The organism is Sedimenticola selenatireducens, assembly GCF_007625115.1.
GTDB lineage: Bacteria > Pseudomonadota > Gammaproteobacteria > Chromatiales > Chromatiaceae > Sedimenticola > Sedimenticola selenatireducens_A.
On sequence record NZ_VMNH01000005.1, the window covers coordinates 402464 to 458808 of the forward strand.

Annotated in this window: 59 protein-coding genes (2 of these 59 running past the window's edge); 26 read left to right on the forward strand and 33 right to left on the reverse strand. The window is 51.4% G+C overall.

The features are described 5' to 3' along the window. Both FHP88_RS05665 and FHP88_RS05670 read right to left on the reverse strand, forming a co-directional pair. A protein-coding gene (locus FHP88_RS05665) for a MerR family transcriptional regulator (RefSeq protein WP_144358041.1) crosses the window boundary here: on the reverse strand, nt 1-506 show its 5' portion. The gene continues 28 nt to the left of window position 1, outside the view; only the first 506 of its 534 coding nucleotides appear in the window; it begins with the start codon at nt 504-506; the stop codon falls past the left edge of the window. 61 nt (nt 507-567) lie between these two features. After that, nucleotides 568-1050 (reverse strand): hypothetical protein, encoded by a 483-nt coding sequence (locus FHP88_RS05670; protein ID WP_144358042.1) that lies wholly within the window; start codon nt 1048-1050, stop codon nt 568-570. A gap of 171 nt (nt 1051-1221) precedes the next feature. Here FHP88_RS05670 and FHP88_RS05675 point away from each other — a divergent pair, with 171 nt between their 5' ends. Continuing rightward, the gene (locus FHP88_RS05675; protein ID WP_260843170.1) at nt 1222-2097 is read left to right on the forward strand and encodes a methylated-DNA--[protein]-cysteine S-methyltransferase; all 876 of its coding nucleotides are present in this window, start codon (nt 1222-1224) and stop codon (nt 2095-2097) included. On the opposite strand, the gene FHP88_RS05680 is transcribed toward FHP88_RS05675, so the two are convergent. From FHP88_RS05680 to FHP88_RS05690, 3 genes are all read right to left on the reverse strand, one after another. Beyond that, nucleotides 2075-3031 (reverse strand): hypothetical protein, encoded by a 957-nt coding sequence (locus FHP88_RS05680; RefSeq protein WP_144358044.1) that lies wholly within the window; start codon nt 3029-3031, stop codon nt 2075-2077. The genes FHP88_RS05675 and FHP88_RS05680 overlap by 23 nt on opposite strands. Next, nucleotides 3028-3603 carry a LemA family protein gene (locus tag FHP88_RS05685; protein WP_144358045.1) on the reverse strand — a complete coding sequence of 192 codons (576 nt, stop codon included), beginning with the start codon at nt 3601-3603 and terminating at the stop codon, nt 3028-3030. Before FHP88_RS05685 ends, FHP88_RS05680 begins: the two co-directional genes overlap by 4 nt. A gap of 120 nt (nt 3604-3723) precedes the next feature. Further along, complete coding sequence (locus tag FHP88_RS05690; protein ID WP_144358046.1) at nt 3724-4200, reverse strand: hypothetical protein; 477 nt, start codon at nt 4198-4200, stop codon at nt 3724-3726. Nucleotides 4201-4376: 176 nt separating this feature from the next. Here FHP88_RS05690 and FHP88_RS05695 point away from each other — a divergent pair, with 176 nt between their 5' ends. Next, a complete protein-coding gene (locus FHP88_RS05695) occupies nt 4377-4913 on the forward strand; it encodes a gamma carbonic anhydrase family protein (RefSeq protein ID WP_144358047.1) in 537 nt (178 codons plus the stop codon). A 692-nt stretch (nt 4914-5605) separates the two neighbouring features. Here the strand turns inward: FHP88_RS05695 and aroE are convergent. After that, the gene (gene aroE, locus FHP88_RS05700) at nt 5606-6424 is read right to left on the reverse strand and encodes a shikimate dehydrogenase (RefSeq protein ID WP_144358048.1); all 819 of its coding nucleotides are present in this window, start codon (nt 6422-6424) and stop codon (nt 5606-5608) included. A gap of 79 nt (nt 6425-6503) precedes the next feature. Next, nucleotides 6504-7517, reverse strand: a complete 1014-nt coding sequence (gene hemB, locus FHP88_RS05705) for a porphobilinogen synthase (protein ID WP_144358049.1) — start codon at nt 7515-7517, stop codon at nt 6504-6506. Between hemB and FHP88_RS05710 the strand changes: the two genes are divergently transcribed. Continuing rightward, nucleotides 7516-8025, forward strand: coding sequence for a thioredoxin family protein (locus FHP88_RS05710; RefSeq protein ID WP_313957282.1), 510 nt, complete (start codon nt 7516-7518; stop codon nt 8023-8025). The two genes, hemB and FHP88_RS05710, sit on opposite strands and share 2 nt — an antisense overlap. 266 nt (nt 8026-8291) lie before the next feature. Then, the gene (locus tag FHP88_RS05715; protein ID WP_144358050.1) at nt 8292-8951 is read left to right on the forward strand and encodes an MlaC/ttg2D family ABC transporter substrate-binding protein; all 660 of its coding nucleotides are present in this window, start codon (nt 8292-8294) and stop codon (nt 8949-8951) included. A 282-nt stretch (nt 8952-9233) separates the two neighbouring features. On the opposite strand, the gene FHP88_RS05720 is transcribed toward FHP88_RS05715, so the two are convergent. Further along, entirely contained in the window at nt 9234-9800 is a 567-nt protein-coding gene (locus tag FHP88_RS05720; RefSeq protein ID WP_144358051.1) for an L-threonylcarbamoyladenylate synthase, read from the reverse strand. Nucleotides 9801-9811: 11 nt separating this feature from the next. Continuing rightward, nucleotides 9812-10312: a 5-(carboxyamino)imidazole ribonucleotide mutase gene (gene purE / locus FHP88_RS05725; protein ID WP_144358052.1), complete on the reverse strand. Its 501-nt coding sequence runs from the start codon at nt 10310-10312 to the stop codon at nt 9812-9814. A 223-nt stretch (nt 10313-10535) separates the two neighbouring features. Between purE and FHP88_RS05730 the strand changes: the two genes are divergently transcribed. From FHP88_RS05730 to FHP88_RS05740, 3 genes are all read left to right on the forward strand, one after another. Beyond that, nucleotides 10536-12242: a tetrathionate reductase family octaheme c-type cytochrome gene (locus FHP88_RS05730; RefSeq protein ID WP_260843173.1), complete on the forward strand. Its 1707-nt coding sequence runs from the start codon at nt 10536-10538 to the stop codon at nt 12240-12242. A gap of 5 nt (nt 12243-12247) precedes the next feature. After that, nucleotides 12248-12916, forward strand: coding sequence for a cytochrome b/b6 domain-containing protein (locus tag FHP88_RS05735; RefSeq protein WP_144358053.1), 669 nt, complete (start codon nt 12248-12250; stop codon nt 12914-12916). A 138-nt stretch (nt 12917-13054) separates the two neighbouring features. After that, complete coding sequence (locus tag FHP88_RS05740; RefSeq protein ID WP_144358054.1) at nt 13055-13378, forward strand: hypothetical protein; 324 nt, start codon at nt 13055-13057, stop codon at nt 13376-13378. Between the two features lie 62 nt (nt 13379-13440). Here FHP88_RS05740 and FHP88_RS05745 read toward each other — a convergent pair whose 3' ends face one another. Together FHP88_RS05745 and FHP88_RS05750 are read right to left on the reverse strand one after the other, a co-directional pair. Beyond that, nucleotides 13441-14415, reverse strand: a complete 975-nt coding sequence (locus FHP88_RS05745; protein ID WP_144358055.1) for a TIR domain-containing protein — start codon at nt 14413-14415, stop codon at nt 13441-13443. Nucleotides 14416-14437: 22 nt separating this feature from the next. After that, a complete protein-coding gene (locus FHP88_RS05750; protein ID WP_144358056.1) occupies nt 14438-14767 on the reverse strand; it encodes a zinc-ribbon domain-containing protein in 330 nt (109 codons plus the stop codon). A gap of 237 nt (nt 14768-15004) precedes the next feature. On the opposite strand from FHP88_RS05750, the gene FHP88_RS05755 reads away from it, so the two are divergent. The 4 genes from FHP88_RS05755 (at nt 15005) to FHP88_RS05770 (ending at nt 20073) form a co-directional block, all read left to right on the forward strand. Beyond that, nucleotides 15005-17716 carry a patatin-like phospholipase family protein gene (locus FHP88_RS05755; RefSeq protein ID WP_144358057.1) on the forward strand — a complete coding sequence of 904 codons (2712 nt, stop codon included), beginning with the start codon at nt 15005-15007 and terminating at the stop codon, nt 17714-17716. Between the two features lie 201 nt (nt 17717-17917). Next, entirely contained in the window at nt 17918-18514 is a 597-nt protein-coding gene (locus FHP88_RS05760) for a Crp/Fnr family transcriptional regulator (RefSeq protein WP_260843175.1), read from the forward strand. 76 nt (nt 18515-18590) lie between these two features. Beyond that, entirely contained in the window at nt 18591-19019 is a 429-nt protein-coding gene (locus tag FHP88_RS05765) for a cytochrome c (RefSeq protein WP_144358059.1), read from the forward strand. 127 nt (nt 19020-19146) lie between these two features. After that, complete coding sequence (locus FHP88_RS05770; protein ID WP_144358060.1) at nt 19147-20073, forward strand: MBL fold metallo-hydrolase; 927 nt, start codon at nt 19147-19149, stop codon at nt 20071-20073. 44 nt (nt 20074-20117) lie between these two features. On the opposite strand, the gene FHP88_RS19520 is transcribed toward FHP88_RS05770, so the two are convergent. From FHP88_RS19520 to FHP88_RS05790, 4 genes are all read right to left on the reverse strand, one after another. Further along, nucleotides 20118-20297 (reverse strand): N-acetylmuramidase domain-containing protein, encoded by a 180-nt coding sequence (locus tag FHP88_RS19520; protein ID WP_144358242.1) that lies wholly within the window; start codon nt 20295-20297, stop codon nt 20118-20120. Between the two features lie 297 nt (nt 20298-20594). Beyond that, nucleotides 20595-20780, reverse strand: a complete 186-nt coding sequence (locus FHP88_RS19525) for a ClpX C4-type zinc finger protein (protein ID WP_313957283.1) — start codon at nt 20778-20780, stop codon at nt 20595-20597. Further along, on the reverse strand, nt 20764-21153 hold the full coding sequence (locus FHP88_RS05785) for a hypothetical protein (protein WP_144358062.1): 390 nt from the start codon (nt 21151-21153) through the stop codon (nt 20764-20766). Before FHP88_RS05785 ends, FHP88_RS19525 begins: the two co-directional genes overlap by 17 nt. Nucleotides 21154-21343: 190 nt before the next feature. Further along, a complete protein-coding gene (locus FHP88_RS05790; protein ID WP_144358063.1) occupies nt 21344-21988 on the reverse strand; it encodes a TorF family putative porin in 645 nt (214 codons plus the stop codon). A 267-nt stretch (nt 21989-22255) separates the two neighbouring features. Here FHP88_RS05790 and FHP88_RS05795 point away from each other — a divergent pair, with 267 nt between their 5' ends. The 5 genes from FHP88_RS05795 (at nt 22256) to FHP88_RS05815 (ending at nt 25945) form a co-directional block, all read left to right on the forward strand. Continuing rightward, nucleotides 22256-23239: a TIGR00341 family protein gene (locus FHP88_RS05795; protein WP_144358064.1), complete on the forward strand. Its 984-nt coding sequence runs from the start codon at nt 22256-22258 to the stop codon at nt 23237-23239. A gap of 54 nt (nt 23240-23293) precedes the next feature. Beyond that, nucleotides 23294-23704 carry a VOC family protein gene (locus tag FHP88_RS05800; protein WP_144358065.1) on the forward strand — a complete coding sequence of 137 codons (411 nt, stop codon included), beginning with the start codon at nt 23294-23296 and terminating at the stop codon, nt 23702-23704. Between the two features lie 33 nt (nt 23705-23737). Further along, complete coding sequence (locus tag FHP88_RS05805) at nt 23738-24211, forward strand: MaoC/PaaZ C-terminal domain-containing protein (RefSeq protein ID WP_144358066.1); 474 nt, start codon at nt 23738-23740, stop codon at nt 24209-24211. A gap of 88 nt (nt 24212-24299) precedes the next feature. Continuing rightward, nucleotides 24300-24758, forward strand: coding sequence for a hypothetical protein (locus tag FHP88_RS05810; RefSeq protein WP_144358067.1), 459 nt, complete (start codon nt 24300-24302; stop codon nt 24756-24758). Between the two features lie 122 nt (nt 24759-24880). Continuing rightward, a complete protein-coding gene (locus tag FHP88_RS05815; RefSeq protein ID WP_144358068.1) occupies nt 24881-25945 on the forward strand; it encodes a hypothetical protein in 1065 nt (354 codons plus the stop codon). A gap of 16 nt (nt 25946-25961) precedes the next feature. On the opposite strand, the gene FHP88_RS05820 is transcribed toward FHP88_RS05815, so the two are convergent. From FHP88_RS05820 to arsN2, 8 genes are all read right to left on the reverse strand, one after another. After that, nucleotides 25962-27443 (reverse strand): DUF294 nucleotidyltransferase-like domain-containing protein, encoded by a 1482-nt coding sequence (locus tag FHP88_RS05820; RefSeq protein ID WP_144358069.1) that lies wholly within the window; start codon nt 27441-27443, stop codon nt 25962-25964. A gap of 58 nt (nt 27444-27501) precedes the next feature. Next, nucleotides 27502-27867, reverse strand: a complete 366-nt coding sequence (locus FHP88_RS05825; protein WP_144358070.1) for a response regulator transcription factor — start codon at nt 27865-27867, stop codon at nt 27502-27504. Between the two features lie 3 nt (nt 27868-27870). Then, the gene (locus FHP88_RS05830) at nt 27871-30618 is read right to left on the reverse strand and encodes a sensor histidine kinase (RefSeq protein WP_144358071.1); all 2748 of its coding nucleotides are present in this window, start codon (nt 30616-30618) and stop codon (nt 27871-27873) included. 45 nt (nt 30619-30663) lie between these two features. Beyond that, nucleotides 30664-30861, reverse strand: a complete 198-nt coding sequence (locus FHP88_RS05835; RefSeq protein ID WP_144358072.1) for a hypothetical protein — start codon at nt 30859-30861, stop codon at nt 30664-30666. Between the two features lie 117 nt (nt 30862-30978). Then, a complete protein-coding gene (gloA, locus tag FHP88_RS05840) occupies nt 30979-31362 on the reverse strand; it encodes a lactoylglutathione lyase (protein WP_144358073.1) in 384 nt (127 codons plus the stop codon). 40 nt (nt 31363-31402) lie between these two features. Continuing rightward, nucleotides 31403-32038, reverse strand: a complete 636-nt coding sequence (locus tag FHP88_RS05845) for a lysophospholipid acyltransferase family protein (protein WP_144358074.1) — start codon at nt 32036-32038, stop codon at nt 31403-31405. 12 nt (nt 32039-32050) lie between these two features. Beyond that, nucleotides 32051-32611, reverse strand: a complete 561-nt coding sequence (locus tag FHP88_RS05850; RefSeq protein ID WP_144358075.1) for a DUF1285 domain-containing protein — start codon at nt 32609-32611, stop codon at nt 32051-32053. 89 nt (nt 32612-32700) lie between these two features. Continuing rightward, nucleotides 32701-33132, reverse strand: a complete 432-nt coding sequence (gene arsN2, locus FHP88_RS05855) for an arsenic resistance N-acetyltransferase ArsN2 (RefSeq protein WP_144358076.1) — start codon at nt 33130-33132, stop codon at nt 32701-32703. A 91-nt stretch (nt 33133-33223) separates the two neighbouring features. Between arsN2 and FHP88_RS05860 the strand changes: the two genes are divergently transcribed. Then, complete coding sequence (locus FHP88_RS05860) at nt 33224-34591, forward strand: MATE family efflux transporter (RefSeq protein WP_144358077.1); 1368 nt, start codon at nt 33224-33226, stop codon at nt 34589-34591. A 54-nt stretch (nt 34592-34645) separates the two neighbouring features. On the opposite strand, the gene FHP88_RS05865 is transcribed toward FHP88_RS05860, so the two are convergent. Further along, a complete protein-coding gene (locus tag FHP88_RS05865) occupies nt 34646-34999 on the reverse strand; it encodes a GFA family protein (RefSeq protein ID WP_144358078.1) in 354 nt (117 codons plus the stop codon). Nucleotides 35000-35243: 244 nt separating this feature from the next. Here FHP88_RS05865 and FHP88_RS05870 point away from each other — a divergent pair, with 244 nt between their 5' ends. Continuing rightward, nucleotides 35244-35597: a hypothetical protein gene (locus FHP88_RS05870; protein ID WP_144358079.1), complete on the forward strand. Its 354-nt coding sequence runs from the start codon at nt 35244-35246 to the stop codon at nt 35595-35597. Here the strand turns inward: FHP88_RS05870 and FHP88_RS05875 are convergent. From FHP88_RS05875 to FHP88_RS05895, 5 genes are all read right to left on the reverse strand, one after another. Further along, nucleotides 35586-36290, reverse strand: coding sequence for an MOSC domain-containing protein (locus FHP88_RS05875; protein ID WP_144358080.1), 705 nt, complete (start codon nt 36288-36290; stop codon nt 35586-35588). The genes FHP88_RS05870 and FHP88_RS05875 overlap by 12 nt on opposite strands. A 24-nt stretch (nt 36291-36314) precedes the next feature. Beyond that, nucleotides 36315-36806 carry an NlpC/P60 family protein gene (locus FHP88_RS05880; protein WP_144358081.1) on the reverse strand — a complete coding sequence of 164 codons (492 nt, stop codon included), beginning with the start codon at nt 36804-36806 and terminating at the stop codon, nt 36315-36317. A 98-nt stretch (nt 36807-36904) separates the two neighbouring features. Further along, nucleotides 36905-37753: a class I SAM-dependent methyltransferase gene (locus FHP88_RS05885; protein WP_144358082.1), complete on the reverse strand. Its 849-nt coding sequence runs from the start codon at nt 37751-37753 to the stop codon at nt 36905-36907. A 108-nt stretch (nt 37754-37861) separates the two neighbouring features. After that, nucleotides 37862-40984, reverse strand: coding sequence for an efflux RND transporter permease subunit (locus FHP88_RS05890; protein ID WP_144358083.1), 3123 nt, complete (start codon nt 40982-40984; stop codon nt 37862-37864). Further along, nucleotides 40981-42333 (reverse strand): efflux RND transporter periplasmic adaptor subunit, encoded by a 1353-nt coding sequence (locus FHP88_RS05895; protein ID WP_144358084.1) that lies wholly within the window; start codon nt 42331-42333, stop codon nt 40981-40983. Before FHP88_RS05895 ends, FHP88_RS05890 begins: the two co-directional genes overlap by 4 nt. A gap of 349 nt (nt 42334-42682) precedes the next feature. Between FHP88_RS05895 and FHP88_RS05900 the strand changes: the two genes are divergently transcribed. Next, on the forward strand, nt 42683-43090 hold the full coding sequence (locus FHP88_RS05900; protein ID WP_144358085.1) for a MerR family transcriptional regulator: 408 nt from the start codon (nt 42683-42685) through the stop codon (nt 43088-43090). Nucleotides 43091-43163: 73 nt separating this feature from the next. Next, nucleotides 43164-44642, forward strand: coding sequence for a diguanylate cyclase domain-containing protein (locus tag FHP88_RS05905; RefSeq protein WP_144358086.1), 1479 nt, complete (start codon nt 43164-43166; stop codon nt 44640-44642). A 4-nt stretch (nt 44643-44646) separates the two neighbouring features. Here FHP88_RS05905 and topA read toward each other — a convergent pair whose 3' ends face one another. From topA to FHP88_RS05925, 4 genes are all read right to left on the reverse strand, one after another. Continuing rightward, nucleotides 44647-46926 carry a type I DNA topoisomerase gene (gene topA, locus FHP88_RS05910; RefSeq protein WP_144358087.1) on the reverse strand — a complete coding sequence of 760 codons (2280 nt, stop codon included), beginning with the start codon at nt 46924-46926 and terminating at the stop codon, nt 44647-44649. 115 nt (nt 46927-47041) lie between these two features. After that, nucleotides 47042-47518 carry a DUF494 family protein gene (locus tag FHP88_RS05915; RefSeq protein WP_144358088.1) on the reverse strand — a complete coding sequence of 159 codons (477 nt, stop codon included), beginning with the start codon at nt 47516-47518 and terminating at the stop codon, nt 47042-47044. A gap of 59 nt (nt 47519-47577) precedes the next feature. After that, complete coding sequence (dprA, locus tag FHP88_RS05920) at nt 47578-48762, reverse strand: DNA-processing protein DprA (protein ID WP_144358089.1); 1185 nt, start codon at nt 48760-48762, stop codon at nt 47578-47580. 30 nt (nt 48763-48792) lie between these two features. Then, complete coding sequence (locus tag FHP88_RS05925; RefSeq protein ID WP_144358090.1) at nt 48793-49830, reverse strand: LysM peptidoglycan-binding domain-containing protein; 1038 nt, start codon at nt 49828-49830, stop codon at nt 48793-48795. 131 nt (nt 49831-49961) lie between these two features. Here FHP88_RS05925 and def point away from each other — a divergent pair, with 131 nt between their 5' ends. The 6 genes from def to FHP88_RS05955 all read left to right on the forward strand — a co-directional run. Then, entirely contained in the window at nt 49962-50489 is a 528-nt protein-coding gene (gene def / locus FHP88_RS05930; protein WP_144358091.1) for a peptide deformylase, read from the forward strand. 76 nt (nt 50490-50565) lie between these two features. Next, nucleotides 50566-51504: a methionyl-tRNA formyltransferase gene (fmt, locus tag FHP88_RS05935; RefSeq protein WP_144358092.1), complete on the forward strand. Its 939-nt coding sequence runs from the start codon at nt 50566-50568 to the stop codon at nt 51502-51504. Nucleotides 51505-51522: 18 nt separating this feature from the next. Next, nucleotides 51523-52836 (forward strand): 16S rRNA (cytosine(967)-C(5))-methyltransferase RsmB, encoded by a 1314-nt coding sequence (gene rsmB / locus FHP88_RS05940; RefSeq protein ID WP_144358093.1) that lies wholly within the window; start codon nt 51523-51525, stop codon nt 52834-52836. 6 nt (nt 52837-52842) lie between these two features. Continuing rightward, nucleotides 52843-53433: a DUF4390 domain-containing protein gene (locus FHP88_RS05945; RefSeq protein ID WP_260843177.1), complete on the forward strand. Its 591-nt coding sequence runs from the start codon at nt 52843-52845 to the stop codon at nt 53431-53433. Further along, nucleotides 53415-55643 (forward strand): sensor histidine kinase, encoded by a 2229-nt coding sequence (locus FHP88_RS05950; RefSeq protein WP_144358094.1) that lies wholly within the window; start codon nt 53415-53417, stop codon nt 55641-55643. Before FHP88_RS05945 ends, FHP88_RS05950 begins: the two co-directional genes overlap by 19 nt. Beyond that, nucleotides 55640-56345 carry the 5' portion of a sigma-54-dependent transcriptional regulator gene (locus tag FHP88_RS05955; protein ID WP_144358095.1) on the forward strand. It continues 662 nt past the right edge of the window, so the window shows 706 of its 1368 coding nt (coding positions 1-706); its start codon is at nt 55640-55642; the stop codon falls past the right edge of the window. Before FHP88_RS05950 ends, FHP88_RS05955 begins: the two co-directional genes overlap by 4 nt.

Here is a 56345-nt window from a genome sequence, read left to right on the forward strand (position 1 = left end):
GCACGAATCTGTTCGATCTCTTTTGGGGTAATCCCCAGGGATTGCAGAAAGGCCTCATGGATCTCGGGTGACCCGGCCTCAAAAGCGACATGCCACTGCTGCATTGCCTCGTCGCTCATGCCTGCAGAGCGCAGTAGCCCAATCCAGCGTGCCTTGGTCATGTTGTGCGTGTTTGAGAGCAGGGTATGGTTTTGTAGCAGATTGACGATCACTTGCTGCTGTTCGCGAAGCCCGTCTATCTCCCGGTTCAGTTGGTGTAGACGAAGCTCTAAAGTGGAGATAGTCATGGGTGAATCGGTATGCAGGAGCTGGGTAATCTGTTCCAGAGGAATGCCGGCTTGTCGGAACTGATGGATTTTTTCCAGTTTGAGGAGATCTTTTTCTGTGTAAAGACGGTAATTGGCCGCTGAACGGCCAGCCGGTTTCAGCAGGCCAATCTTGTCATAGTAGATCAGTGCTGTACGTGAGAGGCCGAAGCGACGACTCACTTTCCCGATGGTCAACATAGCTATTTCCAGGGGGTAGGTTGGCCTCAGTTTAGCTTATCTTGAGGCCAACTCTATCGGCTTAGATGGGGGGCTGTAACTGAGCTCCGGTTGCAAGAAAGTGGTTCATGGCATCTTCCCAGAATTTCAGCCGTTTGTTAAACACCTGATCGGTGATGCTTTTGACCAGCTCATCCCCTTTTTTGTTTAAGCTAGTATGACAGTAACGGATATCTACCCAGCTCTGTTGGGCCTGTTCACCTGATGAAACCTGAATATCCAATTGGGTGATGCTCCTGTCAGGGATAGTTTTAACAAAGCTTATTTCACCGGACTCAGGATCGCGCCTGACGATGCCCCAGTATGCCTGTAGACCGTCCTCCTCAGGGGTTGAGAAAATGGCCCCTGACTCTGCCAGTCCCGATTCAGAATAGAGTATCTGATAGTGCCAATTGGCCAGCCACTCTTTCTCGCGAACAGGACAGAGCAGGGGAAAGACCTGTTCCGGGGAGGCCTGGATGGTTTGTCGATAGCTTTTTGTGACGCGCAGATGGTTTGTCGGCATGATGCCCTCGCTTGTGGCGGCTGAAGTAGGGGGTTAGCCTAAACTGTAAAGTTATAGTCAGGTAAAGCGCTGAGCGGTATCACAGCAAGAAATGGGTCGTTTTGTCGGGCCGAACGGGTTAGTTTTATGCCGGACCAAATTTTGGGGATGTGAGAAAATATGGATAAGGTTGTGGAAAGCACGGTAAGTCAGGAGCAGACGACTGATTACCAGCGCGTTGCCCGGGCGATTGCCTATATCCAGCAGCACCGATTTGAGCAGCCCAATCTGGACCAGTTGGCTGCACATGTGGGATTGAGCCCGTACCATTTTCAGCGTCTGTTTGTTCGTTGGGCCGGTGTTACACCCAAGCGGTTTATCTCCTTTTTGACGGTTGAACATGCCAAGTCTCTGCTGCGACAAGGTGATTCCCTGATGAATGCTTCGTTGACAGTTGGCCTTTCGGGGACCAGTCGTCTGCACGATCAGTTCATCACCCTGGAGGGAATGACGCCCGGTGAATACAAGCGTCTAGGTGCTGATCTGACGATTCGGTATGGCTTCCATGCCTGCCAATTTGGCGAAGTGCTGATCCTGAAGACGCAACGGGGAATCTGTGGTGTGCGCTTTGTTGAACCCGGTTTGGCCGCAAAAGAGCAGGCACTGATGATGGTTAGGGCCGAGTGGCCGCTGAGTGAATTTGAGTATGATCCAGAGGCTACACAGGAGGTAATGACACAGTTGTTTCCAGGTGCGGAGGCGCATGCGCCGTTACAGTTGCTGCTGCGGGGTACTCAGTTTCAGATCAAGGTGTGGCAGGCCCTGTTATCGATTCCAGAGGGTAGTGTCAGCAGTTATCAGGCGATTGCACGGAGCATTGGTCAGGAGAAGGCGTCGCGACCCGTCGGGAGCGCGATTGGCGCCAATCCTGTTGCCCTATTGATTCCCTGTCATCGGGTGCTGCGTGGTACGGGCGAGCTGGGTGGGTATCGTTGGGGAGTGGCGCGTAAAATGGCGCTGCTGGGCTGGGAGGCCTCCCGCGGAGCTAGGATGCAAGACGTAAGCTGAGCAACCAGAGCGCGGCAATCCCTCCAATGAAAAACAGGCTGATGGCGCCAGCCGCTTTCAGTCGATAACGGCGTACCAGCTCGAATTCCTGGAGGGTCGAAAGCAGAAATGGAAATCTGGCCGACTCCGGTGACCCCAGGCGGTGCTGGATCAGATTGCGCTGCTGTTCGGCATGGGCCATGCGCGCCTGAGTTTCAGCCGCCTTGCGTGCCAGTCCCCACTCTCGTGCATCAATCTGGCCATCACCATTCAGATCGAATCGGCTCAACAGCTCGATCCGATCCTGCTTCCATTGGCGTAACAGCTCCCGCATGAGCTCGGTTTTGTGTTGCCAATGGTCCAGTTCATCCAGACTCTTGAACTGGCCAATGGTGTAAAGCCGGTCGCCGTGGTAGATCCGTTCTTCGGTATAGCGATAACGCCCACTCCCCAGTTCGCTATTCAGCAGACCAAGCAGTTTGAACAGGGGTGTCCGCGCTATCCGCTGTTTGTCCGGTTGGCGGTTGACCGGGTAGCGCTCATTGCCATACCAGACGCTGCGATCACTGGGCGTGACCTCTGCCCCCTCTGGATCAAGTAGGCAGTGATCGGTTTCGTCTTCCAGCACAAAGATCTCGTCACTGGTGTCACTCTCAATCGTATGCCAGTTTTTATCCCCGCGTTTTTCGATCTTGAAACGGTACCAGCAGCAGGCCGTTCCGGTAAGAGGGGCGCTGATCGGCTCACCTGCCATGATCCGGGCATTTCCCACCAGTTCAACATAGCCCTGCTGGGCGGAGCGTATCTTGGCTGTTGGGGCATTTTCTATCAGGCGCGCCCGGGTCAACCAGCGAAAGGTGAAATAGAAACTGGCCAGGGCAACACCACAACAGAATAGGGTGAGCGCCCAGAACTCCACCTGGGAGAGATGAAGCAACTGCTCGCTGATACTCATCCGTTAAACAGAGACTTCAGATCTACATCCTTCTTCTCTTCCTCGGTGAACTCCAGTAGTTCGGCCGATTTGAAATTGAACATCCGTGCCAGGATCACATCAGGAAACTGCTCAATACGGACATTGTTGTTGTTAACGCTCTCGTTGTAGTACTCGCGCCGGTCGGCGATGCTGTTCTCCAAGCCGGAGATGCGCGTCTGCAGGTGCTGGAAGGTTTCGTTGGCTTTCAGATCGGGATAGGCCTCGGCTACGGCGAAGAGATTACCCAGGCCCAGCCGTAACTGGCTCTCGGCACCACCCAGGGCGCCGATATCCCCCTGCTCACGTGCACTGGATACAGCGGCCCGGGCCTGCATCACACGCTCGAGTGTCTCCTGCTCATACTGCATATACTGTTTACAGGTCTCCACCAGCTTGGGGAGTTCGTCATGGCGCTGTTTCAGCAGTACATCAATATTGGCCCATGCCTTGGTGACGCCATGTTTAAGCGTGACGAGGCCGTTGTAGATAATTACCGCATAGACGGCGACAGCAACAATGATGCCCAGTGTGACAAGTGAGCTGATTTCCATGACGTCTCTCCAGTGGTGTCGGTTTGGTTAGCCGAAAACTATACCATTCAAATGGTTTTTAAAAGTGGCTTGCGGATAGCGGTTGAACCAGGCGTGATTCACTGAGCAGATTCGGGTTGTTTAATCCCGAGTGAGCCGCTTGTCGATCGGTTTGCCCAGTAGTCGTCCCAGCAGGATTTTTGAGCGTTCGGCTATAGAGGTGTGGCTCAGGCGCCGCTCTCTGAGCAGCAGGCTCTCCATCAGGAAGGACTCCTGGTAGAGGATATTCTCTTCCGGTGGGCTGTAGGGGGTGTCGATGGTGATGCGGGCGATACGACCCAGATTAATGCCGCGCCCATCATCCAGCAGGATCAGGTGTGGGGCAATCCCCTGGGCCGGATCGGGTCGGGGGAAGTCGATAACATCGACCAGCTCATAGGCCGTATCCGAGAAGCGAATGCCCATGTTGATAGCCTCTGGTTTTAACTCCACCAGATAGATCTGCTTACCGATGGATTGCTTCAGGCGCTCTATCTGGCGACTGTATCCGGCGGATGGCCAGATCCTGTCACCGTCTAGTTCCCTAAACTCCAGGCTCTGTGGATTGCTTTGCGCCATTCAACCCCCTTAGATCATCATTCCAGGTCAAACACTTGAACCGACTTCAGCATAGCGTGTTTGGGTGCTTTGTTTCCAGTTACACAACCTGAGTGATTACTGTTGGTTTTGTTCTTGTGGACGAACAAGTAGACTACCTCCGCAAGCCCTTTAGCTCGTTTAAACAGGAGATCATCATGTCTAATATCCGTTCCTTTGACGGCACCATGCCCAAGCTGGGTGACTCGGTCTGGGTCGATCCAACCGCTGTCGTTATCGGTGATGTAGAGATCGGTGATCACGCTTCCATCTGGCCAATGACAGCGATCCGGGGCGATGTGAATCGTATCCGTATCGGTCAACGTACCAATATTCAGGATGGCAGTGTGTTGCATGTGACCCACGCCAATCCAGCTTCTCCCAATGGGCACCCACTGATTATCGGGAGTGATGTGACCGCAGGGCACAAAGTGCTGCTGCATGGCTGTACCATCGGTGACCGCTGTCTGATCGGTATGGGTTCCATAGTGATGGATGGGGCTGAGCTGGCATCGGATATCATCCTGGCAGCAGGTAGTCTGGTGACCGAAGGAAAGAGGCTGGAGGGTGGTTATCTCTGGTGTGGCTCACCGGCCAAGCGGTTGCGCAAGCTGACGGATGATGAGCTGGCTTTTCTGGCTTATGTGCCGGGGCATTATGTGAAGTTGGCGGAGAAATATCGGACGGGTGGGTGATGATAGGTAGTTTCTGTATTTTCTAGGGGATTTTGTGTCGCTACACGATCTTGATAAATGGGGTCCCGGCCCCCTTTCGCTGCTACTTCTTCCAAGTTTTTATTTCACACGGCCTCCAGCCTTTGCGAGGTACTTTTGTGACCAAAAGTACCCAAAAGTCTCTCCCCATCGTCCTGCCCTTCGGGTTCTCTGTGCTTCTCGGGGTGAGCGGCGCGCTAATAAACTCGCCGCTAAAGCGGCTCAGACAAATTAGCGCTTGTTTCCGCTCCCCCCTGCGATGCTCGACAGGCCGGAAGGGGAAAAAGTCGAGGGTGACATCACTGTTAATTTCTTGATTTGAAAAAAGAATAGCAAGTGGTTACCCACCGCTTTGCGACTTCCACGCCACCGAGTATCGCAGCCGGGTACGGAATAAGGCGCGTATCTGTTTGAGCCGCCTTGATGGCGGCGAGTTATACGCGCCCCGTACCTGGCGAGAAACGCAGGGAACCCCGAAGGTGTGGTGTGGTGGAGCGAGGGTTTTGGTTACTTTTACCCGTAAAAGCAACCCGGCGAAGGGGGCCGGGACCCCCATAGAAATAAAAATCGCGTAGCGATACAGATTAAAATTACAGTCTTGATTTCGGGATAGAATAGTGGTGAGTGAATGAGGCTTAACTCAGTGTTTTCAGTCTCCATAAAAAAGTGAATACTTACATTGCCCTTAGCTGAGCCATCACCTCAGCCGTCTCCGGCCGCACACCACGCCACAAGAAAAACGACTCGGCCGCCTGTTCAACCAGCATCCCCAGCCCATCCAGTGCCCGGGTGGCGCGGTGTTGCTGGCCCCAACGTACAAAGGCGGTGGGTTCGCTGCCGTACATCATGTCGTAGGTCCAGCCACCGGGGGCCAGCAGGTTATCTGGAAGCGGAGGCACCTCGCCTGTTAATCCGGCTGCTGTGCCGTTGATGATGAGATCAAACTGGCGACCATCCAGCTCATCCAGTCCAATCCCCTCAACAGGGCCTAACGACCCTAACGCATCGGCAAGCTGCCGCGCCTTCCCTGCGGTGCGATTGGCAATGACCAGTTTTTCGGGGCCACACTCCAGTAATGGCCTGACCACACCCTTCGAGGCCCCGCCAGCACCTAACAGGAGGATGCGACAGCCACTCAGCAGATAGCCGTGATTGACGGAAAGATCCCTTACCAGCCCGGCTCCATCGGTGTTATCGCCCCGGATGCGGCCATCTTCGAGTTGAATCAGCGTATTTACCGCACCGGCACTCTCGGCTCTTAGGCTCCTTTCGTCTGACAGTGCCCAGGCCTGTTCCTTGAAGGGGACGGTCACGTTAAGCCCACATCCTCCGGTGGCGAAGAAGTTTCGGACATCCGCTTCAAAACCGCCTAGCTTACCGAGCAGTCGTTCATAGGTGAGTGATTCTCCGGTCTGCTGGGCAAATGCGGTGTGAATCAGTGGTGATTTACTGTGTTCAATGGGATTGCCAATGACGGCATAGCGATCGGTCATGGTCTGTTTTTTTGTTGGAAAGATGTCGTATTCAAAAGGGTTAGAGTCAGTATTGATTCCGTGGCCCGCGAAAGGGATGCTACTCGTTCAGCCATTCAGCGGCCTGTCGGGCAAAGTAAGTGAGAATGCCATCGGCCCCGGCCCGTTTGAAGCAGAGCAAGGACTCCATCACCACGGCCCGCTCATCCAGCCAGCCATTGATCGAGGCGGCCTTAAGCATCGCATACTCGCCACTGACCTGATAGGCATAGGTGGGTACACCAAAGTTCTCTTTCACCCGGCGCACAATATCCAGGTAGGGCATGCCGGGTTTGACCATCACCATGTCAGCCCCTTCGTTCAGATCCAGCTCAACCTCGCGCAGGGCTTCATCGCTGTTGGCGGGGTCCATCTGGTAGGTGTATTTGTTGCCACCCCCCAGATTGGCCGCAGAACCGACGGCATCCCGGAACGGGCCGTAGAAGCTGGAGGCATATTTTGCTGAATAAGCGAGTATCCGTGTGTGTATCTGCCCCGCTGATTCCAGGGCCTCCCGAACTGCACCAATGCGCCCATCCATCATATCGGAGGGGGCTACGATATCGGCGCCAGCCTCGGCATGGGATACGGCCTGTTTCACCAATACTTCAACAGTCTCGTCGTTCATCACATAGCCGGTGTCATCCAGCAGACCGTCTTGACCGTGGGTGGTGAAGGGATCCAGTGCCACATCGGTTATCACGCCCAGTTCAGGCACGGCATCCTTCAGGGCGCGCACGGCCCGCTGGGCCAGCCCATCGGGATTAAACGCCTCAGCGGCATCCAGCGATTTGGCACTTTGCGGCGTCACGGGAAACAGCGCCATGGCCGGAATACCGAGTGCAGCGGCGGCCTTTGCCTCCTTAACCAGCAAATCGATACTCATTCGCTCGACGCCGGGCATGGAGCTGACAGGCTCGCGTTCACCACTCCCTTCCAGCACAAAGACCGGATAGATGAAATCGGCTGGAGTCAGATTGTTCTCGCGCATCAGGCGGCGGGAAAAATCATCCCTGCGCATTCTACGGGGACGTGCAGCGGGGTAGCGGGCGGATAGTGCGGTTTTGCTCTGCATGGGTGATGCTCCGGCGTGCAGTGTTGCGTGTCTCGACACTCGTATTGGAATTAGGCCCATACGATACCGCACCACCCTGCGCGGCACCAAACAGATGTGGTATCTTTTTCCCGGTTTTTTGAAGGGCAATGACATTATCCCTCGCAGTAATTCAGTGGAGAGCAGTATGCAGAAGTCACCCTATGTTTTTGATGTGGACGTGGATGGATTTGAAGAGCGGGTGCTCCAAGCTTCGGAGGGACAGCCGATCCTGGTTGATTTCTGGGCGGAATGGTGTTCTCCCTGTCTTGCCCTGACGCCGGCTCTGGAAAGGACTGTCGGGGCCTATGGAGGTCAGATTCTTCTGGCCAAGGTAGAGGTGGATGACAATATGAAATTGGCCGGTCACTATCGGCTACGCGGTTTTCCCACTGTGATTCTGTTTCATAAACATGAGGAGTTAGGGCGTTTCAGTGGTGCGCGGGCCAGTCACTGGATTGAGGAATGGATTGACCAGCACTGGCGTTAAGCTGGGTAGAGTTCCACCTCTACATCTTTCTGAATATTCCTACAAGCAGGTAGGGGATTGGTGCGGGTGCGCACCTGTGCCGAGGATTAAACTTATGCACATCACGTCTTTATATTTACGAATTCAAGAAGCCTATTCTGTTTTTTAACTACCTCAGAAAAAGTGCTTCAGTTATTCAGTGTGGCAACCGATACAGGGCTCATGGTTCAGTAATTTAGCTTTCAATACCTTGTCGAGGGACTAACAGGGTTACCGGAGATAGTCAGATGGGACAGAGTGGTTTACTTTCAATAAAAAGAGATCAGATTTTAATCGTGATACTGCTGATGATCTCTTCGTTCTCAGTTATGGCGGAGCAGCTTGCAGGCCCGCAGCAGGTGATCCAGCGTATCTCTGACGAGTTACAAACCGTCTTGATGCAGAATCAAGAGCAGATGAAGAGTGACCCCTCCTTTGTTTATCAATTGGCTAATGATGTCTTGATACCCCATGTGGATTTTGGTCATGTCTCCAGCCTGGTTCTGGGAAAGTACTGGCGCAGGGCCACTGATGAGCAAAAGCAGGAATTTTCTCATCAGTTTCAACGGCTGTTAGTACGGACCTATTCTACCGCTTTCAAGGAGTTCCAAGGCTGGGAGATCAGTTATACGCCTTTGCGGATGAATGAGGGTGATCAGGATGTGGCTGTCCATACCAAGGTTAATCGTGATGGGGCACCCCCGGTTGATGTGGTCTACCAAATGCACATAAAGGACGGTGGCTGGAAGGCCTATGATGTCAAGATTGAGGGCATCAGCTTGGTTACGAACTATCGCAGCAGTTTCGCAAAAGAGGTGCGACGGAGTGGTATGCGGGGGTTGATAGAGCGGATAACCGAACTTAATGACCGCCGTGGAAGGCAAGTGACGAGTAGCAGTCAGACTTGATAGGAAGAATCGGCGTCAAAAAAAATAAAAAAGTCAAAAAAATGTCTACAGTTTTAATTACGCCTGCCGTTAAGGTAATTGAAGGTTAGGTCTGCTTCACAGATGAATCAGACATGGCAAAGGGTATATTGTAAACAGAGGCGACGGTTCTATTGGATGTTGTCCAATCTATCGGTCCTTCGTTGTAACTCCTCCGGCGCTTATACGGCGCTTTCCGGGCTCATCCCCTCCCCAGATGAGTCCGTTTTTTTTATCCCACTTAAACATTCATGAATTAACCGATTACCCGCGAATCACGCGGCCTGATAGGGCGTCCCTGATTGTGGACGGTCTTAGACTATCTCCTAACGGCCCACTGATGATGTAGTTCACGCCATCTCCCAGCCGCTGATGGACTTGCAATGCCGATGTGGCGGGATGCTGCCCTGAACGATTCGCACTGGTCGAGACGAGAGGCGAGTCACAGGCTCGGCAAAGTGCTGAAGCCAGAGGGTGAGCGGTAACGCGAACGGCAAGGGTCTGGTGTATGCCAGTCAGCCAGAAAGGTAGGTTATCAGCAGCAGGTAGCAGCCATGTGTTAGGCCCAGGCCAACTGTCCCAGACAGGCTTCATGTGATCATCATCTAAGGGTTTGATAAACGGTATTAACTGTTCGTAATCAGCCGCAATTAAAATCACCCCTTTTTCGATCGGCCGCTGTTTGAGTTGGAGCAGGTGCTCCATACTCTGCTGGTTCAGTGGGTCACAGCCTAAGCCGTAAACAGCCTCTGTAGGGTAGGCGATGAGGCCGCCATCATTAAAACAGCGGGCAGCCTCTCGCAATTTCCAGGGGCTCAGTGATAATGCCATTTGATCCGGGATTACAGGGATGCCTGCAATTTTGCATCTTTCTCTATTACGCTGGCGGCATTCGCTTCGCGGTCGGTCTTGATGCGTGTTGCCAGTTCAGGATCAGAGAGCGCCAGGATCTGCGCCGCCAAATAACCGGCATTCTTAGCACCAGCTTTACCCACAGCAACGGTTGCCACGGGGATACCGCCGGGCATCTGTACGGTAGACAGCAGCGCATCCATACCCTGCAGTGGCCCGGCATCCAGTGGAATACCAATCACAGGTTTCAGGGTTAATCCAGCCACGGTACCGGCCAGATGGGCCGCCAGTCCCGCCGCACAGATGAAGGCGGCACAGCCGCGTGAATCGGCGTCTTTGACGTAACTATGTGTGACATCGGGGGTGCGATGTGCCGAAGTGATTTTTGCTTCAAAAGGGATGTCGAGGGATTTGAGAACATCCATCGTAGACTGCAGGACCGGCAGGTCAGAGTCAGATCCCATCAGAACAGCTACAAAAGGTTTACTCATGGTTCACTACCCATTATCGAAAAAAAATGAGCAATGAACGATACCTGAAATAGTTTGCCTCGGCTACGTTTTCAGTATCGCCTCGCCCATAAAAAGAAATATATTCCTTATGTTTTATCAATGCATTATCCACTTGGCCTCTGTTTGTATAGAGGTCTAGTACGGGGGGCGCGTTTGGCGGCTTCCTAATGAGAACGGCATCAGAGGGCGCGGTGAAATGCAAATGCTCATACAAATAGTTTCTGCTGTCCCCAAAGTGATGGGCATCCTTGTGCTCTGCTTTTCCATGGGGGTAGATGCTGGGACTTCAAATGAGATAGAGATGGGGATATCTGAGTACGCGGATACGAGTCGTTCTCACCTTAAATCCGCAACGGATTTGCCGGCTAAAAATCGAGTTAGTAGTTCCACTGCAGATCACTCCGAATTTAAAGAGTTACAGGGCCCTTTTACCAGTGGTCCCGAAGTAACCGAGGCCTGCCTGAGTTGTCACAACAAGGCGGGTCAACAGTTTATGAAAGGTATCCATTGGACTTGGGAGTACAAGCACCCGGTCACGGGTCAGACCCTGGGTAAGAAGAATGTGGTGAATAACTTTTGCACCAATGCCCGGGGTAATGAAGGGATGTGTGCACAGTGCCACGCCGGTTATGGCTGGAAAGATGAAGGTTTCGATTTTAATGACCAGACCAAAATAGATTGTCTGGTCTGCCATGATTCAACGGGCAGCTATTACCGTACTCCAAACTCGAAAGGTAATGCGGCCTGTTCCATTATGTTCGAGGGAAAGCAGCCGATTGATTGGAACAAGGTCGCGCAAAGTGTGGCGCTACCCACGCGTTCAAACTGTGGTACCTGCCACTTCTACGGGGGTGGAGGGGACGGAGTAAAACACGGAGATCTCGATTCATCGCTGAAGCATCCTGACAAGGCTCTGGATGTGCATATGGATGCCGGAGGTCTCAACTTCAGTTGTACCGAATGTCACCAGGGTGAAGGCCACAAGTGGTCAGGCAGCCGCTATAACATGGATGCCAAAGATGAAGAGGGCGTCGGTAAGCCGGGGCAGCGGCGTCTGGTTGCTACCTGTGAAAGTTGCCATGGCCATTCGCCACATCCAGGGAACAATCTCAAAGCGGTGAAACTGAATGGCCATACGGACCGAGTTGCGTGTCAAACCTGCCATATTCCGGCTTTTGCGCGGGGTGGTGTGGCGACAAAAACGGATTGGGATTGGCGCACAGCAGGCAAACTTAAAAATGGTGAAGGTTTTAATCTGAAGGGGTACACCCAGGGCAACGGAGAGCATCGCGCGATTTATAAATCAATCAAAGGTGATTTCAAATACGGTGAAAATTTAACGCCAAGCTACGCCTGGTTTGATGGTGTGATGAACTACACCACAATTGAAACAACGTTTGATCCAAAAGCGGGGCCGGTAGAAATTAATGGCTTTAACGGTGCTTATGATGATGAAAAATCACGTATTTGGCCGTTCAAAAAAATGCACGCTACCCAGCCTTACGATAAAGGGAATAATACCCTGGTCTATATGCACCTCTGGGGCGAGGATGAGAGTGCCTTCTGGGGTAACTATGATTTTGGTAAAGCGATCAAAGTGGGCATGGAAAAGAATAACAAGCCGTATTCTGGAGAGCATGGCTTTGTGGATACGGTCTCATACTGGCCGATTACGCATATGGTCGCGCCTAAATCAGAGGCCCTTAATTGTTCCGGATGTCATGCAAAAGAGGGCAGGTTAAGTGAATTGAGTGGATTTTATATGCCAGGTAGAGATGGCTTTGGATGGCTGGACATACTGGGCTATCTTGCTGTGATTGGGGCCCTTTTGGTTGTACTGGTACATGGCGTCATTCGGTTTGTTATGTGTAAAAAGAGAGTCACTGAGCATTGCAAGGCTGAGGAGTAATCGACATGGTCAAACGAGAGAAGCACGCGGTTACTATCTATACTCGTTATGAACGATTTTGGCACTGGTCACAGGCAGCGCTGATCTTTATGCTCGCTTTTACGGGCTTTGGTCTGCATGGCACGCATGCTCTTTTACCCTTTGAAAAGGCGGTGATGTTGCATACCTTCTCGGCGATTGCATTGATACTGTTATGGATCTTTACTACCTTTTGGAATTTTACTACGGGTAACTGGCGACAATTTTTGCCGCATACCAAAGGACTTTTTGCCGTCATTCGTTATTATGCGTGGGGCATTCTTTTCGGAGAAGAACATCCACATAAAAAAACCTTAAGGAGAAAACAGAATGCACTCCAGGGTCTAGCCTACCTGACATTCATGGTCATAATCGGTCCTGCATTGTGGATTACCGGCATCATCTATCTTCTTTACGATGTGTGGAATGAAATCCCCGGTGCGGCAGATGGGTTGTTTATTGTGGCCGCTCTACATACGGCTGCCGCTTTCCTAATGGTGACATTCGTTATTGTTCATATCTACATGACTACAACAGGAAAAACACCCCTGCATTACATCAAGACAATGCTTACAGGGGTTGAGAATGTGGAGCTTACAGAAGTGGAACGAGCCTATTTGGCCGAGGAACATCCAGATAGGTTGAAGGACGCATAGCACCCATGTGACCCTATGATGTACTCGTACGCTGCGTACTTATTTTGGCAAGACTAGAAACATGCAATCCTACTGTGAAGCATTTATTGGTAAGATGGCGTTCAACTAAATAATCAATGCAATAAGAGAGTTATCACCTTGCCTGATGAAAAACTGAAAAAACTTTGTGATAACGCAACCGCAGCACATGCGCGCATTCAGCAGGAATTTATAACGATCAATCCCATCGTAGGGGTCAGCCAACATATGCGGCAGAATGGTGTACCAGCTGATGCGATGACCATAGAGTGTTTCGGTAGTGACAAGCGCATTATTCTAGTACTGCATGATCAGGCGCCTGACCTTATTAGCTATCAGCTCACATATAAAGATAAAGACCCCGAGAAGGCATTTATGCGTATTCCATTTAGTGAGATGACGGCAGATAAATTATATGAATTGATTAAAGAGTATTTCGCCTAACTTAAAATCAGGGCGTTCTTCAATATATTTGCACCACAAGAATAGGGTTTCAGTAAGCGCAGTTAAACAGGCTTCCCACACTGAATACAAAACTTGTTTCCTTGAATAATGTCACCCCCGCAATAGATGCAATATTTGGATGATTGCTGATCCGGTTTAACGGGATTTGGTGAAAGCGTCTGTTTGAGCTCTTCAATCAAGCGATCAACACCGTTATGAAAATAGGGTTCGGCCGGTATGGGAATGGCATTTCGAAAGGCCAGCAGTTTTATACTGTTTGGAAGCTGTGCTTCATCAGGGTTAGTGGCATTTTTTACCAGCACAGGAATGATAGGAATCTGTTGCTTAAGCGCAGTTTCTATTTCAACTTTGACGGGATCGTTGTCGCGTTCCAGGCGGCGTTGCCCCGCACTGTTTTGTGCTTCTAGCCATTCGGGGCCAATGACCACCAGGAAGACACTGCACCCTTCAATACTTTTGCTGATGTGATCACGATAATCGACACCCGCGGGTATAGAGTCGACATCACGGAAGATCGTCGCCTTACCAAACTCATTGTTTAGGCGGTCGCAGATACGGCCGGTGATTTCGCGACTGTCATCACGTCGATAAGATATAAAGATGGAACCTTTGGGCTTTGCTTTAACGGGCGCTGGTTTATAGCTTGTTTGTTCCGATAGTTGTGTCTGTTTACCGATAAACTTAACGTAAAGATATTGACTTGGCTTGACGATTGAATTAATCGATTTTTCGAAGCCTTTGAGTGTGAAAATCTCTTTTATTGTTTCGGGTGAACGATCGCCGCATTCAATAGAAATATCGTCATTAGGATTCAGAGTGAGCTGTAGCGGCTCACTTTTATAAAAATCAAGTTTGACGCCGACGGCATGCTTACCAGGCGGAAGTTGAAATTGTTTGCTTTGGCCCGCCTTAATTGTACCAACGGCCTTGTTATCTACCGTGATGGTGAATTGGCGCAGTTGATTAGAACTGGTCTTGTTCCTTTTGAAGGTAATGAAGGCAGAGGATTGACTCATAGGAAGATCCTTTCCCGTTTTGTTACATATCACTGCTGATTATGAAGTAGACCAGCATGATGCCCAGGCTGACATAGAGCCACAACTTACCGACATCTTTCTTCTCTTCTGACTCGCCTTGGGCAAGATAGATAATGCCCATGATCAGGCCAATGAAGGGGATAAAGATCGAGGCCGCGAGGATGCCATATTTCATTCCATCAGGAACTGTAGGCTGTCCTTGGTCAATCTCAACCACATCATTGACAGGGTTTTTAATGGGGTCATTTGTTGAAGCGCTTAGCTGATGCCGGCAGTTACCGCAGAATTTAGCGCCTTCAGGATTTTCAGTTCCACACTCTGGACAAAACACGTCGACTCCCTCCTTATCAGTCCCACATTTATTATCCTTATGTTAGCAGCCTAATTGGCATCAGGCGGATGGTTTGATCTCTCTGTTGGGCTGCTATCTTATTACACTATAAATACTAGACTACTTACCTGATTACAACAGGCTGGTGTAATCGTGGGCTATAATAAACGGTCAGAGTGACATGGAGGAAGCGTGTCACCTCGAGATTGATAGAGGTGTTGCGAAAAGGGAATAATAATGGATAAACGCAAGGAACGTACAGAAGCGCTTGTTAATGAGGTACGTGCTGTATTGAGCGGTCATATGATCGACCCTGAAGCAGCTGATCTGCTGGCGCGTCAACTGATTGAGCTGGATATTCATTACTGGGCGCGACGCCTACTACTAAAGCTGCTTTCCCATAAAGACATTCAGCGACACCAGCGTATCCGCCTGGTTCAGGGGTTGGCGCTGGCCACCTACAAAGATGCATCGCTGCTTCAAGTAGAGGCCTTCGATACCGCTCAAGCGCTGCTTGCGGCCGAGTTTGATCTGCAGACTACAGAGGATCAGGAAACGCTGGGTCTTGTGGGCGCACTCTATAAACGACGCTGGCGTCTTGATTGCCGGCAGTGTTGGTTGGAACAATCCTTATACTATTATCGGCGTGGATTTGAATGTGGTGTGTTGCACGATGCTGGCTACACGGCCATCAATGCAGCTTATCTTCAGGACCTACTGGCTCACATCGAGAGCCAGTCGCACCATTCGGGGGTATCGTTGGAAAATGCGCAAACCCGACGAAGAGAGGCGCGAAAGATTCGTGAGCAGATTATATCGGAGTTGAGTCACAACCTGCCTGACACCAAAACCGTTGAGAAGTCACATTACTGGTTGATAGTGACAGTAGCGGAGGCGTACCTGGGTATTGGTGCTGACCAACAGGCGAGTCTGTTACTTCAACAGGTAGCAGGCCTAAAAGATATCCCTGACTGGTGGCGTAAAAGCACCGTGGAGCAGCTCACGCATTTGATTCAAGTACAAGCAGTTGATCAGGATGTCGAAACGCTTAATGAGTCCACCGCTTGGTCAGCGGTTAAATGGCTGATGGGCGATGCACCGGTCAAGGCAGCCGAGACACTTTTTTCTGGCAAGGTCGGACTGGCGTTATCGGGCGGAGGTTTTCGCGCCTCTTTTTATCACTTGGGCGTACTGGCGAAATTAGCAGAGTTGGATATGCTGCGTCACATTGAGGTGATCTCCTGTGTATCGGGTGGCTCGATTGTCGGGGCTCACTATTACCTTGAATTGCGTCGCATGATCCAATTTTCGGCCCATGAAGCGTACCCGATGAAGCGTGGGTTAAGTGATAAAGAGATTACCCATGCGGACTATTTAGCGCTGGTAGACAAGCTCATCATAGACTTCATTGATGGCGTTCAGAAGAACCTCCGTATGCAGGTGCTGGCGAATCCACTTGCTAACCTTAAGATGCTCTTTCTCCCCACGTATTCACGCACAGAATATTTGGGCGAGCTCTATGAAAAGCACCTTTATAGCCGAGTTAAAGACAATTCACAGAGTGATGCTGATAACGCTGCACCCCGTTTCATCAAAGATATGATCATCCAGCCTCCGGATGAAGCCGCCGGCTTTCGTCCGGACAATGCAAATTGGCGACGTTGTAACAAAATTCCTCAGTTGATACTTAATGCCACGACATTGAATACAGGCCATGTCTGGCAGTTCACCGCTACCTGGATGGGTGAGTCACCGAACATGATCAACCGAGAGATTGATAAAAATCCTCGGCTGCGTCGGCTCTACTATCAGGAAGCCCCAGAAGAGCGTTATGAAAACTTTCGGTTGGGTCATGCCGTAGCGGCCTCATCCTGTGTGCCGGGCCTGTTTGAGCCGATTGAATTACCTAATCTCTATCCGAGTAACAACATCCGGCTTGTGGATGGGGGTGTGTTTGATAATCAGGGTTACGCCTCACTGCTGGAACAAGATTGTAAGGTGATGTTGATCAGTGATGCCAGCGGTCAACTCACATCGGATGAAGACCCTGCGGGAGGCGTGCTGGGGCCGATATTACGCAGTAACTCAGTCATGATGGAACGTATTCGGGGAAGTGGGTATGAAGATCTCCATGCACGTCATCGTAGTGGACTCCTTAAGGGGCTCACCTATGTGCACTTAACACAAGGGCTGGATTCAAAGGAGATTGATTGGAATAAAAACGCTATGGACATAGCAGTGGGTTCAATTGCGGAGCCCATTACAAGCTATGGTATTCGCCGGGATGTTCAACAACAGCTGGCAAAAATTCGAACCGACCTGGACTCGTTCAATGACATGGAAGCGCTTGCCTTAATGAATAGCGGCTACCATGCCATGTCAGAAGCGGCGCGTCGCATTAAAGGGTTTCAGCTTGTGGAAAGTGTTGAGCATGAGTGGGCATTCAGCCAACTTGATGGTGTAATGAAATCTAAAACACAAGCCGGCGCAAAAATAACGGCAAAGCAGCTAGACCAACAACTGAAAGTTTCTCCTATGAAATTTTTCAAAGTGTGGCGATTGAGCAAAGGATTGTTTGGATTAGCGATTGGAATAGCCGTTACTATAGTGACTAGCGTCAGTTACTGGACGATAAAAACTCTGATTGCCGATCCGCAAATGAGTCTAATGTCGACGGATCTGATTCAATCAGCGATCACCAGGTTGACTGAAATGTTGACCCTTCAGAATCTAGTTGGTGGCCTGCTATTCCTTTTGCTTGGTTATGGCGTGTTTGCGCTGTTTGGCAGGCGTGTGGGAAAACGTATTATGCAATTTCTCAAACCGCGATCCGTTGTAAATCGCGTTACTATTGGGCTGGGGATTGGATTAGTGGGATGGATTTTTCCCCGTTTGCACCTTATGCTGTTTGATCGAATCTATTTACACATCGGTCGCATGCGTCACTAGGCGCATCAGGAAATAATTTTAGCTTCACAGTGGTGTTTGCACTGAAATCAAGGCTGATACTCCAGTATGTCGCATCATTTTTTTCAACGACCTAGCCGATAGTAAGCCCTATATCCCCAGGCCTTCATACAGAGTTGCCGGGCACTCATTCGCTAAATCATCATACTATGGAAAAACTGAACCAGTATGGGAGGCACTTGTTTGATTAATACTGATCTCACACAAAAAAACTTATTTGGTAAATGCTTTTCCGTTCGTCTCTTCTCGTTAAAGAAGGGGGAGGCGCTGTTTCGACAAGGTGAAGCAGTAACGCGATTTTATGTAGTTGATGAGGGGCGAATTCATCTTAAACGGAATTCAATGGACGGATGTCCTGCCTTGTTGCAGGTGGCACTTGCTGGGGAGATGGTTGCTGAAGCTTCCCTCTTTTCAGGCACATACCACTGTACAGCTATTGCGAATTGTTTGAGCAGTGGTTATTCAGTCAGAAAGCAAGCGCTGATGGAGTATCTCACTTCTTCACCTCAGGCCGCTGTGCAAGTGATGGAAATCCTAGCCCAGCAGATTCGTGATCTGCGCGCACTGCATGAGATTCGGAATATTCGTTCTGCTAAGGAGCGGGCCATGAATTATCTCAGATTGCTGAGTGATGATCAGGCTCAAGTGCAGTTACACATCAGTTTGAAGGATATGGCTTATCGGTTAGGGCTTTCGCATGAGGCGTTCTATCGGGCTTTAAAGCAGCTAGAGGATGATAATATGATCTTTAGAGGTCACCAACTCATTCAGTTACTATGATTTGAATCATATGTGATAGCCGCATTCATTATTACCCTATACATTACCTATCCAAGCCTGAAGCATAGGAGTGGTTTTGAATAAATTGCTGACATACCTTATCCCGGTTACTGTTTTATTTATGGCCCCCACTGTGCAGAGTGAGCCTGATCAGCGCATTCAGCTTGATCTTCCTGAGCCGATGCAGACTCATCTGCTTGCTAGTATGCGCCAGCATCTGGTCGTTATAGACCAGCTTTTAGGAATGTTGGCTCGAGAGGATTTTGACAAAGCAGCAGACCTGGCTGAAAGAGAGCTTGGTATGAGTTCGCTGGATAAACATGGGGCCAGCCACATTGCCAAATACTATCCGAAGCAGTCAGCACAATTTGGCACCAACATGCATAAAGCCGCCAGCCGTTTCGCGCGAGTTGCCCAGGAAGGGGATGCACTTGCCGCATACAAAGCCTTGGGTGAAATCACCCAGAATTGTGTGGGCTGTCATGCCACGGCGAAAGTGCGGTAATGTAGGGCCACGTTGCTGTGGCGGCCTTGGTATTTCGTAGTAAACGCACTGTCTTAATTTAATGTCATTGTAAGTATTAGGTGGGCGTTGGCGGGACAATTAATATGCACTTTTTAATGGGGCAATAATGAAATTAACCGGTTATCTTATTCAGGTAGTGCTAGGGGTGTTCTGTAGTTTGTCTGTGGTTTTATCTGAAGAACTCGAACTGCAAGAAATTACAACAAATATCTATGCTATTGTTGGGAGTTTGGATAATAGAACGCCTGATAACTTGGGTAACAATGCCACTTTTGGTTTTGTCGTTACGACAGAAGGTGTTGTATTAATTGATGCGGGTGGCACTTATAAAGGCGCGCAGAAAATTCATGAAGTAGTCCAACGCGTCACCGATAAGCCCATCGTCAAAATCATCAATACGGGGGGACAGGATCATCGTTGGCTGGGTAACAGTTATTTTAAGCGCCTTGGCGCTGAAATTATTGCAAGCGAGAAAGCCGTTAAAGATCAAAAGGCTCGATTAAATGACCAATTATATGGGCTTGGAATTCTTGTCGGTAGTACCGGTCTAGACGGAACAAGTGATGTTTATGCAGACCGGACTTTTGCTAAAAGCCTTAGCTTTGTAATAGGCGACTTTGCCTTTGAGATACATCATGCAGGACAAGCGCACACACCAGGTGACAGCTTTGTCTGGTTACCGAAGCAGCGTGTAATGTTCACAGGTGATATCGTGTATACGGAACGTATGTTAGGCATTCTTGATCATTCAAACAGTAAGCGCTGGATGGAAACCTTTGAGGTAATGGCTTCGTATGATTCACAGTATATGGTCCCTGGCCATGGGCATCCTACAACGTCTGAAAAAGCAAAATCAGACACCTATGAATATTTAAAGTTTGTCAGGCAGTCTGTAGCCGAATTCATTGAGAGCGGTGGGGATATCAGCGAGATATCAAAGATCGATCAGTCTAAGTTTAACTACCTCCTCAATTATGACCTGTTATCAGGAAGAAATGCTCAGAGAGTCTATTCAGAGCTTGAATGGGAATAATGGCACGCGCAGTACTCGAGTTTTATTTACATGCGCATGCGAAATTAGCGAAACCAGTGCGACAGTCGTTCATGATAGAGATGGGCTTCGTATTGCGGTCCATTATAGAAACCAGCGACTTGCCGAAAATCTGCTGAAGCCGGATCGGCTTTTTTTGTTTGTGCCTGCCTGGGTAGCAGGAAATTTCCAACAAAGGCACTTGTGTAGCGACCGGTGCGGTAAATAGCTCGGCCGCGTTATTTGCGCCAACAGCTGTAAAGTTGGTCCCCATGATCTGTCCAAATCGAGACTCATGGATTGCTAGGCCATTCCGATAGTGATTCGATCGGCTTGTGCCGCATCACTATAACTGTTCAAGGGGCTCACTGCCGTTTAGAAAAGTACTCTGTGCGCCTTGGGCTGCTTTTTCTCCGATCTAAATGACGCCATCTAGATCAAGTGGGAGTGCAGTCATATAAGATGGCATTTTAGTCCACTCCTTGAAGTATGACTGTCTGCTCTGAAGAGAGATGCTTTATTATTTATTCTGCTTTTTCAGAATCATTAACCAGTTTCGTGCGATAATTTTCTATACAGTCACTGCAGATATAAGCAGAAGGTCCCTGAACCATCTTTTTGACCTGATTGGACCCCTTGCCACAGAACGAACAGAATGGCGGCTCGGGCTTTGTTTTGGTGGGTCCTATTTTCTTATTCATCCGGTTCATACATCATTAGAAAGGTCGCTTGGCTAATAGTATAGCCATCTGTTCTGTCAGGATTATTAAATACAAGATAATCACCCGCCTGATAGTGGGATACGCCCTCTTTCGTATTGATGCTACCCGCTGTTGTCGCTTGTTCTGCCCAGACGGGGGTCGTTTTTATAAAGCGACCGGGTGCGACTTGTCGATAGGTCTGGCTGAAGGTATTTGCATCAATCGAGTAGACTTCGCCATTATTCTCTACCAGCCAGTCTCCGGGTTTGCAGTGTTGTTCTGAACCCCATTTTTGATAGTGTATCCCTGGCGTATCCAGTGTTAGCTGGATGGCGGTAATCGCCTGGTCCGGATGTTTACGATAGCGTTGCATTATGCTCATGAACTGAATGTAGCACGAATTTGTCAGGATAAATAAATGGAGTTTTTTATTGATGGGCGGTGTAGAAGGAATATACGTCGTGCGGGAAAGTGTTTTAACTGGATGTTGCCCTAGGGGTGCAGTACTTGGGTACTACCCGCGCATTTTTACGTTTCATGATGAGCCGACAGGGTCGGCTCATCATGTGCTATCAGAAGCTCTTTGAGACGGAGAAGATACCCCGGCCATCGGCCAAGTGGTTATTACTGACGTCGGTGTCTGTGTAAGCCAGTTCAAAATCCAGTCCGGCATAAGATTTATTGATTCCAATCTTCCAGTCGGTTACCTCTGTGCCGGTGTCAGGGTCGCTATAGCCAATGTGTAATCCGAGACCAAACCCTTCTGGGAGTTCAACGTCAGCACCCGCTTCCCAGTAGGTGTTGTCGTTTTCTGAATCATGAGAGACCTTGGCGCTCAGGAAACCATAACCGATCCCCAGATAGACTTCATCGAAATCACTGCTACTCTGACCAGGATAGTCATAATGAATGAAGCCGACGTCGTAGCTAAAGCCATTTGATAATTCATTGCTGTAGCCTGCATAGAGATCAATTTCAACATTGGCGTTGTCATTGAAATCAACGTTTGAGCCCCACGCACCCAGATAGATACCGCTTTCATGGGCGTAGTCCAGGCCACCCTGTATAGCCATGCCGTTATCGGTCTGCGATGTACCTCGCCAGACGTAATCGGATGTGAATGCGACGTTGGCACTGATGGGGCCTTCAGCAAAAACCAAGTGGGGAAGTGCTGCCACGGCCAGTGCTCCGGCAAGTGAAGAATAACGAACTTTCATATGTAGGCTCCTTAACGAGTTTGTATGACATAACAATAGTTACAATTGCTATAGACATTGCAGGGGTCATGCCAAGAAAAATTAGTGATTACTAATCAAACAGTTGACATTAGGTACCCTAGAAATGAGGCGTGGTTGGTTGCCCTAAGTTGATGCGATTAACACTAGATCGCCCATTAATTGTGCATTGTATAAACGTTTCTACTGAGTTGCTGATACACTGAAATCGTTAGGTATTTGTTTTGTACCCTAAAGGATTGTGCATAGATGAAATATATAGAGATTGTGGCAGCAGCAACCAGTGCGGACACTATTTCAGCGATTGCTGAAAAAGGTAAAGCAGAAGATTGTCGGCTAGGCGTGGTCGGTGAGGATGGTATGCAGCAGATGCGGCTTCTTGTCACCGAAGAGAAATTACAGTGGGTACTGGATGCCTTGCAGCACGTATTGGGTGCACAACCTACGGCAAGGATAGTGATCTTGTCAGTTGAAGCGTCATTGCCAAGAAAAGAGGAGAAAGAGGGTGAAAAGAAGGCAGCCGCTACAGCCGCACGAGAGGCGCTTTATCACGGGGTGGAAAAAAATGCCCGGCTCAATACGAATTATATCGTGCTGGTCATGTTGTCCACGATTGTTGCGGCTATCGGTCTGATTGAAAATAATGTAGCCGTTGTGATTGGTGCCATGGTGATTGCTCCGCTGTTGGGGCCAAATCTTGCGTTAAGTCTGGGCATTGCTCTGGGTGATATCCCGCTGGTTAAAGAGTCGATCAACACCTTGCTTGCGGGTACAGCTCTGGCCATATTGATCTCTATCGGGGTGGGTTACTTCTGGCTGACTGAACCTTTTAGTGAAGAGCTACTCGCCAGAACCGTAGCGGGATTGGATTCTGCTGCATTGGCCCTTGCTTCGGGTGCGGCTGCCGCACTCTCTTTGACCACGGGTCTGTCCAGTGTGTTGGTTGGTGTGATGGTGGCTGTGGCACTGCTGCCGCCCGCTGCCACAGCAGGAATGATGCTGGGCCATGGTGATATGCAACTGGCGATTGGTGCGGCACTGTTGCTTGCCGTGAATATTGTCTGTGTCAATCTGGCAAGTAAATTGGTATTTGTTGTGAAGGGCATCTATCCCCGTACTTGGGTTGAGAAAGAGAAGGCCAAGCGTGCAACAGTGGTCTATGTTGTGGGCTGGGTTGTGTTGTTGGTGATTCTGCTGTTGGTCATTTTTGCGCGTGAATCGCTGATCCCGTAATCAAACATGAACGCTTGCTGTTATGGGTTTGCATGTACTTGAGTGGAGAAAACAATGAAACCAAGAATCAGTATGATTACGCTCGGCGTCGATGATATCGAACGCGCTGTGACATTTTATGAAAAAGGTTTGGGATTCCCCAGAATGGACTCACCCCCCACCGTTGCCTTTTTCACACTGAACGGTAGTTGGCTTGGCCTGTATGGCAGGGAAGCCCTTGCAGAAGATGCAATGGTTTCTGCAGAGGGGAGTGGTTTTAACGGTTTTGCGCTGGCGCATAATGTGGGCTCGGAAGCTGAAGTGGATGCACTGTTGTCACAAGCAGTTGATGCAGGTGCAACCCTGGTGAAGCCTGGGCAGGAAGTTTTCTGGGGCGGCTATTCCGGTTATTTTAAAGATCCGGATGGGCATCTCTGGGAAATTGCACATAATCCCTTCTGCTGGATTGGGCCAGAAGATGAGTAAACTATTTTATCTGTAATATAGCGAGGCGTATTCATGTTTCAACCGGATAAGAACAACACCTATCCAGAGCAGGTTTGGTTTGAAGATTTTTTTGCTGGTCAGCGATTTGATTACGGTGCTTGGCTAATGACTCAATCTGAGATGATCGACTTTGCGACCCTCTATGATCCAGAACCTTTTCATCTGGATGAAAAAGCGGCTATTGAGCTGGGTTGGGGTGGTCTGATTGCCTCGGGCCCACAGGTCGCATCAATCTGGCGGCGCTTGAGTAAGGAGGCATTTCCGAATGCGCAAAGTGTCATCTCGCCCGGCTGGGAGAATATCCGCTGGATAAAGCCGGTTTTTGCGGGGGATTGTTTACATGCGCATACTGAGATTAGCGAGATACGTTTATTGGCGAGTCGTCCTGGCGAAGGGATGATCAAGTTACAGAACAGTATCTACAGAAAAAAAGATGATGTCGTTGCCACCCTGAGTTCCACCTGGTTTGTGCGTTGTCGCCCATAGCGGGCTGTTTTTAAACAGCTTGATGGATAGTAATGGCGATACAACTGTCTGAGTTATTACTCTGATTTATATGTAGACAGGTGAATTCATGAATAGTCATATGCGAATCGTTCTAGTGGGCTTCATGGCGTTGTTATTGACAGGGTGCATGTCGGCTCAGGCATTGCGTGATGAGCGCATAGAGGCCGAGCAACCTCTCTTTAATAGCTATCCATCCGCAATACAAAAGCAGATTCGCTTGGGGCAGATCGATATTGGCTTTACGAAAGACATGGTACGTCTTGCCTGGGGCGTGCCGGATCAAATCTTTCGTCGTACTACCCGCGCCAAGGAGTCTGTTGTTTGGAGTTATACCCAGACGAGGCGATATCCACATCTGGATCGCATGAGTGTACCGATCTATTTCATCGACAGCAGTGGACGACAGCAATTCAGCTATCACAGTGTCTGGGTCAACCGTGATACCCAGGAGCAGTTTACAGTTGCCCGAGTAGAGTTTGCACGTGGAAAGGTCAGTGCGATCGAGCAACTCAATGGAGATGAGTAAAGCGCTGGAGTGAGTTATTACATCTATTTTTGTAGGGTAGAATGCACAGTTAAGTACTCCCGATAGCCCTCTTTCTGTACTAGGCTTATATTTGATAGCGGCCAGCGAGGGAGGGCAGTCCCATGAACAGAAGCGTTTTTCTGTGTGCGTTGTCTTTAACGCTTTCCGGATGTTTTCATCAAACACGTCCCTATTCACCGCCACCGCCAATGCCCGATGGGGCATGGCTGGGGCCAGATAAAACCTATACGCCAACGCCTGTTGATCAGTTGCTGTTGCCTGGGTTTGGTATTAATCAGGAGGTGGATGTGCTGGGTAGCGGTGCACTGCCTATCACGATTAACCGAGAGATCGTTAATAGCGGTCAGGCAACGCTCAGTGCCGGCTATCCGGTTACGGAGACCGTTGAACTGATGGTGTTTGTGCGTGTGGCAGGCTCTGCCGGTTGGACGCCTGGCCCAGCTGCAACACACACATTATTCACCTGTGCTCAACCAGGCCCTGAATTATTGCCGGGTGAATCGGCCGATATAAGTTTTACTTTTCCCGGTCCACTCTGCACGCCTAATCCGGTGGTTGCAATGCTGCCTCTCGGCCCGTTGAGTTGTGGCATGTATAAAGAGACGTTGATCATTGATGACGGAAACACCGTTGCGGAAGGTGCAACTGGTGAGCTGAACAATGAGGCGGAGCACTTTTTCTATGTGCCGAGTAGTGCGCCACAGTTGAATATGAATGTCGTACTGAATCCTGTACCCGATCCAAATATTTCTATTGTGCCTGTGCGCAGGGTTGTGATTCCGGCATTTAACTATCCGCCCCCTGCTGCGGGCATGTTAACTACTACATCTCATCAAGTGACGCTATCTACCAATCCCGCCGGAGGTGGATACAGTGTACATGGTCGATCACTGGTGAAGGGGAGTCCTGATTTTGCGCCGGATGTGGGAAACCTTGTTCCACCTATTGTTCCGCCGATGTTGGTGGTAGCTCCTGGCACGCTGCTTCCAACGGTGATCAATTATAATATCAGTTTTGACCCTACTTACCTTGGCCCGAACATTTCGGGGAGCGGGGCCTATTATGCGGAAGGCTTCGACAGCAAAATAACCGCCATATCAACCGATGGCTGTATGATCCGGCAGAAGACATTGAAGGCCACAGTGTTACATGAAGAACGACCCTGAACGGTTAGAGATTCATTCACAGGCCATGCTGCAGCTTTAAACGGAGTTGCAGTTTTTTGGCCTGCTTGAACGCCTCTTTCAGCATTAGACGGTGGAGTTCATTCAGTTCATCGGGGTCAACACGGTTAACATCATCCGGATCTTCTGCAACGATCTGTTGGCGAAAGCGAAATCGTTGGATGAGATAGAATGATTCTACCTCGCCGGCGATCTGTTCCGCAGAAAGATTGAGCGGTTCAGCCACAGCACGCAAGCGATCGCCTGTGTTAGTCGCCCAGACCCCATACATCAGACTCCAGATCCGCGCGGCATCTACAAAGGGGCGGGCACCAAAACGCTTTAGATCAATGCTGTGAGGGTTTTCAATGTCGCCGTCGTAGATGAAACCACCCGTCCAGCCCAGTGGTGGTGAGCAGGTCAATGCCTCTTCAGCCAGTGCACGCAGGAAACGGGCATGCTCAGGGGGTTGTGGAAGTAACCAGTTACGCAGCTCATCCACTAATTCATAACGACCGTAGAGCGGTCGAAAATCAAAAAAGATATTACTGTTAAGTAGTGCCTTTGGGTCGGGAACACGCATCCAGTGAGTGAATTGTGTCTTCCATTCGTCTAGGCTTAAACACCACTTTGGATTACTGGCCATGATGCCGCCACGACAGAGTGTGAAGCCACAGGCATCGAGTCCTTTGTTAACGGCACGGGCGAAAGGTAGAAAGGCATCACGCAGAGTGGCGGCCTCTGTTTCGTCATCCGCCAGAAAGATCAGTCCATTGTCCTGATCGGTGGAGAAAGTCTGTTCCAGTCGTCCCTCTGAACCCATTACCATCCAGCACCAGGGTATGGCCGGAAGATCAAACTCGTCCTCAATCAGTTCGATGATGCGCATGACCACCAGATCATTCAACGCAGACATCCAATGGCAGATACCCTCGGCACTCATGCCGCCCGTGAAAAGCTCTGCCCCTCGCTTGCGAATGGCGTCTGCCGCATTCGCCATACTTTCAACATCAAGCGCGGCAGTAACTGTTTCAGCAAGGGCATCAGCACCGCCGCCGCGCAGACCAAATAGATCTGCACGAGAGATAACGTTATACAGACTCCCGTCGGGCTCAAGAAGCACCACGTGGCGAATGCCGCGTTTGGCCATGAGGACGGTGGCTCGATGTGCTGGTGCATCAGCGGGGAGGCTCAATGGGGCTGCTGTCATCATGCTGGCAATAGGTTCATCCAGCCCCCCTCCATCGAGGGTAATGGCATAGACCAGATCATTAAGTGTGACGATTCCCAATGGCAGATGATATTCACTATCAACGATGACCAGGGTTTCGGCTTGCATCTGATTCAGCATGGCCAACGCTTCGCGGACAGTGGCGTAAGGTGGCAGTGTTAGCGGTGGGCGATGAACCAGATAGCGCAGAGGGCCCTCTACCATGCCGGGGCCAGAAGCTTGGCTGTATCCACCCATCATCTCGGCGATGTCATCTCTGTTGTTATCCATGACAGGATATCCTCTTGTGTACTATGCAGATGCCGTGTCAGATCTGTCTATGCATTATTCATGTAAGCAAGGCTTTGACCTGGGCTACGAGATCCCGCGTCGCAAAGGGCTTGGTGATATAGGCGTCAGCGCCAAGGGCCAGCCCTTTCTCTTTTTCAGCATCGCGTCCCTTCGCTGTTAGCATGATGATGCGTACCGATGCCAATGCAGGGTCTTGTTTTACCAACTCACAAACCTGAAAGCCGTTGAGTTTCGGCATCATGACATCGAGTAAAACAAGATCGGGATGTTGGCTTTTTATAAGATTCAAACCTTCTTCGCCATCATGGGCTACCGATACCTCGAAGCCTTCGCGCCGAAGTAGATAGTCAATCGAGATAACAATGTTTTTTTCATCATCAACAATCAGTATGTGTTGTGTCATTGCTCAGTCCTGTTTCTCATGATGCATTATGGGTGCTAACGCTCTAGGGATCGTGAAGTGGAATGTAGCCCCACTACCAGGCGTACTCTCGACCCAGAGACGCCCACCGAAATGTTCTATGATCTGACGGCTGATCGGTAATCCAAGCCCTGTTCCCATTGGGTTGGCGCCGTTCACATCGTCCCCTTGTTGGAATTTCTCAAAAATAATTTCATGTTTCTGCCTGGCAATGCCAGGACCATTGTCTGTTACGCTGACGCGATAACTGTCGTGATCACTGGTCAAACTTACAATGACCTTTCCGGTATTTGCAGGTATAAATTTGACGGCATTGGAAAGCAGATTAAGCATCACCTGCATGAGCCGATCACCATCTGCCCAGACAGGTGTGTCATTGATCGGAATGTCTGTTTCGACAATGGCCTTTTTATGACGGAAGAGTTGTTCAGTGGCTTCGATGGATTGGAGTATTAACACGGAAAGAGTGACTTCACCGGTTGTCCATTCACCGCGTCCTGATTCAATACTGGCCAGATCCAGTACCTGATTGACCAGGCGTGTCAGGCGTTCTGTTTCGCTGACAATGATACTGAGAAAGCGCTTACGGTCTTCCAGATGAATCTTGGGATCATCATGCAGCATCTCTGAGAATGCGCGTATTGATGTGAGTGGTGTGCGCAGTTCATGCGTGACCGATGACATGAAATCATCTTTTAGTTGATCCAACTCCTTCAGGCGGGTATTTGCAGCGCGTAGTTCAGCGGTGGCTTGCTCCAGTTCGCGCGATTTTTCCTCCAGTGCCTTGCTGTGTGCGCGAATGTGTGAAGCCTCATCGAGGATATTCATTACCTCATCAAGACCAAGGGGTTCCTCTTGTGCAACCGAAGCGACCATGACTCTTGCAGAGGCACTGCCAATTGCACCCGTCAGTAAGGTCTCGGCGAAGTGCACGGTCTCAGCATCGGCCGGTTGTGTGGCATCGTAGTGTGTTCCTTTCTTCTGGTAAAACTCAGAAAAAGCGGTATTGACCTTAGCCTTACCGAGAAACCGACTGGCCAGCTGTTTCAATGCATCGACTTCTGCATTGCCACGCCATAAGCCGACGGCAGGACGATCGTATTTCATGGCATCCACAAACAGGCTGGCCTGGGCAGTCTCTTCGGCATTGGGTGGTTTGTAGAGGGACACAATGAGATAAGCGCCCACGTTAGCGGTCAGACTCCAGAACAGGCAGTGGGTAATCTCGTCAAATCCGCTCAGGCCAAAAAGGGCCTGTGGCGTTAGCAAGTTGATTCCCATCGGTCCAAATTCCAGAAAGGAGGTAGGCAGCCAGCCAGATTTGGCAAAAGAGGGGAGCAGCAGGGTATAGGCCCAGACTAAAAACCCAGCACCCAGTCCGGCCAGTGCGCCAGCCTGTGTTCCACCACGCCAGTAAAGGCCGCCGATCATGGTCGGTGCGAATTGCGCTACGGCCGCGAAGCTGATGAGGCCGATTGATACCAGGGCATAGGCCTCACCCGCAACCCGGAAATAGGTATAGCCCAACAATAGAATGCCGAAAATTGCGCTCCGCCTGACCAGTAGCAGTACGGAGGTCATATCCACCGGAGCGGTACGAGTACGCCAGTGTCTTAATAACAGCGGCATGACCAGATCATTACAGACCATGGTGGAGAGTGCGATCGTCTCGACAATCACCATGCCGGTGGCAGCAGATAAACCCCCCAGATACGAGAGCATTGCCAGCCACGCTTGGCCGTGTGCAATGGGTAAGGTCAGTACAAAGGTATCGGCGTCAACGCTACCGTCGGGGAATGCCAGCAGACCGGCCATTGCAATTGGCAAGACAAAGATATTGATCAGCAGCAAATAGAGGGGAAACAGCCAGACGGCACGAGAGATGTGTCGCTCGCTGCTGTTCTCAACCACCGCTACCTGAAATTGGCGCGGCAGTAACAGCACCGCCATAGCGGATAGAAAAGAGAAGCTGAACCAGTTGAGTTTGGATACTGAGGAGGACTCAAACATCGGTTTGAGCAGTCCGGCCTTTTGTGCCTGTTGCATGACATCGGCAAAGCCATGATAGAGCCCGAAAGTGACAAACAGACCGACAGCTGTCAGAGCAATTAACTTGATGATCGACTCAAATGCAATGGCGGCTACCAGCCCTTCATGTCTTTCACTGGCATCCAGGTGCCGTGTGCCGAACAGAATGGTAAACAGTGCAAGTAAGAGGGCGACATAGAGCGCCGTGTCCTGCCAAACCGGTAGGGTTGTAACATTACTTGGCATAGTAATGTTGGGGTAGTGCATCAGGATGGTAAAACTGTTGGAAACGGCCTTTAGTTGTAGTGCAATGTAGGGGACGATACCGACTACAGCAATGATGGTGACCAGACCGCCGAGTAGATGGCTCTTGCCATGACGTGAAGAGATGAAGTCGGCAATGGAAGTAATGCGCTGAGATTTACTCACCCGGATCATCTTCAGCAGCAGGAATACCCAGAGCGCGGCACCGAGTGTGGGGCCGATATAGATAGGCAGGAAGCCGATGTTACTTTGGGCGGCACGACCGACACTGCCATAATAGGTCCAGGCGGTACAATAGACTGCCAGCGACAGTGCGTAGACAGTGGGGTGGGCTATAACAGAGCGCCCCTGGTCTGCGCGTCGGTCGGCCCAATAGGCCACCGCAAATAGCAGGCCAAGATAGAAAAATGAGGTAGCAATGATTAAAGGGCCACCCAGCATTTGCTATGCCTCAGCTGTGTTGACTATATAATGCGCCTAACGGATTCACTTTCTTCCCCCAATGACAAACGCCATACTGGCAATGAGTAGAACCCATACACTGAACAGATACAGATAAAGAAGCGGTATGCCGAACCATAATTCTGGTCGATCAAAGAGGGTGACAATAGGGGAGAAGAGCAGGAGCATTCCCACAAAAAACACAGCGGCCAAGCGCTGGCTGGTTAATATTAATCGCCTCACTCCTTCACCCTGTTTGTTGCTTTTATTCCCTTTAGTATAGGCAATAGAATCTAGTGTGCAGTAAATTCATTGATCGGCCAGCACAGTGCAGGGGAAAGAGGGATGCTCGTTATGCGCTTACTTGGATCCAATCAACTCTATTGGATAGCCATCAGGGTCTGCAACGAAAGCGATAATAGTAGTACCTGCATTCATTGGGCCTGCTTCACGTAAGATTACGCCGCCAGCCTCTTTTATCTTCGTGGCAGCCTGATAGACATCATCCACTTCAATGGCGATGTGGCCATAGGCGTTACCCATTTCATAGGATTCAACGCCCCAGTTATAGGTCAGTTCAATCACGGTCTGCTCGGATTCATCACCATAGCCGAGAAAGGCCAAAGTAAATTCTCCATCAGGGTAATCTTTTTGTCGAAGCAACTTCATACCCAGGATCTGGGTATAGAACTCGATGGAGCGCTGTAGGTTGCCGGTACGAAGCATGGTGTGTAAGAGTCGCATGAGTTTATGGCCTTATCTGAAAAGTGGGTTTGAAGGTACACTAAGAGTCTTTATTGGGTAAGGGCAGATCATCCTCTTCGCGCAAACGAATTGGAGTGGCGTTTTCAGGATATGCGGCTGACATATCTTTGTAGTAGTCACGAATTCGATCCATGTCGCTTTTTAAATCACCGGTGGGTTTGAAGCTTAAGCCGAGGCGGGCGGTCTTGGATTGGTAATCGAGCGCACCACACAGCAGAGGCACATCGGCCGCGAGTGCGATGCGATAAAAACCGGATTTCCAGTATTCACGTTTTCCTCGGGTCCCCGAGGGTGTAATCACCAGCACCATACTCTGCGCATCCTTGATGCGGTTGGCGAGATGATCGGCAACACCCGCCGGATGACTTCGATCAACACCGATGCCACCCAGCCAACGCATAAAGCCGCCAAAGGGCCATTTGAACAGGGTGTCTTTACCAACCCAAGTGACATGCAGTCTGAAAACGTAAAGAGTAGCCAGGCCAATCGGAAAGTCCCAATTGCTGGTATGGGGAGCACCAACCAGTACAAATTTACAGCCCGGCGGGACTTCGCCCTCGACCTTCCAGCCCAGAATGCTCAACAATATCCGTCCGACCCAGTAACTGATCAGACTGGTGGTGTGACACTGATGGTTGATAGTGGAACGGCGCATGGTGGAGATCAGTTACCCTTCAACGGAACCAAGATCAAATCGTACTCCCTGGCTACTTACACCCAGGTGAGTGCCGTCATCCTGTTGAAACAGTGTGCCAATATTCACCAACGCCATATAAACATTTCTATTGATCAAGGCATCCAGATTATCACGGCAATGGATATAGGGACGGGGCTCTGCGGTAACAGGGTCAAACTCTACTCGAATGGGATGTGCGGCGTCCGCAATTACCTGTTCGTCGAGGTTGGTCGTGAACAGAAGGGTGGGTTGACCCTGTTCGATAATGTGTTCCATTTGGGTTACTACAAAAGGGGCATCATCGACCTGAATGCGCATCTTTTCTGCCGGTGTCAGCAGATAGTATTCACCATCCGCTTCTCGTCTTAATACCGAGGCAAACAGGCTCACCAGGCTGGCCCGCTGGAAGGGTCGTCCTTCATGGTACCAGGTGCCATCAGTAGCAATTCGGATATCGATATCCCCGCAGTGTTGCGGATTCCAGGGCTTTTTTGCTGCGCTGGTGGCCTCTTTTGATTGGATCTCACCCAGTAGTTCGTCAAGTCTGGACATGGTCTCTGATCGTCTGTAATTCACTTGCAAATGTAACAACTTTTCCTAAAGCGTAGCTGAAAACCCACGCTTGAATCCAGGTAAACAATCTAAACATTCAGATCCCTGTACATAATGGTGGCGCTTGCTGGGCAGATATGAGAGAACTCACGGGTCGCCTTGATGGTAGGTGGTGTGTCGTCTCGGCGGATAGTGACAAACCCTTTGTGGGAGAAGAAATGGCCGGCTGTAGTGGTCAACAGATAGAGGTGTTGCACGCCCTGCTGCACGGCCTCCTGTGCGATTGCCTGGATCAACTGGCTTGCTAAACCCTGATTGCGGTAATCAGGTTTTACCATAAGCGAGCGGAGCAGAGCGTCTTCCCCATAATATTCAATGCCAATCAGTGCAACGGCCTCAGACCGATGTTTGACAGCAAAGAAGTGGGCGGGCGTGTGTTTATCTATATCATCTGTAGGCAGGTTGGCCGAGATGAGAAGTTGTTTGATCTGCTGAGTATTGTGGATAGGTATAATTTTCATGTGTAAGCACAATGCCTGTTCTGAAATGATCTTAGCCTATTCGGTTTGAATCGGCACATACCCATGAAGCTATTTATTTAGAGTATTTGTTATGTCTTTCCAATGGTCTTTATGGAAAAGAGAGGCTGTAGGAACCCTACTGCTTGCGGGGCCATTGACCGTGGCCCAGCTATTACAAATGGGCATGGGATTTATTGATACCGTCATGGCCGGGCGGATGGGTGCAGCTGTGCTTGCAGCAGTGGGGCTGGGTTCTTCGCTCTGGGCCTTGATGCTGTTGGGGTGTATTGGTGCGGTCATGGCGATTTCACCCTTGGTCGCCCATCTCAACGGTGCCGGTGATGAAGCGGCGATTGCAGACGAGTTTCACCAAGGACTCTGGGTGGCCATGCTGGTTGGGATCGTCGCGGTGCCGATCACTTACGGTCTTGCGGCCATGCTGCCATTGCTGAATGTAGATCCGGAGATTGCCCCGCTTGCCAGCGAATACCTTAAGGTGAGTGCATGGGGTATGCCTGGACTTTGCCTCTATCTTGCCCCGCGCTACCTGAATGAGGGACTCAGCAATACCAAGCCCGTGATGCTCGTTCAATTTCTCTTGTTGCCATTGAATGTTCTGGGGAATTATCTGTTTATGTATGGTGGCTGGGGTTTTCCTGCCATGGGTGCGGCGGGTGCGGCCCTTTCAACGGCAATCGGTCTCTGGCTGGGCGCCGCGATGATGTTTGGCTATCTTCGCTTTGGCAGGCGCTTTCAGTCGTTGGCACTGTTCAGTCATTTTCATGCACCTCGTTCACGCGAGATCTGGCGTATCCTTAAGTTGGGTCTGCCCATAGCGATTGCGATCATTTTGGAAGTGGGTATGTTCAGTGCAGTGGCTGTCCTGATGGGAACATTGGGGAAGGTTGAGATGGCGGCCCATCAAATCGCACTTAATTATGCGGGTTTGATGTTTATGTTGCCGCTGAGTATTTCCCAGGCCATTACTATTAGGGTAGGACATGCCGCCGGGGCCGGTGATGTTCGATTGGCTGTTGCCCGGGGATGGCTGGGGGTTGTGCTGTCAGGTGGGATCATGGCGCTATCAGCCACGCTGTTGTTGCTTTTCCCGGATGTGATCGTGGCATTTTATACAAACGACCCGGAAGTGACGGCGATGGCAATTTCGTTGCTCTTTGCCGCCGCCCTGTTCCAGTTCTCAGATGGGCTGCAAGTGGCCGGTTCCGGTGCCCTGCGAGGCCTCAAAGATACCGCAGTACCGATGGTGATTAACATGGTCGCTTACTGGGCTGTGGGCTTTCCCGTGGCCTGGTTGATCGGGATTTATTGGGGTGTTGGGCCGCAGGGGCTTTGGGGTGGGTTGGTGGTGGGGCTCACCCTTGCCGCGCTGTTGTTGAATACGCGTCTTTTTCTTGTTGGCAGAAAGAAAGTTCTCCACACACAGTTTAGCGCAACATAATACGTAACCCTCTTAACCACAATGCGTCTGTGGCAAGGGTGTTTTCAATAGGGATTAGAGACTCTTGCCGTCAAACAGCGCTACTTCCACACTGAAGGCGTCAAACCCCTCAAGGCAGCCCAGGTTAATTCTGAAATGCCCAGGCATGCGTAATGTTTCATGAAAGGGATAGATGCCGCACTGTTTACAGAAGTAATGTTTTGCCACGCCGCTGCCAAATTTATACAGGCTAAGGCTGCCGGGCTTTGCATCAATCTGGAGATCCTTGGCGGCTAGCGTAAAGTCAGACATCACGGCCCCTTTTCTCACACAGATGGAGCAATTACAGCGTAGTCCGGTGTGGATCTCGTCATGTTCAAATGAGAATTGGATATCGCCACAGTGGCAGCGTCCTCTATAAGTGGTCATGTGTGCTCCTCGGTCTCTTTTCCAGTGATGCGGTTTTTGCTGGGCCAGGATATTGACCCCGTAACTGTATCAGATCAATCACGGTCTGGAATCCATGTGCTAGAGTTCTTTTTAAATAAACTACACTTACTATAGTGTTAAGAATCCTGGTTGACAGGCAGGTGACTTAAAGGTCTAGCGAAACTGTTTAGGGTGACAGGTATTGTTTGCTGAGCGGTTATACAGCGTTGTGGAGCAGTGTGTGATGTCTGAATGCATTAGGGGTGAACGTGACAGCGTTATAGCGGCCCTCAGTTATCCTCGGTTGTTGATGGAGCGGGAGATTAAAGCGCAATCCTGTGACCAGCACTACCGGTTCAGTGAGCAGGTAGATGATTGTGTGGATTGCCTCTATGCATTGGAGTGCCAGTCTCATAGCGACAAACTGGCGGCCGAAAATTTGCAGGATGCCTCGTCGAGCGAATTGAAAAAACTACTGGCGTTTGGATATGAGTACGTTAACTACGAGTTAGCACGTGTTGATCATGAAACTGAGTGCTGTAGCTGTGAGTCCTGTGGTTGGATCAGGCGTGTAACGCCACTGCTCTCATCCATCTGAGCTGTCTGTCTGATTAAAGAGTCGCCGACTCCAGTCATCCGCTAGGGTGTTGTCTATCCAGTTCGAGGCGTGCTGTCTCCATCCTCTTGAAAGGGCGGAGTGCCCGATCAGTAGGTTGAGTCGTTCTGCACCAAAGGGTTGGTTATAGAGTGTGTCCAGGCACGCCTTTACCGTAAGTCTGGCCTCGTCCTCATGTTGTTTGGTCAGTTGATCTCCAGGCTGTACGATACCGGGTTGGAGAATACGAAAAAGCCAACCTGTTTTACCCAAAGTCTGCATGATCAGCGACATCTGGGGATAACCAAAACGGATGTTTAACTTGAAGCAGGGAGCGCGTGGTTGGCTGATCTGGATCACCGCCTCTCCCAAGCTAAAGATGTCACCGATATGTACCTGTTCCTCAGTCAAACCGGAATCCGAAAGATTTTCACCAAAGGCACCCGGTTTGAAGGGGGTGGGTGAGGGGGATAGTTGCATCGCTTTCCAGAATGTCTCCCAATAAGCAAAATGTTCCTGCGGGTAATAGTGCAACGCACGATCGGGTCCTCCGTGATGCCGATGATCGGCCTGTTCATCATCGGTCAATCCGTCGGCCGTACAGTGCGTTCGAGTGGTGATCGGCTGTTTGTTGATGGCGCTGGAGACCCCGCCGTTTAGCGGAACCGTTACACCGGTCAGTATGAGTGTGTTCATTGAGCGTGTCTGGCGTTAAATTGTTTATAGTATGCGTTTAGATTTCCAATAGGCGGATTGCCAGTAGGCGCTGTCGAGCTCAGAGATCATTACCCCACTGCTTTTTGAGGCGTGCAGAAAGCGATTGTTGTCCAGATAAATACCCACGTGACGGGTGTGTCGGTTAATCCTAAAGAAGATCAGATCGCCGGTATGCAACTGCTCCTGATGAATCTCCAATCCAACTGTCGCTTGCTGTTCTGTGGTTCTGGGGAGAGGAATTCCCAATCGCGATTGATAGGTCAATTGGACAAATCCAGAGCAGTCTATCCCGCGTTTGCTTTGGCCTCCGAGCCGGTAAGGGGTCCCCTGCCACTCCTGATGCTGCCGGTAAAGTGCTTCAAGGATCTCATCCTGCTCATGCTGCATAATGCTCGAATGGTCAGCCTGCAACGCCGGCTGCGCTGTTCGCTTTTCAGCTGTTGTACAGGCTGACAATATAAATACAAGCAGTACTAAAATAACCCGTCTGATCATAAATCATTACCTTTCAGGATCTTAACAACGAGCATAGCAACGATTTGAGCGTTGTGAAGAATAAATCCCTGGCGGGTTATGAAAATGATGCGCTGTTCTCAGTCATCTGATCCCCCTTCGTCGGCAGGCGCGCGCTCCGCTTCGGGTTCTTCTTTGGCCAGTTTTGTAACAACCCCTTTAATTGCCCAGGCGCGTGCCCGGAGTTTGATTGAGCCATCTTCTGCGATCGGCAGGTGTGTTTTAACGAGGTCGCGAAGAGCCGTTTGCTCGGATTCTTTCTGTGAGAGCAGATAAGTGGGTGCAGTCCCCTGTCCTGCCTGGAAGGGATCCCAAAACTGGTCGAAATCAGCGAACTGTTGAATGATCTCGATCGAAGTTACCGCGATATCGGTCATTCCGGCATCGACGAAGAGTTGTTTGAGGGCTGGTTTGTCGCAGTGATCATAACGTTTGCCCTCATGCATGAGGTCCGCCATCAGATTAAGTTCAACGGCCGCTTCCCAGAAATAGTTGAGCATCTCCATGCCTCCGGAATAGTCCCAGACATAGGCGGCAATGGTGCCATTATTAGCCGTTACCCGAACCATCTCTTTCAGCGCCAGTTCCGGTTCTGGGGGCAGGTTTAACAACAGCCCTGAGACGGTGATGTTGACAGCATCATCGTCGATAGGCAGATCCATGGCGTTACCGACTTGGAGCTGGATATCTTTGCGCAAGCGCATTTGTGCCGTCTTGATGAAGCTCTCAGACTGATCAATTGCGTAGAGTTCAGCCGGTTTGTACTTATTGAGAATGAGATCGCTGAGTGTGCCGGTACCAATGCCTACGTCAAGCCATTTCAGACCATCTGCAGGGTCCAGCCATTCGAGGAATTGTACTGCAACAAGTCGACTCCAGCGGCCCATATAGAGCTCATAGGCGTCTGCTGATTCCCAGGTTACTTTCATATCCGTTTAACTCCAGAGATGGATCATCTTTACGCCCCCTAAGTTTGTACTAACCGGTGCGATTGTGAAAGCCCGGAATGTGGTTTGATCTACCGTCTTAGTACGCGATTAGGCCTTTTCATCTTCCATTATTTTGAGCTCTTTTGCCGTAGTTGAGATGCCGAGGTCATGCAGTATGCTGAACAATGCAGGTACCACCAGTAGAACAAGGAGTGTGGTGGTCAGCAGGCCGAACACGATACTGGTAGCGAGTGGCACCAGCACTTGTGCCTGCATGCTTTTTTCCAATAACAAGGGGATGAGCCCGGCTATGGTCGTTACGGATGTCAGTAATACGGCTCTGAAGCGGTCCCTACTGGCCATTTTCGCTGCTTCCACGATGTGGTAGCCCTCTCTGACCCTGAGCTTGAGGAATTCGACCAGCAGGATCGAGTCGTTCACAACGATGCCGGCCAGTGATGTGAAGCCGATGACGCCGGGCATGGTTAGGCTAAGCCCCATCAACAGGTGCCCCCAGATCACGCCGATCAGCGCCAGCGGGATGATAGACATGACTATGAGCGGTTCCACATAGCTACGAAACTGGAAGCTGAGTAGTATAAAGATCCCCACTAGACCGATGCTAAAGCCGCGCAGCATTGAGCTACCGGTCTTGGCACTCTCTTTTGACTCTCCTTCAATGGCTACCTCAATAGCGGGGTAGCGGGAGCGCAGATCAGGAATAAAGTTGGCAAGGGTGTGATTGATCACTTCGCGGGCATTGGCGATGCGAGTATCGAGGTCCCCTTGTATCGTAACTGTGCGTACCCCATCGACTCGCTGAATGCGGGAGAAACCGCGCGCCTCCTGTATGTGGGCGACGGTATTTAACGGGACCTGATCACCTGAGGTCGTGGTAATACGAAATGCCTCAAGGTCGGTTCGCGTAGTACGGTCAGCAGCGGCGAGGCGGATGTCGATTTCATAGGCCTCTGGTCCTACCTGAATCTCACTGGCGATGGTGCCATAAAAAGCGGCACGCAGCTGAGAGGCGATCGTAGTGGCATCCAATCCCAGTGATAAAGCACCCTCTTTCAGGCGTAAACGGAGTTCTGGTTTTCCGGGGCGCAGGTTGTCAGACAGGTCAAAGGCTCCGCGATAACGGCTAAGCCAGGTCTGCAGCTCAAGTGAAGCCTGCTTGAGTTGATTAAGATTGGGGCCGGTGAGGCGCAACTCCAATGGGATGCCGCCTGGGCCAATGGTCGGTTCTTTAAAATTGAGGGCGATCAGGTCTGGTATCTCTCCAACTTTTTCACGCCATAGATTGATGAAGTCATCGAGGTGACCATTTCGTGCTTCTGCGGTTAACAGATCGACCGTCACGGTAGCCAGATGAGGGCCTGTTTCATTGGCATCCAGATTGGTGTTAAAACGCACCTGGATGTTGCGTACCAGGCGATTATTGTCAGGCTGCATGGGGGAGAAGTGGTCGTCCACCTCTTTGATAGCCTGAGTTATCTTTTCAACAACCGTTTCTGTGCGTAACAGGGGTGTGCCCTGTGGGAGCAGGATGCGTGCTTCAATGATGTCCCCTTCAATATCTGGAAAGGACTGGAATTTAAGCTTTCCACCGACCAGCATGCCGACGCTGAGCAAAAATAGCGCGATGACTAGGCCAATGAACCAGTAGCGTTGATGGATGGCCCAATCCACGAGATGCCCCACGGTGTTGTCACGGAAATGGATCAGTCTGCTGTCAAAGGCCTGACGAAATCGACTCGGTTCCTGTTCGTGATGCTTGAGCGAGTGGGCCAGATGATGGGGAAGAATCAGGAAGGCCTCAATAAGACTGACCGCCAAGACCAGCAATAAAACCATCGGAATAAACTGCAGCACCTTGCCCATATTGCCTGATAAGAAGGCCAGTGGGCCAAACACGGAGACGGTAGTCAGAAAAGATGAGATGACGCCGGGTGATACTTGGCTGGTGCCGTCAATGGCGGCCTGCATCGCCCCCTTTCCTTTACGCAGTTGGGTGGCGATGTTTTCAGAAATGACGATGGCATCATCCATCAGCAATCCGATGGCGATCAGTAGGGCCACCATGGTGATCATGTTGATAGTGAGGCCAAGGATGCTCATAAAGAACAGGCCGCCCAGAAATGATATGGGGAGTCCCATGGCAACCCAGAAGGCGAAGCGCCCCTGAAAGAAGAGCCACATCACTAGAAAGACCAGAATCAATCCTTGCCCGCCATTTTTTAGCAGCAGACTTAGACGGTCTTTAACAATTGATGAGCGATCCTGGGTGATATGAAATGCCACTCCCTTAGGGGCCGAGGGACGCAGATCCGAGTCGATGAAACGGGAGACAGCATCCATCACTTTGAGGGTGTCCTGTTGCTTGGTTTTGATCACTTGTAGCAGTGCGGCACGCTCGCCATTGAAGAGGATTTTTTCTTCATCAAGTTGGAAGCGATCCTGGATCGTTGCGATATCACCCAAGCGGATCTCTGCACCTGAGTTAGCGCTTACTACGATTAGATCGGCTAATTCTGAGGGGGTTCTTCGCAGATCAGTGAAGCGTATCAGCATGTCGCGATCAGCCGTGTCGAGGGAGCCGGCAGGAAGGTCAATGCCCTGACGCTTCACGCTGTTGGCGACATCGGACATGCTGATCCCGTACTGGCGCAACGCCTGGGCCGGTACCTCAATGCGCAGTTGGTGATCGGAAAAGCCGTTTATTTCGACTTGTGAGACTTGTGGTAAGCGCTGTAATCGATCTTTACTCTGTTCAGCATAGGCCTTGAGATCCTTGACAGACATGGGGCCAGTGATGGCGATTGCCACCACGTTGGCTGTGCGTCCCAGCTCTTTTATGACCGGTAGCTCAGTCTCATCAGGAAAGGTATTGATGGCATCGACTTCACTCTTGATGTCATCCATAAAGCGGGCCATGTCGCCGCCTTCCACCATTTCAACGACTGAAATACTGACCCCCTCGCGGGCCTCACAGCTCATCTCTGCCACATCACTGACGCCATCGATGGCATCTTCCAGGCGCTGGCAAATCGCCTCTTCCACATCTTCGGCGCTGGCACCCGGGTAGGCCACGGTGATCTGCAGCTGTTGAGCCGCAAAGTCAGGGAAGGTCTCTCGCTGTAGTCCTGGGAGGGCTGTAAGGCCCAATACGGCAAGAAATAACATCAGCAGATTGCCGGCTGTGGGGTGTCTGGCAAAAAAGGCGATCATAGTGATGGCCTTCCACTGGCGACAGTTACCAGCCGTTCCTGGCTGGTCGTATCCTTAACCGGTTTGAGTAACATCCCCTCAACGGCAGGGATCAGGTCAGAGACAATTACCTGTTCACCACTCTTAAGGCCGTTTTGGATGGTGGCGTATTCCGCTTGCAAAAGGGAGGGCTGTACCTCTCTGATCTCCAGGCGCTGCTCGTTATTGACCACGTAGATGTGATTTTCATGCAGGGCTGAGCGGGGTATCACCAGACGCTGCGGTTGCGGTGTGCCGGATATAACCACCTGCACGAAAAGACCCTTTACCAGTGGCGGGCGTTTGCCTGGTATGACATTGGCATAGGGTTTATCCACTTCCACAATGACGCCAACAGTACGTGTCTTGGGGTCCAAGGTATCACTCAAACGGGCAAAGCGCGCTTCCCAGGTGGCCGCCACCCCGTTCTCCTTTAAGGTTGCCTCAGCCGTTAGGCCTATTGCTTGCCTCGCTTCAGCAGGATCAAGGTTCAGGATATCGATGGTTCGGGTTGAGGTGAGCAGGTTGCTCATCTGATTCATGGGAATCTGAACCTCTATCTCGGCTTTGTCCAGATCGTCGGCGATGGCCAGAACACCCCCCTCCCGGACGTATTGATCCTGCTCAGCATTGATCTCTGCAATCCGGCTGGTAAAGGGAAGTCGGATTTCAGTGTGAGCCAGATTTCTCTGTGCAGTGGCCAGCGTGGCGTTGTGGCGTGCCAGCTGGGCCTCTAGCAGGGCCTTCTGGCTGGGAAACAGGTTTAATGTGTTGACCTGGGTCTGTACGCTCTGTTGTTGGCTTAGAAGTGATCGTTCCTGGCTCTCCAGGTCGGACCGGCTGATGCCGCCCTTGCCGACGAGTGCTCTTTTACGCTCAAGCTCTTTCTGATTGAGCCCCAGTGCGGCCTGCTCAATCTTGAGTGAGGCCTGGGTGTTGGTGGCTTTAGCTTGCAGCTCATCGAGCTGTGCCGTCGTTGCTTGAATATCGGCCTCGGTCTGTGCAATGGCCAGCTCATAGTCGGCCGGGTCTATTTTTAGTATCAGTGTCCCCGCTTCGAGAATGGCGCCTTTTTGCAGCTGCGGATGCTTGTGCACGATCTTGCCCTTGATCTGGGCAACGGCCTCCCAGCTGCGGCTGGGCCTTACCGTGCCATGGCCTTTCGCTTTGGGTATGACGGTCAGCAAGGGTACATCAATAACCCTTACCAGAGCTGCCGGCTCCTGTTTCTCTTCCTGTACGGGTGGAAGGCTGTTTTTTTTCAGCATCATCAGGGCGGCAACGCCGACAACGATAGGTAACAGGATGACCCATTTTCGGGTGGCGGTCATGAGCAGGGACTCCGGAAGAGAAAATTAGTGTTGTGATAGGTCAACTCTGACGACACTCAGCCAGAGAGGTTCCAGTGAGACTGGAATTGATTCTAGGCGATCAGGTTATATGCATGCGATGCGAAAAATCAAAAACAATTTAGTATTGACTAATGTGACGGGAAGGGCAGCTGATAGTTTATGTGATTTGTCACAAACATGGCGCTATGGTTGCGAATAATTTTCATTACTGAAAAGTTCGTACAAATGGATGAAGTTTACGCTATAAATTGGGTTGACCTTGCAGGTGGTTTAGGCCGTAGAGTCAGAAAAAACTATTACTGAACTGATTAGCCATAAAGGGAGTTTTATGGATGAAGTGCTGACAATCGGACAGCTCGCCCAGCGAGCTGGAATTGGGGTATCAACCATCCGCTTTTATGAACAGAAGGGGTTGATCGAAGGGCCACCGAGAAATAAATCAGGCTATCGGCTCTATCCACCCAAGATGGTTGAGAAGGTGCGCTTTATAAAAAACTGTCGTGATCTTGGCTTCTCTCTGCGCACCGTGGCAGATCTTTTAAAGCTCTGTTATATCGAGGCGAATGCGATCGATTGTGCCAGCGTTCAGGCCCGTATCAGAAAGCAGCATCAAGCGATCACCGAGCAGTATGAGGTGTTGAATCGGCAGCGGGAGAAGCTTGAGCAATTGCTTACAGCCTGCCCTCAGGAGGGTGGTGATCAGGCGTGTGACTTTATCCAGGTCCTGCTGGATTAGTTGCACCTGATACCGCCATTGGAGCAATAACTCCGGGTGATGCAGTCCTCCACCTGGGTCAGGATACGTCAGGGTGACGTTTGAAATGGAAACAGAGGCCGCTTTTGTAATTCATCCCACTTGGAATCGGCTGTTTCTAGCCAGCAGAAATAATCTTGGCATTTCTCTTCTGCTGATTATTCTCTGTGGTCTGCTTTATTACCTCCTTGGTCTGTTGAGTCCATATTACAGGATAGATGCTTTAGCTGTACCGCTCGTTTGGCTTCCTTCCGGGCTGGCGCTGGTGGTTGTATTGCTGGCGGGCTATCGGTTCGCTTTGGTCGCGCTTCTGGGTATGGCGTTGTTGGCGATCCAGCAAGGGCTACCGCAGTCTATGGTGCTGGGTGTTGTTATTGGCGCAACACTTCAAGCTTTTCTGCCAGCCCTGCTGTTAAGGATGTTTGGGTTTAACCCCAGGCTGGAGAGGATTCGTGATGTCATGCTCTTTGTTGGTATGGGAGGGCTGTTCGGTCCTTTTTTGGCTGCATCAGCCGGTGTTGTTGGCCTCTCTAACAGTCTGCCTGGTGGGGGGGCTCTCCTGCAGATTTGGTTGGTTTGGTGGTTGGCGAATAGCCTTGGCTGCCTGATTATTACGGGTTTTTTATTGGTTTGGGTGACCACTGGCCAGGAGATTATCCCCGCCAAAAATAGGCTCTCCCTATTTGTCCTGCTGTGTGGCGCCACTGCGGCCACGCTGTTGGGTTTTATTGATACCACAACCGGCCAATCCAGTATCGTGCTCTTCGCAGTCATTCCCTTGACTGTTTTTGCAGCCCTCTACTGTGGGCGTCAGGGTGTTACAGTGCTGGCGATGGGGGCGCTGGTAGCCGTGATGATACTCATGACTAGTGCACCGCCGCACCTTCAGGAGGCGTCGGTGCTAGTCAACATGACCTTCAATCTGGGTCTGATTTGGATGGCGTCATTTACCGGTTTGGTTGTGGCTGCTGCCTATTCTGAGCAAGGGGCTGGTGATCGATATGCCTATTTGGCACAGCATGATGGCCTGACCCGTCTGATCAACAGGAGCACTTTTGAGCAGCGGCTGGAGCAGGCTATTCAACACGCAAAACGAGAAGGACGGCCACAGGTACACGCCCTGATGTTTATCGATCTAGATGATTTTAAGTTGATTAACGATCAGTTCGGACATGCGACCGGTGATCTGGTGTTGCGAAGTTTGTCTGATCTGTTGCTCTCTCACGTACGTAGCCGGGATACGGTTGCCCGTCTTGGCGGTGATGAGTTTGTGGTCCTGCTGGAGAACTGTTCCGCTGATTGCTCACGATTAATGGCTGAGCGCATAGCTACAGCCATTCGGGGTATGCTGATTCCGGTGGAAAACGGCAATTGCCAGATTACGGCCAGTATTGGTGTTACGCCTATTGGCGACAATACCGGTACACTGGCGTCAGTGCTTTCCGCTGCGGATGCGGCGCATTACCAGGCCAAAGATGAAGGCAAGAATCAGGTGCACTATCGCTATGTCGAGCGTGTAACTGATGAGTGTTGATCCATCAGGATTCTTCCATTGGCTCCGTGAATGAACACTCTTTCTGCGGGCAGACCTTTTCGGTTCCCTTACGTTTGGTTGTCTTAATGGTGAGTACCGGCCAGCCACAACTTGGACAGGGCTCTGCAATAGGTTCATTCCAGGTGGCATAATCACACTCGGGGTAGGTCGAGCAGGAGTAGAATATCTTGCCCCGCCGGGATTTGCGTTTCATGAGGGTGCCTTTGGCACACTTGGGGCACTCGACGCCAGTGTCTTCCGGCTTTTCCAATGGCTCAATATGTCGGCAGGTAGGGTAGTTGGTGCAGCCGATGAATTTGCCGTATTTGCCCCGCTTGATCACCAGGTCTGAGTTGCATTCAGGGCATTTTCTTCCCTCTACAATCTCCGGTGCTTCCTGCTCTTTTTTGTCGCCATTGAGATCACGGGTGTAGTCACACTCCGGGTAGTTTGTGCAACCTATAAAGCGGCCATGCCGCCCCAGCCGAATAGAGAGTGGCTTGCCGCAGGTGGGGCAGGCCTCATCCAGGGCTTCGTGAGTCACGTCGCTGCGTTTGACATTTTCCTCGGTGTGGTCGATACGCTCCTTAAAGGGAGACCAGAACTGGCGTAACAGCGGAATCCAATCCTCCTCTCCCCGTGAGATGGCATCCAGTTCATCTTCCAGCTTGGCGGTGAAGTCATAGTCCACATACCGGGTGAAATATTGGGTTAGGAACTTGTTAACGACCCGACCTACATCTGTCGGATAGAAGCGCTTCTTCTCTAGCTGTACGTATTCCCGATCCTGCAGCGTGGAGATAATGGAGGCATAGGTGGAGGGCCTGCCAATGCCATGCTCTTCCAGCGCCTTAACCAGGCTTGCCTCGCTGTAGCGGGGTGGTGGCTCGGTGAAGTGCTGCTCGGGGCGGATCTTGCTCAGTGTGATCTGCTCGCCCTCTTTCAGCGGTGGCAGCAGTTTTTCATCACCGTCATCCTTCTTGGCATCGTCCACGCTCTCCATATAGACCGCCATAAACCCGGGGTTGGCGATGGTGGAGCCGTTTGCCCGGAAGGTGTTGCCTTCCCCGCAGGAGAGATCGGCCGCCACGGTGTCGATTGTGGCGTGAATCATCTGGCAGGCAACGGTACGTTTCCAGATCAATTCATAGAGCCGATGCTGGTCTTTGGTCAGGTGGGCCTTGAGCTCATTGGGTAGGCGCAAAATGGAGGTGGTACGAATCGCTTCGTGCGCTTCCTGTGCATTCTTTGCCTTGGTCTTGTACAGGCGAGGTTCTTTCGGCAGTTGATCGGCCCCATAAGTCTCACTGATGAAGCCCCTCAGCTCTTGGATGGCATCTTCTGACAGGTTTACCGAGTCGGTACGCATATAGGTAATCAGACCAGTGGCGCCACTGCCGGTGTCGATTCCTTCATACAGTTGTTGCGCTGTACGCATGGTTCTTTGGGCAGTAAAGCCCAACTTGCGCGAGGCTTCCTGCTGTAGAGTGGAGGTGGTAAACGGCGCGGCAGGGTTACGCTTGCGCTGTTTCTTCTGGACTTTAACAACGGTCAGTGCACCCTTTGCAGCATTGATCAGTAACTGTTCTGCTTCGTTGGCAGAATCGCCGTTATTGATATCAAATTGCTCGAGTTTATTGCCTTTGTACTGGGTCAGCTTGGCACTAAACGATTGTTCCTGCTTGAGTAGATCTGCTTCGATGGTCCAGTACTCGCGGGCCACAAAGGCTTCGATCTCCTCTTCGCGTTCTACAATCATACGCAAGGCAGGGCTCTGAACCCGGCCGGCGGAAAGGCCGCGCCGAATCTTCTTCCAGAGTAGTGGTGAGAGATTGAATCCGACCAGATAATCGAGCGCCCGGCGTGCTTGCTGGGCATTGACCAGATCCATTGACAGGTCGCGTGGTTTGGTCACGGCTTCCTGCAATGCCTTTTGGGTTATTTCGTTAAAAACAACACGCTGAACTTGTTTATCTTTCAGAAGCTTGCGGTTTTTAAGTAATTCATAGAGGTGCCAGGAGATGGCCTCTCCTTCGCGATCCGGATCCGTTGCCAGAATCAGGGTGTCAGACTTTTTCAGGGCCTTTGCGATGGCCTGCACATGCCGGTCATTACGTTCAATCACCTGGTATTTCATGCTGAAGTTGTTGGCCGGATCGACGGCCCCCTCTTTGGGGACCAGATCTCTCACATGACCATAGGAGGCCAGGACTTCATATTCGGAGCCCAGGTATTTTTTGATTGTCTTACACTTGGCAGGTGATTCTACAATAACCAGCTTCATCGGATTTGTTCAGTAAGTTGTCAGCAAAATTATCAGCACGGACAGCATAAAATCTGTCTGGTTCGCACTATGATCTATCGATATGTATTTGTTCTGATTACCCCGTTTTCGGGTATCAGTGCAGATAGGCAGGGATGTCGTTGTACACTAACTCTTCCATCTGTGCAAAAGCGGTTTCCTGTCCTGGCTGGTTAATCAGCACCATTAATACGACCCATTTGAGCTCTTCAACGCCAATGGTCTGGGCGCCGAGCGCAATAGCGCGATCGATCACCAGCTCCCGGCCTGCAGGATTGAGGATGCTGTTCTGTTCCAGGAACATGAGCAACCCTCGAGAGTCCGTGTCGATGCGGCGCTTCTCCTCTTCCGTGTAAATTCGGGTCGACCCCTGCGGGCTCTGAGGAAAAGAATCCGGCATTTGGCGAAGGGTCAGTTCATCCATCCACTGGAAGGCCTTATTGACCTCTTGCTCAGGGAATCCGGCCTGAATCAACTCGTCATGTATTTGGCTTTGGTCCGAAATAGGATCCTGATCGTTGTCCATGTAGTTCTCATAGAGGTATATGAGGATGTCGACGACGTTTTCGTTCATGCTGCGTCCTTCATTGGCTTTGCCAATAAATGTCGGTAAAAACCGAGAAAATCTACAAACTATAGCGATTCTGTACTCATCTTATCGGTACGACAGTAGCGTCCGCCGGGCGCAGCTGAGACAAAACCTTCAAGCTCAAGTAGCAGAAGCATGGAGGAAACCGCGTCCGCGGTCAATCCGCTGCGCTGAATGAGCTGATCAATAGGCGTGGGGTCATAGTCAAGCGCCGTCATTAATTGTTGATAGTCACTGTCCCACTGACGGGGTGATGGATCGGGCTGCGGAATAGGTTGGGAGGATTGGTAGGCTGTTCCAAGTAACGGGGTGAGCTCTTCGAGTATGTCGCCGGCGGTCTCTACCAGTTTGGCGCCTTGTCGGATTAAGGCATGACAACCTCGCGCCAGGGGATTGTGTATGGATCCGGGTATGGCGAAAACCTCGCGTCCTTGTTCGGTCGCCAGTCTGGCGGTGATGAGCGAGCCGCTCTTTTGTGCTGCTTCCACCACCAGTGTGCCCAGACTGAGGCCGCTAATGATACGGTTGCGTCGGGGAAAGTTCGCGGGAATGGGGGGTGTGCCAGGGGGTAATTCAGAGATCAATGCCCCCTGTTCAGCAATCCGATGGGCCAGTTCACGGTGTTTTGCAGGATAGACACGATCGAGGCCCGTTCCCGTGACGGCCAGAGTAGGGCCCTTGGTCTCAAGGGCTCCCTGATGGGCCGCACCATCAATGCCGTCGGCCAGTCCGCTGGTGATGGCGAGACCCGCTGAAGCCAGGAAGTGGGCGAAATCGGTGGCAGTCTGACGGCCGCTGGCGGATGGGTTTCTGGAGCCTACAATAGCTATCTGAGGGAGATTGAGGGTGGCCGGGTCGCCCTGAATGAAAAGCAGCGGCGGTGCATCGTCGATCTCTCTCAAAAGAGTGGGGTAACGGTCGTCATGCAGCGTGATCAGGTGGCGGTTGTCGCCTTCAAGCCAGTGAAGATCGTTGTCTACTGGCGCCCAAATCGGATTTCGCAGGTAGTCGACACTCTCCTGCCTGAGCCCCTTGTGGGCGGGGTGCTGGGCAGCAAAAAGTGGTTTTGGGTCACCCCCTGTGAGGCCCAGCAGTCGATTTATCGTGCGACTGCCGAGCCCGGGTGCGCGGTTGAGGGCCAGCCAATAGCGTTGGTTGGTATCTGGTTCTTGGCAGGTCTCGTCCGTGATCTGCTGAGTGGTGATTACACTCTTCTCCTGATTTTGCATCTGCCGTATCTGGCCCTCGCTTGGTCTGTGTTACGGATTGTGTACTCGGTCCAGTACATGAATGGCGCGCGTAGCGTCCATTACCAGCCCAAAACTGACTTTGTCAAAGGTGCGGAATACCATCAGGGTGCCGGCAGGCTCATCGGGCAGTGTGACCTTTTCGGTTGGGTTCTTGGAGACGATGTCCCGAATGGATTCTCCGCGATGATCAATGGTAAGTACGCTGCCTGGCTCCAGCCCGTCACGGGTGCCTCGGTCCAGCACCACGACGTTATACTGCCCAATCTGTGAGACACCATTCAACACTGAGATGATGCTTCCAGTGACTTCCCGGCTGGGTGCGGCGGGATAGAAGGTGTTGAGTGGGGTGTCTTCTGCAACGGGGAGTAACCGGTCTCCCTTGACGGTCTCCAGTTCCATGCCAGACAGTAACAGTGTGGCGGGGTCCCCCGTCCTCAATAGTTCGCTGCTGCTGATGTAGAGTGCTTCGTAGCCCAGTACCTCGCCCGTTTCCGCATCCTTATAGGCATCGCCAGGTCGAACTACATCAAACTTTGTGTTGTCAGAATTTTCAATGGCCCTGACGTAAGCTTTGATGTCGTTACTGCCGAGGATATGTTCATCGGCGAAGGCGACGACATAGGGTGCATTATCCATATCGTTCTGTTCCAGCACATAGGGTCGGGTCAGAAACTGGTGGATGGCATCAATCGGAATGGCCGGTATGGCACCGCTCAGCTGGGTTGAACGCACTTGAGGCGACAGTTTTACCAGTGAACCCCGTTCCAGACCGAGCCGCGGCTGACCGTTCACATAGGTCATTGTGATAATATCGCCCGGGAAGATCAGGTGCGGATTGGCAATTTGCGGGTTAACATGCCACACATCTGGCCAGCGCCAGGGATCTCTGAGGAATCGACCGGAGATGTCCCAGAGGGTATCTCCCTTGACCACAACATAACGATCGGGGTGGTTTGGGTTGACAGCGACTGTATCGGCAGCCAGTGCTCCCCATGAGATGAGCAGGCCGAATACTAGGCAGGCGAGCTTGTTGCTAGACGTAAACATGGCGATCCCTTTGCGTTGACTGTTTGTTCCGGGTAACCAGGAAATGGGCCAGATTGGTGGTCCAGAATCCTGTATCATCATAATGTTAGCGAATTATTTTAGCTTTGTACTATAGATTGACGGAAAACCCAATGGCAATTCTGAACATACTTCATTTTCCTGACCCCAGATTGCGTAATAAAGCACAGGTTGTGAAATCTTTTGATGAAGATTTACGAAAACTGGCTACGGATATGCTGGAAACCATGTATCAGGCCCCCGGTATCGGTTTGGCCTCCACCCAAGTCAACGATCCGCGCCGTATCGTGGTGATTGATGTCTCCGAGTCCCATGATGATCCACTCTGTCTGGTGAATCCAGAAATCCTTGAAAAACACGGGGAACACAAGATGGAGGAGGGGTGCCTCTCTGTTCCGGGTGTCTACGAGCCGGTTGTGCGGGCGACGGATATCAAGGTGCGCGCGCAGAATCTGGAGGGAGAAACGATAGAGTTTGAGGCCGATGATCTGTTGGCAGTCTGTATTCAGCATGAACTGGATCATCTGGACGGCAAGCTCTTTATCGATAATCTTTCCAACCTGAAACGGCAGCGCATTCGCAAAAAACTGGAAAAAGAGGAGAGGCAGACACAGCAGGAACCGGTCGGCCAGGTGCTCTAGTCCCCCTTGTTGGGTGGTATGAAGAGAAATTGTTTTGCCGTGAGTCGTTTGGTTGTCGTCGGTTGTGAGAATAATAATGAATGATGTGCTGAAGATTGTTTTTGCCGGAACCCCGGATTTTTCTGTGCCACCCCTGCGTGAGCTGATCGCGTCCCCGCATAAGGTGGTGGCAGTTTATACTCAGCCCGATCGTCCGGCGGGGAGAGGTCGTAAACTCACCGCAAGTCCCGTTAAGCAGTTGGCACTGGCCCATGATATCCCGGTCTATCAGCCGGCCAATTTCAGGCTGGAGGAGGATCTTGCGGCCTTGGAGTCGCTGCAGGCCGATCTGATGGTCGTGGTGGCCTATGGCCTCATTCTGCCGATTCGAGTCTTATCATCGCCTCGCCTCGGTTGTATCAATATTCACGCCTCGCTCCTACCGCGCTGGCGCGGCGCGGCCCCAATACAGCGAGCCGTTCTGGCGGGTGACAAGACCACTGGCGTCACAATTATGGAGATGGAGGCGGGCCTGGATACGGGGCCCATGCTGTTGAAGCGGGAAATAGCGATTGGTGCTACCGAAACAGGTGGTGCGTTGCATGACAGGTTGTCGGAGTTAGGTGCGGAGGCGCTTATGGCAGCGCTTCCAGGGATAGTCGACGGCACGCTGAAGGCCGAGCCACAGGATGATCGCTTGGCCAATTATGCCAGCAAGCTGGATAAAGCGGAGTCAGCGATCAACTGGCAAGAACCTGCCGTCACTCTAGATCGTCAGGTGCGTGCCTTTAATCCCTGGCCAGTTGCACAAACACTGATGGATGGTCAGGTACTGCGCATCTGGGAGAGTGAGGCATTGACGGGCGAATCGGATCTGGCCGTGGGGACGATCACGGCCTGTAATCGCAATGGCATTGATGTGGTAACGGGTCAGGGACTGTTGCGAATTAAGTCACTGCAACTGCCGGGTAAGCGGGCGATGAGTGCAGCCGACTTCCTGAATGCACATAATCCTACCGGGGTGGTCCTTGGCTAACCGTGTCGATAGCATCTTATGGGTATAAGTCCAGCAACGAACAGCAATCCACGGGTTGTGGCCGCTAAGCTACTGCGTCAGTTGGCCAATGGACGCTCTATTTCAGATCTGTTGGAGCAGGGGCTGGATGATGTCTCTCAGCGAGATCGAGGGTTGGTTAAAGAGTTCTGTTTTGGCGTGGCGCGTTGGCGACCCAGGTTGGAAGCGATAGCCAATCAGTTGATGAGCAAGCCGATAAAGCCAAAGGAGGGCGAGGTGCAGGCCCTGATATTGCTGGGTATCTATCAACTGGCCTATATGCGTGTGGCGCCGCATGCGGCGGTGGCTGAGACGGTGGAAGCCGCCAGATTATTGGATAAGCGCTGGGCGGTTGGGCTGATCAATGCCCTGCTACGCCGGTTTCAGCGTGAGCAGGAGCAGCTGCTAATAGCAGCAGATCGCTATCCTCAGAGTCGCTACGCGATGCCGGACTGGCTATTGAAGCGAATGCGTGCCGACTGGCCAGATCATTGGGAAGCCATTTTATGTGCAACAAACCAGCATCCGCCCATGACACTACGGGTCAATCTGGCGATGACGGCCCGGGAAGATTATCTCGCGCTACTGGAGAAATCGGGCATCGGTGCTGTGGCTCATTCGATTGTCCCTTCTGCGGTGCTCCTTGAGCAGCCAGTGGATGTGGATCAGCTACCGGGCTTTTCGGAGGGTGCCGTCTCTGTTCAGGATGCCGGGGCCCAGTTGGCCGCACCACTTTTGAATTGTGAAGAGGGTATGCGGGTGCTGGACGCCTGTGCGGCTCCCGGTGGCAAGAGCGGCCATATTCTTGAATCTGCCGCGGACATTCAGTTGACCGCCATGGACCTGGATGAGCGTAGGTTGGTCCGAGTGCAGGAGAATCTTCAGCGGCTGGGTCAGATGGCTGAAGTGGTACAAGGTGATGCGGCGGATCCAAAAGGGGAGTGGGCCTCAAGGCAGTATGATCGTATTTTGCTGGATGTGCCCTGTTCCGCAACCGGCGTGATACGCCGTCATCCGGATATCAAGTTATTACGGCGCCCGGAAGATATTTCCAAACTGGCCAAGAGTCAGGCGCAGATCCTGGAGGCCATCTGGCCAATGCTGAAACCGGGCGGTCAACTGCTCTATGCAACCTGCTCCCTGCTGGCCGATGAAAATGAAAACCGGGTGAGCCACTTTCTGCAGCGTCAGGCTGATGCCCGTGAGCATCCTATAGAGGCTGTCTGGGGGCATCCTCGTAGCGTTGGGCGCCAGACGCTTCCTGGTGAAGCGTCGATGGATGGATTCTATTATGCCTGTCTGGAGAGAGTTTAAGGGTTGATGAGATTGATCCAAGGTGACATGGGACATCGGTACGCCAGGCTTGGATGGGCTTTGGGGTTGCTGTTTGCTGCATTGTTTTATTGTCGAGCGGTTCAGGCGGATGAGTTTCTGATAGAAGGCCTTGAGGCGCGTGCGGTTGAAGGTATCTATCTCATGGACGCCTCAATCGACTATCGGTTTACCGATGAGGCACTTGAGGCGCTTGAGAGCGGCGTGCCGCTGACGCTGGAAGTTCATATACAGCTTCGCCGAGAGGGCGCCTGGATCTGGGAGTCAGATCTTGTTGACGCCCGCCTGCGTTTTCAGATTCTCTATCAGGCGCTCCATGGCTTGTACCAAGTGACGGATCTGCTGAGCGGCACGAAACAACACTATGCCACACGCAAAGCGGCACTAACGGCTTTGGGGCGTATCCGGGATGTGCAGCTGACCCAGGTGGAACGTCTGGAAAAGGGTGAACAGTATCGGCTCTCATTGCGCTCCCGGCTCGATATTGAGGCGCTTCCCTTGCCATTGCGCCCAATGGCCTACCTGAGTCCTGCTTGGAATCTATCCAGTGAGTGGAGCGTATGGCGTCTGCAACCCTAAAACGGCTTACTAGCGGCGCTCTGCCGGTCATTACACTGCTGCTGATAGTTTTGGTTTCGCTCCATCTGATGAGTGGGGCGTTGCAGAACACCGAAGAGCTGAGTCGGTTGTTTATTCCGCTCTTGGTCACCAGTGTGCTGGGTCTGTTTGCCATGGTGATCGTTGTTGGAGTGAACATCGTCCAGATGGTCAGTCGCTACAGGCGGCAGGCATCCGGTTCCCGTTTGGCACTTAGGCTGGTGGTGGTTTTCGTGGCGCTCTCTCTGGCGCCGGTGTCGGTTGTCTATTACTACTCGCAACAGTTTCTTCTACAGGGTATCGATAGCTGGTTTGATGTGCATATCGATCAGTCGATGGATGATGCCCTGAGGCTGGGCCAGGCCTCTTTGGACCTACATAAGCTAGAGCGCCTCAAGGTTACCCAACTGCTGTTGGATGAGTTGTCCGGATCATCCGTCGCCGGCCTGAGCTTGAGTCTTGAAGAGCTGCGCGAGCAGTTTGGCGCCAGTGAACTGGTGCTGTTGGATCTTGGCGGTAAGATCATCACTAGCGTCAATGCCGATCCCAGTATCCTGGTCACCAGTAAGCCGGATGGGGCGATTTTGCAGCAGCTGAGATCAGGAGAAGATTATGTTGGCCTGGAGCCTGCCCCCAATCTGGACGGGCAGTTGGAGGTTCGGGTCGCGGTAGCTGATGGTATCCATGCCCGCCTTTTGCTGGCACGCTACCCGGTGACCCGGTCAATCGCTGATCTGACCACAAAGGTAGAGGCAAGCTATAGCCGCTATAAGGAACTGGCGTTTCTACGGAAGAGCCTGAAAAACACCTTTACCCTCTCGCTGGCCATGGTGCTGCTATTTAGTTTGTTGGCTGCAATCTGGGCGGCATTTTTCACGGCCCGACGTCTGGTTAAACCAGTGGCCGGTATTGCGGAAGGAACACGGGCCGTCGCTGAGGGCAACTATGGTATGCAGCTGCCTGTGCCCAAATCGCGGGATGAATTAGGGTTTTTGGTGGAGTCTTTTAACTCCATGTCGCGGCGCATTGAAAAATCCCGCGATGAAACCGCTCGTACTCAACGTCAGGTGGAGGCGCAGCGAACTTATCTCGAAACCGTATTGGGTCGTCTCTCCTCAGGGGTGATCTCTTTGGATGCTTCTGGTCGCTTGCAAACGGCTAATCAGGCGGCAGGAGATATTCTCAAGGTGGATGTGGCCCTGTTATTGGGTCAGGATGCTGATGGCTTGTCGAAAGTATCGCCGCGGCTTCGGCAGTTTATTGAGGCCGTGCGAGACGCCGTTGAACAAGAGCGGCGTGACTGGCGGGGTCAGATTACATTGATTGGCGGTGAGGGGCGTCAGGTTCTGCTCTGTAGAGGTACGCCACTGGCCCAGCCAGACGACGAATCGATGGGATATGGCCTGGTATTTGACGATATTACCAACCTGCTTAAGGCCCAGCGTGATGCCGCTTGGGGCGAGGTGGCACGCAGACTGGCCCATGAGATCAAGAATCCGCTGACCCCTATTCAGTTGTCGGCTGAGCGGTTGCGGCACAAATATCTCAAGACGATGCAGGGGAAAGATGCTGATGTCCTGGATCGGGCGACGCATACCATCGTATCGCAGGTAGAGGCGATGAAGGAGATGGTTAACGCCTTCTCTGAATACGCCCGTCCTTCGCAGATAAATCCACAGCCATTGCATCTGGATGATCTGGTGAGTGAGGTTCTGGATCTTTATCGAAGTGCCGGGTTGACGACAGGCCTGGATGTGCGTCTGGATGCGGGTGAAACACGGGTTGAGGCGGATCCGGTCAGGCTTCGTCAGGTGGTGCATAATCTCATAAAAAACGCCCAAGAAGCCGTAAACGTGGAAAAAAATCCCAGAATAATCGTCTCAACAGAGGTAAAAGTGGATAATGACTGTCAGTATGTCGAACTGAATGTCATTGATAACGGCCCCGGTTTTGATCAACAAATACTGGCGCACCTGTTTGAGCCCTATGTCACTACAAAGGCGAAGGGTACGGGGCTTGGATTAGCCGTGGTAAAGAAGATTGCTGAAGAGCACGGTGGAAATGTCTGGGCGGAAAATCTCCCGGAAAGCGGGGCGAGGCTGATCTTGCGGTTGCCGACGATTCATACCGATAACAAATATACAGACTGCTCTCAGATACCCGAGCCGACAGCAAGGAGTAATGCCGAATGAGTGCACCCCATATATTGGTGGTGGATGATGAGCCAGATATTCGTACGCTGGTCAAAGAGATCCTGGAAGACGAAGATTATGATGTGGCCATGGCCGAGGATGGCTTGTCAGCACGCAAGGCGTTGCGTGACAGGCGTCCCGATCTGGTGCTACTGGATATATGGATGCCCGATGTAGATGGCATCTCGCTACTTAAAGAATGGTCGGAGGGCGATGGTCTGCCTTGTCCGGTGATCATGATGTCGGGTCACGGTACGGTCGAGACGGCCGTTGAGGCTACCCGGCTCGGTGCCTATGACTTTCTTGAGAAACCGCTTTCACTGGCTAAGCTGCTGCTAACGGTAGAACGGGCGTTGGAGGTGGATAAGCTCCAGCAGGAAAATATCGGTCTGCGCCGTCATACCCAGCATGTCGTGGAACCTACCGGCAAGAGTCCGGTGATTCAGCGACTGCGCGAGCAAGTGAAACGAATCGCTCAACATGATAGCTGGGTACTGATTACCGGTGAGCCGGGGGTAGGCAGAGAGACCTTTGCGCGCTATCTCCATTCGCAGAGCGTGCGTCGGGAACGGCCTTTTGTTGATGTCGGCGTCACTGCGATGGCCAAGGGCAATTCGGCTCGTGAGCTGTTTGGCAGTGAAGAGGGCGGGAAGATTCATTACGGCTCACTGGAGCAGGCCCGTGGCGGCACACTGTTCCTGG

What these genes read in the sequence shown, in the direction of transcription:
- FHP88_RS05670 (WP_144358042.1), bottom strand. Translation starts at nt 1,050, where the DNA reads ATGCCGACAAACCATCTGCGCGTCACAAAAAGCTATCGACAAACCATC.
- FHP88_RS05680 (WP_144358044.1), bottom strand. Translation starts at nt 3,031, where the DNA reads ATGAGTATCAGCGAGCAGTTGCTTCATCTCTCCCAGGTGGAGTTCTGG.
- FHP88_RS05685 (WP_144358045.1), bottom strand. Translation starts at nt 3,603, where the DNA reads ATGGAAATCAGCTCACTTGTCACACTGGGCATCATTGTTGCTGTCGCC.
- FHP88_RS05690 (WP_144358046.1), bottom strand. Translation starts at nt 4,200, where the DNA reads ATGGCGCAAAGCAATCCACAGAGCCTGGAGTTTAGGGAACTAGACGGT.
- FHP88_RS05695 (WP_144358047.1), top strand. Translation starts at nt 4,377, where the DNA reads ATGTCTAATATCCGTTCCTTTGACGGCACCATGCCCAAGCTGGGTGAC.
- aroE (WP_144358048.1), bottom strand. Translation starts at nt 6,424, where the DNA reads ATGACCGATCGCTATGCCGTCATTGGCAATCCCATTGAACACAGTAAA.
- FHP88_RS05710 (WP_313957282.1), top strand. Translation starts at nt 7,516, where the DNA reads ATGGGTGATGCTCCGGCGTGCAGTGTTGCGTGTCTCGACACTCGTATT.
- hemB (WP_144358049.1), bottom strand. Translation starts at nt 7,517, where the DNA reads ATGCAGAGCAAAACCGCACTATCCGCCCGCTACCCCGCTGCACGTCCC.
- FHP88_RS05715 (WP_144358050.1), top strand. Translation starts at nt 8,292, where the DNA reads ATGGGACAGAGTGGTTTACTTTCAATAAAAAGAGATCAGATTTTAATC.
- FHP88_RS05720 (WP_144358051.1), bottom strand. Translation starts at nt 9,800, where the DNA reads ATGGCATTATCACTGAGCCCCTGGAAATTGCGAGAGGCTGCCCGCTGT.
- purE (WP_144358052.1), bottom strand. Translation starts at nt 10,312, where the DNA reads ATGAGTAAACCTTTTGTAGCTGTTCTGATGGGATCTGACTCTGACCTG.
- FHP88_RS05730 (WP_260843173.1), top strand. Translation starts at nt 10,536, where the DNA reads ATGCTCATACAAATAGTTTCTGCTGTCCCCAAAGTGATGGGCATCCTT.
- FHP88_RS05735 (WP_144358053.1), top strand. Translation starts at nt 12,248, where the DNA reads ATGGTCAAACGAGAGAAGCACGCGGTTACTATCTATACTCGTTATGAA.
- FHP88_RS05745 (WP_144358055.1), bottom strand. Translation starts at nt 14,415, where the DNA reads ATGAGTCAATCCTCTGCCTTCATTACCTTCAAAAGGAACAAGACCAGT.
- FHP88_RS05755 (WP_144358057.1), top strand. Translation starts at nt 15,005, where the DNA reads ATGGATAAACGCAAGGAACGTACAGAAGCGCTTGTTAATGAGGTACGT.
- FHP88_RS05770 (WP_144358060.1), top strand. Translation starts at nt 19,147, where the DNA reads ATGAAATTAACCGGTTATCTTATTCAGGTAGTGCTAGGGGTGTTCTGT.
- FHP88_RS19525 (WP_313957283.1), bottom strand. Translation starts at nt 20,780, where the DNA reads ATGAACCGGATGAATAAGAAAATAGGACCCACCAAAACAAAGCCCGAG.
- FHP88_RS05785 (WP_144358062.1), bottom strand. Translation starts at nt 21,153, where the DNA reads ATGAGCATAATGCAACGCTATCGTAAACATCCGGACCAGGCGATTACC.
- FHP88_RS05790 (WP_144358063.1), bottom strand. Translation starts at nt 21,988, where the DNA reads ATGAAAGTTCGTTATTCTTCACTTGCCGGAGCACTGGCCGTGGCAGCA.
- FHP88_RS05795 (WP_144358064.1), top strand. Translation starts at nt 22,256, where the DNA reads ATGAAATATATAGAGATTGTGGCAGCAGCAACCAGTGCGGACACTATT.
- FHP88_RS05800 (WP_144358065.1), top strand. Translation starts at nt 23,294, where the DNA reads ATGAAACCAAGAATCAGTATGATTACGCTCGGCGTCGATGATATCGAA.
- FHP88_RS05805 (WP_144358066.1), top strand. Translation starts at nt 23,738, where the DNA reads ATGTTTCAACCGGATAAGAACAACACCTATCCAGAGCAGGTTTGGTTT.
- FHP88_RS05810 (WP_144358067.1), top strand. Translation starts at nt 24,300, where the DNA reads ATGAATAGTCATATGCGAATCGTTCTAGTGGGCTTCATGGCGTTGTTA.
- FHP88_RS05815 (WP_144358068.1), top strand. Translation starts at nt 24,881, where the DNA reads ATGAACAGAAGCGTTTTTCTGTGTGCGTTGTCTTTAACGCTTTCCGGA.
- FHP88_RS05820 (WP_144358069.1), bottom strand. Translation starts at nt 27,443, where the DNA reads ATGGATAACAACAGAGATGACATCGCCGAGATGATGGGTGGATACAGC.
- FHP88_RS05825 (WP_144358070.1), bottom strand. Translation starts at nt 27,867, where the DNA reads ATGACACAACACATACTGATTGTTGATGATGAAAAAAACATTGTTATC.
- FHP88_RS05830 (WP_144358071.1), bottom strand. Translation starts at nt 30,618, where the DNA reads ATGCTGGGTGGCCCTTTAATCATTGCTACCTCATTTTTCTATCTTGGC.
- gloA (WP_144358073.1), bottom strand. Translation starts at nt 31,362, where the DNA reads ATGCGACTCTTACACACCATGCTTCGTACCGGCAACCTACAGCGCTCC.
- FHP88_RS05845 (WP_144358074.1), bottom strand. Translation starts at nt 32,038, where the DNA reads ATGCGCCGTTCCACTATCAACCATCAGTGTCACACCACCAGTCTGATC.
- FHP88_RS05850 (WP_144358075.1), bottom strand. Translation starts at nt 32,611, where the DNA reads ATGTCCAGACTTGACGAACTACTGGGTGAGATCCAATCAAAAGAGGCC.
- arsN2 (WP_144358076.1), bottom strand. Translation starts at nt 33,132, where the DNA reads ATGAAAATTATACCTATCCACAATACTCAGCAGATCAAACAACTTCTC.
- FHP88_RS05860 (WP_144358077.1), top strand. Translation starts at nt 33,224, where the DNA reads ATGTCTTTCCAATGGTCTTTATGGAAAAGAGAGGCTGTAGGAACCCTA.
- FHP88_RS05865 (WP_144358078.1), bottom strand. Translation starts at nt 34,999, where the DNA reads ATGACCACTTATAGAGGACGCTGCCACTGTGGCGATATCCAATTCTCA.
- FHP88_RS05870 (WP_144358079.1), top strand. Translation starts at nt 35,244, where the DNA reads ATGTCTGAATGCATTAGGGGTGAACGTGACAGCGTTATAGCGGCCCTC.
- FHP88_RS05875 (WP_144358080.1), bottom strand. Translation starts at nt 36,290, where the DNA reads ATGAACACACTCATACTGACCGGTGTAACGGTTCCGCTAAACGGCGGG.
- FHP88_RS05880 (WP_144358081.1), bottom strand. Translation starts at nt 36,806, where the DNA reads ATGATCAGACGGGTTATTTTAGTACTGCTTGTATTTATATTGTCAGCC.
- FHP88_RS05885 (WP_144358082.1), bottom strand. Translation starts at nt 37,753, where the DNA reads ATGAAAGTAACCTGGGAATCAGCAGACGCCTATGAGCTCTATATGGGC.
- FHP88_RS05890 (WP_144358083.1), bottom strand. Translation starts at nt 40,984, where the DNA reads ATGATCGCCTTTTTTGCCAGACACCCCACAGCCGGCAATCTGCTGATG.
- FHP88_RS05895 (WP_144358084.1), bottom strand. Translation starts at nt 42,333, where the DNA reads ATGACCGCCACCCGAAAATGGGTCATCCTGTTACCTATCGTTGTCGGC.
- FHP88_RS05900 (WP_144358085.1), top strand. Translation starts at nt 42,683, where the DNA reads ATGGATGAAGTGCTGACAATCGGACAGCTCGCCCAGCGAGCTGGAATT.
- topA (WP_144358087.1), bottom strand. Translation starts at nt 46,926, where the DNA reads ATGAAGCTGGTTATTGTAGAATCACCTGCCAAGTGTAAGACAATCAAA.
- FHP88_RS05915 (WP_144358088.1), bottom strand. Translation starts at nt 47,518, where the DNA reads ATGAACGAAAACGTCGTCGACATCCTCATATACCTCTATGAGAACTAC.
- dprA (WP_144358089.1), bottom strand. Translation starts at nt 48,762, where the DNA reads ATGCAAAATCAGGAGAAGAGTGTAATCACCACTCAGCAGATCACGGAC.
- FHP88_RS05925 (WP_144358090.1), bottom strand. Translation starts at nt 49,830, where the DNA reads ATGTTTACGTCTAGCAACAAGCTCGCCTGCCTAGTATTCGGCCTGCTC.
- def (WP_144358091.1), top strand. Translation starts at nt 49,962, where the DNA reads ATGGCAATTCTGAACATACTTCATTTTCCTGACCCCAGATTGCGTAAT.
- fmt (WP_144358092.1), top strand. Translation starts at nt 50,566, where the DNA reads ATGAATGATGTGCTGAAGATTGTTTTTGCCGGAACCCCGGATTTTTCT.
- rsmB (WP_144358093.1), top strand. Translation starts at nt 51,523, where the DNA reads ATGGGTATAAGTCCAGCAACGAACAGCAATCCACGGGTTGTGGCCGCT.
- FHP88_RS05945 (WP_260843177.1), top strand. Translation starts at nt 52,843, where the DNA reads ATGAGATTGATCCAAGGTGACATGGGACATCGGTACGCCAGGCTTGGA.
- FHP88_RS05950 (WP_144358094.1), top strand. Translation starts at nt 53,415, where the DNA reads ATGGCGTCTGCAACCCTAAAACGGCTTACTAGCGGCGCTCTGCCGGTC.